We start from the raw sequence: 57,022 nt of genomic DNA, 5'->3' as shown, positions 1-57,022 counted from the left end.
CGCGGGGCCTGCGAGCCGGTAAGGTCCTGTTCCCAAGACACCTCCCTACCGGATTCTCCCATGAAACCTGGCCGCGATATCTCCGTTCTTATCGACATCATGGCGGCGCTGCGCACGCCAATCACCGGTTGCCCCTGGGATCTGGAGCAGGACTTCGGCACGATTGCGCCTTACACGGTGGAAGAAGCCTATGAGGTGGCAGAAGCCATCAGCCGCAACGATCTGGATGATCTGCGCGAGGAACTGGGCGATCTCCTGCTGCAGGTGGTCTATCACGCCCGTATGGCCGAGGAAGAGGGCGCCTTCAGCTTCCCCGATGTGGTCGAAGCGATCACGAGGAAGATGATCCGGCGCCACCCGCATGTGTTCGGCGGCGAGGAAGCCCGCTCCTCCGGTATGGCAAAGGGCATGTGGGACAAGATCAAGGCGGAGGAAAAGGCCGAGCGCAAGGCCCGCCGGGCGGCCATGGGCCTGCCGGACACCGAGCCTGGCTATCTCGACGCCGTGCCGTCCGCCTTCCCTGCCCTGATGGAAGCGGAAAAGATCCAGCGGCGGGCCGCGAAGGTCGGGTTTGACTGGGAGACGCTCGCTCCGGTCTTTGCCAAGATCCGCGAGGAACTGGATGAACTGGAAGCGGAACTCACGGACCACACGCCGCCGGCGGTCACCGGTTCCGTTCCCGATGCGGTGAAGGACGAGTTGGGCGACGTGCTCTTCGCCGTTGCCAATCTTGCCCGTCATCTCGAAGTGGAGCCGGAGGCAGCCCTGAAGCGGACCAACGCCAAGTTCCGCCGCCGCTTCGCCGCCATCGAAGCGGAAGCCGCCCGGCGCGGCACCAAACTGGAAGCGCTCACTCTGGATGAAATGGAAGAAATCTGGCAGGCGGCGAAGGGAAAATAAGCCGGCTAATAAAATAGATCTGCGGTAGCCGGGATCTTCCTGCACCGCTCCCGGCCGGTCTACCGGCCAGCCCTCCTAACAGGTCCCGGCACAAGGCCGGGACGGCGCAATGCCGGGGTTGCAGAGGTACCCCCCTGACGTTGTGATGTCGTGTTGGAAATCTGCCGGAATAGCCTTCTCCGCGCTGCCCCGGCCTTGTGCCGGGGCCTGTCATGGAGCCGCTGCCTGCGAGCGTTCACGGCCAGAGATCCTGTGTAAAGGCTGCCGTCAGCCTCAATCCGCCCCGGAGATATAGGCGCCGTAACGGCTGCGGAAGGGGCCCTTTTGCTTGTCGGAGATGCGCACCGTCAGCTCGATGACCTCTTCGCCGTCCACCCGCTCCAGCACCTCCCCCATCTGGTAGAGGCCCGCCAGCAGTTCGCCCTCCGTTACCGGGAGCGCCAGCTCGAAGCGGTCGTCGCCCACGGCCATGAAGGCCTCGATACGGGACAGCAGCGCCGGGATGCCATCACCCGTCAAGGCCGAGAGTGCTATGGCGCCTTCCGGACCGTTGGCTTCCAGCAGCTTGGCGCGGCGCTCGGGATCGAGGTTGTCGATCTTGTTCCACACTTCCACCACCGGTGCACCGGTCTGCGGATTGACGCCAAGGCCGGCCAGCGTGCGGCCCACATCCACCGACTGGGCGTCGCTGTCCTCGTGCGAGATGTCGCGCACATGCAGGATGAGATCGGCCTCCAGCACCTCTTCCAGCGTGGCACGGAAGGCGGCGACCAGATGGGTCGGCAGTTCGGAGATGAAGCCCACCGTGTCGGACAGGATCACCTCACGCCCATGCGGCAGGCGGATGCGGCGCAGCGTCGGGTCCAGCGTGGCGAACAGCAGGTCCTTGGCGAACACATCCGATTGCGTCAGCCGGTTGAACAGCGTCGACTTTCCGGCGTTGGTGTAGCCGACCAGCGCGATGACCGGCTGCGGGATTTTCTTGCGCTTCTTGCGGTGCAGGTCACGGGTGCGGCGCACCTGCTCCAGCTCCCGCTCCAGCCGCATGATCTTGTCCTGGATCTGGCGCCTGTCCGCCTCGATCTGGGTTTCGCCTGGGCCACCCATGAAGCCGGCACCGCCGCGCTGGCGCTCAAGGTGGGTCCAGGAGCGGACAAGGCGGCTCTTCTGCCAGGTCAGATGGGCAAGGTCCACCTGCAGGCGGCCTTCCTTGGTGCGGGCGCGGGCGCCGAAGATCTCCAGGATCAGACCGGTGCGGTCGATCACCTTGGTCTTCATCGCCTTTTCGAGATTTCGCTGCTGGATCGGCGTCAGTGCATGGTCGATCACGACCACGTCCACATCGCCCTCTTCCGCCGCACGCGCGATCTCCTCCACCTTGCCTGGACCCAGCAGGGTTGCCGGGCGTGGCGTGTGAATGCGCGCGATGGAGGCGGAAACGATCTCAAGCTCGATGGCGGCACACAGGCCGACGGCCTCTTCCAGCCGCGCCTCGGGCGTACGCGTGGGCGGCGGCGTGCCTTCAAAGCCCTTGGGAAGCCGCTCCGGCAGAACCGGCTCGATCACCAGCGCCCGGGAAGACGGTCCCTTGAAGACAAGTTCACCGCCGTGGGCGGCGGGCTCACCATAGCCACCGTCCCTGCCCCGGCTGTCTTCCCCGTCCAGCCAGTCCTGATCTTCAAATTCGTTGCCGGAGCTGCCCTCTCCGGCCTGTCTGTTCTTGCGAGCCAATCAGGCGCCTGCTTTTTCGGCGCCTTCTTCACCGCCTTCGAACAGCTGCACGGGGGCGTTCGGCATGATGGTCGAAATGGCATGCTTGTAGACAAGCTGGGAATGACCATCCCGGCGCAGCAGAACACAGAAATTATCAAACCACGTCACCACGCCCTGCAGCTTCACGCCGTTGATGAGGAAAATCGTCAGCGGAACTTTCTGCTTGCGAAGGTAATTGAGGAAGGTGTCCTGCAGATTCTGTGCACGCTCAGCCATGAGTCTTCTTATCCTGTTGCTGTCGTCCGCGGCCGGGGCATCTGACATGTTCTTGTTGTGCGACCGGCAAGCGAGGCAAAAAACACAAACGTAAGTGCCTCTCCCGGATGAACCGGACGCCGGTTATCTAGTTTACAACAAATCCCGTCCGTTACCCCAGCACTATTTCATATCATCAATATATTTCATCAAGATGGGTTGCTGTATGGAACTGCTTGCGCAGCTCCGTTGCAACAGTCCCCGGATGGCCGTTGCCGATAGAGGCCCCATCGAGACTGACCACCGGCATGCAGATGGTGGAGGCGGCCGTAACGAAAGCCTCGCGCGCGGTCTTGGCCTCTTCCAGCGAGAACGGGCGCTCCTCAAAGCGCAGGCCCTCGCGCTCAACCAGATCCAGAACCACGCTGCGGGTGATGCCGCGCAGAATGCCGCTCTCGGCCGGGCGCGTCACCAGAACGCCGTCCTTAGTCACGATCCAGGCATTGGTCGAACCGCCTTCGGTGACAAAGCCGTCCTGATCCACATACCAGACTTCCTTGGCGCCCTGCTCGCGGGCATATTGCTTGGCCAGCACGTTCGGCAGCAGGCCAACGGTCTTGATGTCCACACGCGGCCAGCGGTTTTCCGGGTGGCTGACGACGGCAATACCGGTTTCGGCCTGCTTGTCGGAGGCTGCCGGGTTCCCCGGTTTGGCCGTGATCACCAGCGTCGGCGCGATGGGCGTCAGCGGGAAGAAGTGATCGCGCCGGGCCACACCGCGCGTCACCTGCATGTAGACGATGCCGTTGCGCACCTTGTTGCGGCGGATGACTTCCTTCAGAACCAGCGTGAGCGGCTTATGTTCCATCGGCATGGGGATGCGCAGCTCGCTGCAGGAGCGTTCCAGACGCGCCAGATGGCGCGGGCCATCGACCAGCTTGCCCTGCCAGACCTCGCAGACCTCATAGACGCCATCGGCAAACTGATAGCCTCGGTCTTCCACATGCACGGCGGCCGAAGAGTGCGGCAGGTATTGTCCATTCACATAGGCAATGCGGCTCATGAGAACTCCTTACGGCAAAGGCCGGAGCGTTGGGCGGGCACGGCGGGAGGCGGGTACGGGAGGGTACCCTTCCGGCACATCCTGACCGCCGGTTCAGAAGAATTCAAGGCTGACGCGGAACATCTGCTCCACCTGGCGGACCCGGTTGGCCATGGCGAAGATGACGATCCGGTCACGCGCCTGGATCTGCATATCGCCATTCGGCGTCAGCACCTTGCCGTTCCGGAACACCGCACCAATGCGGATACCGTCCTGCAGGTCAACTTCCCGCAAGGGGCGGCCCACCAGCGGCGAGGTTTCCAGCGCTTCGGCCTCGATGATCTCCGCTGCGCCATTGTGCAGCGACTGGACGCCGCGGATGCGGCCCCGGCGCACATGCTGGAGAATGCGGGAAATCGTCACGGCACGCGGATTGATGAAGGCATCGATCCCCAGCGCATTGGCAAAGGCCGGATAGCTCGGATTGTTGAGCAGCGACAGGTTGCGCTTGCAGCCGAGCTTCTTGGCCATGACGCAAGAAAGGATGTTCACCTCGTCATCATTGGTCAGCGTGATCATGGTATCTGCGGTTTCCACATCCGCTTCTTCCAGGATCCCCTGATCCAGCGCGCTGCCGTGAAGAATCACGGTGCGTTTCAGCTCATTGGCGATGCCGACAGCGCGCTCGCGGGACGATTCGATAATCTTCACACGGGTGGATGTCTGGCGCTGCTCAAGGGCGCGGGCCACGTAAAGGCCAATGTTGCCGCCGCCGGCAATGACGACACGGGTGGCCTCCGGTTCCTCGTGACCGAAGATACCGAGGGTTCGGCGCACCTGATCGCGGCGGGCCACCACATAGGCAAGGTCGCCCACCAGCATGCTGTCGGAGCTTTTGGGTGCAAACAGTTTGCCGCCCCGGTTGATGCCAACGACCACGGAGCCAAGATCGGGGAACAGATCGGTCAGCTGGCGCAGTGGCGTGTCGACAACCGGGCAGTCTTCCTCGCAGTTGACGCCGATGACCACGACCTGATCATCGGCAAAGCGCATGGTCTCCACCGCGCCGGGGAGCGACAGGCGGCGCAGCACCATGTCCCCCACCTCGATCTCGGGCGAGATGATCACGTCGATAGGCAGGTTTTCGCGGGCGAAGAGATTGCGCCAGCGGCCCTGGAGATAACTCTGGGCGCGCACGCGCGCGACCTTGGTCGGCACATTGAAGAGGGAATGGGCCACCTGGCAGGCGACCATGTTCACCTCGTCATAGAGCGTGACGGCGATGATCATGTCCGCTTCGTCGGCACCGGCCTGCGCCAGCACATCCGGATGGGCGCCGTTGCCGACGAAACCGCGTACGTCGAGCTGATCACCGATGGCAGCAATCAGCTTCGGCGACGAATCGATCACCGACACATCGTTCTGTTCCGCAGCCAGACGTTCGGCGATGCCGTAACCGACCTGCCCTGCCCCGCAAATGACGACCTTCATCGGTCACATGTCCCCGTTTGAAGCGCTTTCAAGGCGCTTGTCTCACGATAGACCTAACGACTTCAGCTTGCGATGCAAGGCCGAACGTTCCATGCCCACGAATTCTGCGGTACGCGAGATGTTGCCGCCAAAGCGCTTGATCTGTGCCTGAAGATATTCACGCTCGAACACTTCGCGTGCATCGCGCAGCGGCATGGACATCAGATGCTCGCCGCCGCCATTGGCCGGAAGACTGGGCACCATGGAGCCGACTTCCGAAGGCAGGAGATCTGCCGTGATCACCGCCTCGGGGTCTGCCCGGGTGAGGATCATCAGCCGCTCCACATTGTTGCGCAGCTGGCGGATGTTGCCCGGCCAGTCGTGGGTCTGCAGCACGGCCATGGCATCATCGCCGATGCGGCGCATGGGCAGGCCTGCGGAGGCGGAGATCTGCTCCATGAAGTGCCGCACCAGGATTGGCACATCCTCGCGCCGCTCGGCCAGCCCCGGCACGCGCAGCGGCACAACACCAAGGCGGTGGTAGAGGTCTTCGCGGAAGGCGCCTTTGGCGATTTCCTCTTCGAGATTGCGGGCGGTCGAGGAAAGAATGCGCACGTCCACCTGCACGCGGGTGGAGCCGCCAAGGCGGGTGAAGGTCTGGTCCACCAGCACCCGCAGGATCTTGCCCTGCGTTTCGCGCGGCATGTCGGCCACTTCATCGAGATAGAGCGTGCCGCCATGCGCCTCTTCCAGCGCGCCAACCTTGCGCAGGTTGCCGCCTTCGTCCTCGATGCCGAAGAGTTCCTCTTCCATGCGGTCGGGGGTGATGGTTGCGGCGTTGATGGCGACGAACGGCCCCTTGGCGCGCGGCGACAGCTCATGCACCTGCCGCGCCGCCAGTTCCTTGCCTGCGCCCGATGGGCCGGAAATCAGAATTCGGCTGTTGGTGCCGGCGATCCGCTCGATGGTCTGGCGCAGCTGGTTGATGGCCGGCGATTCGCCGATTAAGCGGGACGCATCGCCGCTGCGCTGTTTCAGGTCGCGGATCTCGCGCTTCAGCATGGAGGCTTCCAGCGCGCGCTCCGTGATCAGCAGCAGCCGGTCGGCCTTGAACGGCTTCTCGATATAGTCATAGGCGCCGCGCTTGATGGCGGAAACGGCGGTTTCCACATTGCCGTGGCCGGAAATGATGACGACCGGAAGATCCTTGTCCTGGGCCTTGATTTCGTCCAGCAGCGCCAGCCCGTCGAGGCGGCTGCCCTGAAGCCAGATGTCCAGCACCACGAGGGACGGCCGCCGCTCCTTGATGGCGGCAAGCGCCGTGTCACTGTCGCTGGCCGTGCGCGTGCCATAACCCTCGTCATCAAGGATGCCGGCGATCATCTCACGGATATCGGTCTCGTCATCGACGATCAGGATGTCATAGGCCATGGCTCGTCACTTGTTCTCTGGTCTCTGATTGGGATCCGGACTGCGCTCTTCCGGCCTGCGCCGTGCTGTCTTCGGTGGCGGGCTGTCCGATGATGAGGCGCACCATGGCGCCGGTTTCGTCCGGGCCAAGGTCCGGCGCGTCCAGCAGCTCGATGCTGCCATTGTGGTCTTCCATAATCTTGCGCACGATGGCGAGGCCAAGGCCGGTACCTTTCTCGCGCGTCGTCATGTAGGGCTCAAGCAGCTTCTGCCGTTCCTGCTTCGGCAGGCCGACGCCATTATCGATAACGTCAATCAAAGCCTTGCCGTTTTCATGGCTCAGCCGGATGAGGATGCGGCCCTTGGGCAAATTGTCTCCGCTGCGGCCGGAAATCGCCTCGGCGGCATTTTTGATCACGTTGGTGAGTGCCTGACCGATCAGGCGGCTGTCGAAACAGGCTTCGATACTCTCTTCCGGCAGTTCGGTCTTTACCTCGATTTCCGGATTGCCGACGCTCTGCATGAAAGCGGCTTCCCGCACCGTGTTGCGCAGGTCCGCCATGGACTTGGCGGGCTTGCGCATGCGGGCAAAGGAGGAGAACTCGTCCACCATCTGGCCGATATCGCCGACCTGCCGGATGATCGTGTCGATGCACTGGTCGAAAACCGAACGGTCGTCTTCCACCTTCTTGCCATAACGGCGGCGGATGCGCTCGGCTGACAGCTGGATCGGTGTCAGCGGGTTCTTGATCTCATGGGCGATACGCCTTGCCACATCCGCCCAGGCCGAATTGCGCTGCGCGGATACAAGGTCGGTGATGTCATCCAGCGTCACCACATAACCATGCTCACGCCGGGTGGAGAGTTCGGTGGTGATCCGCGCATTCACCGTCCGCTCGCGCCCGCCGATCCGCAGGGAAATCTGCGTTTGCTTGATCCGGTCGCTTTCCTTCGCCAGGGCCTCGCGGACGAAGGCCTCCAGTTCCGGAATGACATCGGCAAGCGGACGGTCGAGGATTTCGCTCTCCTCCACTCTCAGCAGATCCCGCGCCGAACGGTTGACGAGCGTGATAGCCCCGTCATCATCGATGCCGATCACACCGGTGGTGACGCCGGAGAGAACTGCCTCGGTGAAGCGTCGGCGGCGGTCGATCTGCTCGTTGGCCGCCAGCAGTGCATCGCGCTGGCCGCGCAGCTGGCCGGTCATGTTGTTGAAGGTTGTGCCGAGATTGGCGAGATCGCCTTCCGATTTCTCGGTCATGACTTCCACATAGAGATTGCCTTTGGAAACCTGATCCGCCGCCGAAATCAGCCGCCGGATGGGCGAGACCAGCCGGTTGGCGAAGCCGAAACCGATCCAGATGGCGGACAGCAGCAGCACCAGCGCCACGCCCAGATAGACGAGCGCGAAGGCGATCTGCACGCCAAAGCGGCTGCGCTCCAGCTGGCTGTATTCACTCGCCCCCTCTTCGGCGAGGCGCTGATAATCCAGCACACGCTGATCCACCGTCCGGGCGACATAAAGATACATGCCGTCATAGGCATCCAGTTTGACGATGCCGCCGACCAGATTGGACCGGCCCGGCGCGATCAGCACCGCCTCGCCCTGATCGGCCTTGGCATAGACGTCGTTCGGCGGCAGCAGAATGTTGACATCGGGCACCAGAATGACGCGGGTGACGACTGTGCCGTCTGCCTTCAGCAGGAACGCCGCCACGATGCCGCGCAGTTGCGCCTGACCGGCGAAGAAGGCATCAAAGCGCGTGGGCTCGAACTCATAGACGGCCTTGGCCTGATCGACATCCTGCGACATGGCGATCAGATCGCCGCGCAGCACGCGGGCATGTTCCTGCAGGTAGGCCTGCGCCACAGTCAGGGCATTGTCGATGATCTGGCGGGTGCGCTGCTCGAACCAGCGGTCAAGGCCCTGATCCAGCGTAATTGCCGCAACGATCGCCATCAGGATGGCGGGAACGGCGGCAATCAGAGAGAACATGGCGACAATGCGCACATGAAGCCGCGCGGCCGCCCTGCCCCTTCGCCGCGCCTGCATCAGCTTGAAGATTTCCCGGCCGATCATGCCGACCAGAGCGGCGCCAAGCCCGCCATTGACCATCATCGCGACCCAGACGACTTCCGGCGTCGGCGCAATCGGGGTCAGACCCGTCAGGACGGCAAAGGTCACGGAAATCGCCAGGAGGGCAGCCAGCATCACGGCCAGCCCGGCCCGGCGGCCAGCGCGTCCGCGCGACCCCTGGTCCAAATCCGCGGGCGGGTCACGTTCCAGTATCATCAGTCCTCAAGGCAATGCAGAGGGAAGAATCAGAAATGCAACGCCGGCACAAATGCGCGGCTTTGTTACCACACACTGTTGCCCAAATGCGACAAGAATGCGGCCAGCTCTCTCCGGAGTCCGCGTCACTACGGACTTCTTCGCCGTTGCATATGCATTGGGGGCGTGCCCATAAATCAGCTGGACGGACGTGAAGCTGCAATAATTCGCTGAACGGTGATCTGCTTTCATCGGGGCTGAAGCAAAGATGACGAAGAAAATCCTTTTGATCGTTGCAACGGTTGTTGCCGTCATTGCAGGGGCGGTCTTTGCCTGGTTTGCAACGCGGCCCACACTTCCGCCGGAAATCGCTACGGCGAATGGCCGCATCGAAGCCGAAACCGTTCAGATCGCCGCCAAGACCGGCGGGCGGGTGCTGGAAGTGACTGTCCGGGAAGGTGATCTGGTGCAAGCTGGCACGGTTCTCGCCCGGATTGACACGGATGAGCTGGATGCCCGCAAGGCTGGCGCCGTGGCCCAGGTCAGCGCCGCCGAGGATGCGGCCAATACGGCAGAGGCGCTGATTGCACAGCGTGAAAGCGAACTGAAGCTGGCGGATCAGTCCCTTCAGCGCGCGATAACCCTGCGGGAAAACGGCCATGTCTCGCAGCAGGAGCTGGATCAGCGCCAGACCGCCCGCGAAACCGCCGAAGCCGCACTCAGAGCAGCCCGGGCACAGCTCGCCAATGCCCGTAATACAGTGACGGCAGCGCAGGCCGAGGTGGCCCGGATCGAATCCCTGATCCGAGACAGTGTGCTGACCGCGCCGATCACCGGCCGCGTGCAGTACCGGCTGGCCGAGCCCGGCGAAGTGGTGGCAGCCGGCGGCCGTGTGCTGACGCTGCTCAATCTCACCGACGTCTATATGACCGTCTATCTGCCGACCACCAGTGTCGGCCGCGTCTTCATCAATGCCGAGGCGCGGATCGTGCTGGATGCGGCTCCCGATCTTGTGATTCCGGCCAGTGTCTCCTTTGTCGCCGCCGATGCCCAGTTCACCCCGCGCGAGGTGGAGACCCGCTCCGAACGGGACAAGCTGATGTTCCGTGTCAAGCTGCGCATCGATCCGGCGCTGCTCACCGAATATCTGGAGATGGTTCGCACCGGCTTGCCCGGAGAGGCCTATGTGATGATGGCGCCGCCCGTGGCATGGCCGGATTCCCTGGCGGTGCGTCTGCCGGCCCCCCGGTGAGGCGCTCATGACACAGCCCCCCTTGCAGGCTCCGCCCGTTTCCACCGTGGCACGTCTGACCGGCGTATCGCATCTCTACGGCAAGACACGGGCACTTGACGGAGTAACGCTCGCCCTGCCCGCAGGCGGCATGATCGGCATCATCGGGCCGGACGGCGTTGGCAAGTCCACCCTCTTGGCCCTGCTGTCCGGCGCCCGCAAGATCCAGACGGGCACGGTGGAGGCGCTCGGCGGCGACATGGCGAATGCCCGCCACCGCCGCGCCGTGCTGCCGCGCATCGCCTACATGCCGCAGGGACTTGGCAAGAACCTCTATATGGACCTGACGGTTGCGGAGAACCTGGAGTTCTTCGGCCGCCTCTTTGGTCAGGACGGGCGGGAACGCCAGCGCCGCATTGCGGAGCTGACCGTTGCGACCGGCCTTGATCCCTTCCTTGACCGCCCGGCGGGGAAACTCTCCGGCGGCATGAAGCAGAAACTCGGGCTGTGCTGCTCGCTCATTCACGATCCGGACCTGCTCATTCTGGATGAGCCGACCACGGGCGTTGATCCCCTGTCCCGCCGCCAGTTCTGGACGCTGATCGACACCATCCGCACATCGCGCCCCGGCATGACCGTGGTGGTGGCCACCGCCTATATGGACGAGGCGGAACGTTTCGGCCATCTGGTGGCCATGCATGGCGGCAAAATACTGGCGGAAGGCAGCGCAGCGGACCTGAAGGAAAAAGGACAGGCCGCAACGCTGGAGGCCGCTTTCGTCAACCTGCTGCCGGAATACAGGAGCCAGCCGCACCAGAGCCTCACCGTGCCGCCTTATGAAGGCAATGGCGAGGGTCCGGCCATCGTCGCGCAGGATCTGGTGCAGCGCTTCGGCAGTTTTACCGCCGTTGATCACGTCAGTTTCGAGATCCGGCGCGGCGAAATCTTCGGCTTTCTCGGGTCCAACGGCTGCGGCAAGTCCACCACCATGAAGATGCTGACCGGTCTGCTGCCGCCCAGCGAAGGCAAGGCCTGGCTCTTCGGCGAGGAGATTGATGCGCGCAACCTGAACAGCCGCAAGCGCGTTGGCTACATGTCGCAGGCCTTCTCGCTTTATGGCGAGCTGACGGTGCGCCAGAACCTGACGCTGCATGCTCAGCTCTTCCATATGCCGGCAGCGGAAATCCCTGGCCGCGTCGATGAACTGCTGCAGACCTTCCGCCTGACGGATCATGCCGATGCCCTGCCCGGCGCCCTGCCCCTTGGCGTGCGCCAGCGCCTGTCTCTTGCCGTTGCCATCGTCCACCGGCCCGATGTGCTCATTCTCGATGAGCCGACTTCCGGCGTTGATCCGGTTGCCCGGGACGAGTTCTGGAGCCTCTTGATCGATCTGGCCCGCAAAGACCGGGTGACGATCTTCCTCAGCACCCATTTCATGAATGAAGGCGAGCGCTGCGACCGCATTTCCCTGATGCATGCGGGCAAGGTGCTGGCCTGCGGCGCGCCGGACGAGCTGGTGCGCAGCTACGGCGCTGCAACACTGGAAGAGGCCTTCATAAGCGCGCTTGAGGGCGCATCCGCTGCCGCGCAGCCGGCAACAGAGGCGCAGGCTCCGCTGGCTGCGGCAATCGAGCCGCCCGGCAAGCCACAGAAGCGGCGGCAGGGCTGCCTGTCGAAGCGCCGCCTCATGGCCTATTCCCTGCGCGAGGCCAAGGAGCTGCGGCGCGATCCGGTGCGTCTTGCCGTGGCGCTGGCGGGCACCATGCTGCTGATGCTGGTCTTCGGTTACGGCATCACCACTGACGTGGACGATCTCACCTATGCGGTGCTGGACCATGACCGGACCCTTGAAAGCAGGCAATATGCCGAAAGCATGTCCGGGTCGCGCTACTTCAAGGAACAGGCACCGCTCACCAGCGAAGCGGATATCCTGATGCGGATGCGCAGCGGCGATATTTCACTCGCCGTCGAAATTCCGCCAGGCTTCGGCAAGGCGCTGCTGCGCGGCGAGACACCGCAGATTGCCGCCACCATCGACGGCTCCATGCCGTTCCGGGCCAATACGATTGCAGGCTATGTCACGGGGCTGCATCAGTCCTACATCGCCGGGCAATACCGCCAGCGCTTTGGCGAGACCCCGGTCTTTGCCGCTGCCAGCATTGAACCGCGCTTCCGTTACAATCAGGACTTCAAGAGCATCAATGCCATCGCCCCTTCGGTGATGGCGCTGCTGCTGGTATTCATCCCGGCGATCCTGACCGCCGTTTCGGTGGTGCGGGAAAAGGAGCTGGGCTCGATCACCAATCTCTATGTGACGCCGGTGACGCCGCTTGAGTTCCTGATGGGCAAGCAGCTTCCCTATGTGGCCATTGCCATGGTCAATTTCACGCTGATGATGCTGATGGCGACAGTTGTCTTCGGTGTGCCGGTGAAAGGCAGCCTGCTGACGCTCACGGCAGGCGCCCTGCTCTATGTCTGTGCCACCACCGCCATCGGCCTGCTGTTCTCCACCTTCACCTCGACGCAGGTGGCCGCGATCTTCGGCACGGCCATCGGCACGGTTCTGCCCGCTGTGCAATTCTCCGGCATGCTGCAGCCGGTCTCCTCGCTGACAGGCGCTGGTGCGGTGATCGGCTCGCTCTATCCGACCACCCATTTCATGACCATTAGCGTCGGCACCTTCACCAAGGGGCTGGGCTTTGCGGATCTCTCGGCGAATTTTTGGAGCTTGGCCCCGGTTGCGCCGCTGGTGCTTGCCGCCTGCGCCCTGCTTCTCCCCCGGCAGGAGCGCTGAGATGGACAGGCTGGCCAGCATCTTCCGGCTCGGGTTGAAGGAACTGCAGAGCCTGCGGCGCGATCCAGTGCTGCTGCTCCTCATTCTCTGGGCCTTCAGCGCCGGGGTCTATATGGCGGCCGACGGCATGCGCTCAGACCTCAACAACGTGGCCGTTGCCGTGGTCGATGAGGACCGCTCGCCCCTGTCCCGGCGGCTCATCGATACCCTGCGGCTGCCCGAATTCCGCAAGCCGGATCTGATCAGCTTCGCCGGGATCGACCGTGGCCTCGACACGCAGGCCTATTCCTTCGTGCTGGTCATTCCGGAGCGGTTCGAGGCGGATGTGGTGCGCGGCAACACTCCGAAGATCCTGCTCAACATCGATGCCACAGCCATGATGCAGGCCGGAACGGGCGCCAATCACATCGCCCAGGCCTTCGCCCAGGAAATCGCCCGCTATCAGCACGGCCGGGGCATTGCGGCGGCGGCAATGCCGGTTGATCTCATCATCCGCTATGCCTTCAATCCGAACCTCACCAGCTCCTGGTTCTCGGCCATCATGGAGATCATCAACAACATCACCATGCTGACCGTGGTTTTGACCGGGGCCGCGGTGATGCGCGAGCGCGAGCATGGAACGCTGGAGCATCTGCTCTCCATGCCGCTGACGCCCTTCGAGATCATGATGGCCAAGGTGTGGGCCAATGGCCTCGTCATTCTCGTGGTGGCCGGACTGTCTCTGAAGATCGTCATCGAGCAGCTTCTGGGCGTACCGGTCGCCGGTTCCGTCGCCCTGTTCCTGAGCGGCACCGCCCTTTATCTTTTCTTTGCCTCGGCTCTGGGGATCCTGCTCGGCACCATCGCCCGGTCGATGCCGCAGTTCGGGCTGCTGTTCATCCTCACCATCCTGCCGATGAACCTCTTGTCCGGCGGCGAAACCCCGATCGAGAGCCAGCCGCTGATGCTGCGCACGCTGATGAGCGCGGTGCCCTCCACCCAGTTCGTCAGCATGACGCAGGCGGTGCTCTACCGGGGCGCGGATTTCTGGATCGTCTGGCCGAAATTTGTGGCCATGACCCTCGTCGGCCTCCTCCTCTTCACCCTCGCCGCCATCCGCTTCCGCAAATCGATTGCGGCCGCGCATTGAGGGACTGCAGGAACGCAGCCCTCGCTGTGCACGCCCTCTCCATCGTCATCCCGGACGAAAGCGAAGCGGAGATCCGGGACCGGTGAGCCGAGGCCCATCGGCTGTGGTTCAGGGGACAACCAGCTTTCATCCCGGCTCACCGGTCCCGGATCGCGCGGGGCGCGTCCGGGATGACGATGGAGAGGCAGGAAGACGCTTTTCACTAAGATTGAAGAACCGGATGCCTGACGCATCCGGGCCTTCTTTCATGTCCCCTTGTCCAGCCCCTCAGCGGCTGGAGCGCATCACCTGCACGTCGAGATCGCGGATCTTCTTGCGCAGGGTGTTGCGGTTGACGCCGAGCAGTTCGGCCGCCTTGATCTGGTTGCCCCGCGTCGCGGCAAGGGCAGCGCTGATCAGCGGATATTCCACCTCCCGAAGGATGCGGTGATAGAGGCCCGGAGGCGGCAGAGCATCGCCGAAATTGGCGAAATAGGTGTTGAGATAGCGCTCGACCGCCTGACCGAGATTGATTTCGCCGGTGGGCTCCTCGATGGCGCTGGTGACGGCGGGCGTGCTCAGCTCCTGCTCGATCAGCCCCTCGCCGATGACATCCTGCGGATAGAGCGCGGCGAGACGCCGGACGAGGTTCTCCAGCTCACGCACGTTGCCCGGCCAGCGGTAGCGGCGCAGCAGGTTCATCGCCGCCTGGTCGATTTGCTTGGCCGGAAGGCCTTCCTTCTCGGCCAGCGCAAAGAAGTGGCGCACGAGATCGGGAATATCCTCCACGCGCTCGCGCAGCGGCGGGAGGCGGATGGGCACCACGTTGAGGCGGAAGAACAGATCCTCGCGGAACAGGCCCTGATTGATCAGCTGGCGCAGATCCTTGTTGGTGGCCGCGACGATGCGCACATCCGTCTTGATGGGGGTGCGCCCGCCGACAGTGGTGTATTCACCCTGCTGCAGCACGCGCAGAAGCCGGGTCTGGGCTTCCATCGGCATGTCGCCGATTTCGTCCAGGAACAGCGTTCCCCCGTCGGCCTGTTCGAACCGCCCGGACGAGCGGGCCTGCGCGCCGGTGAAGGCACCCTTCTCGTGGCCGAAGAGTTCCGCCTCGATCAGGTCACGCGGGATGGCGGCCATGTTGATGGCCACGAAGGGCCCATTGCGGCGCTTGCCGTAGTCATGCAGCGCGCGGGCCACCAGTTCCTTGCCGGTGCCGCTTTCGCCGTTGATCATGACCGTCAAGTCGGTCTGCATCAGGCGCGCCAGCACCCGGTAGATTTCCTGCATGGCAGGCGAGCGGCCGACCAGAGGAATTGCTTCTCCCATGTCGTCCATTTCCGCAGGGCGGCGGGATTTGGGCTCCTCAAGGGCGCGGGCGATGATGCCGGTCAGTTCCTTGAGATCGAAGGGCTTGGGCAGATATTCGTAAGCGCCCTTTTCCGAGGCGCGGATCGCCGTCATGAAGGTGTTCTGCGCACTCATGACGATGACCGGAAGGTCAGGCCGCAGCTTCTTGATGCGCGGCAGAACGTCGAAGATGTTCTCGTCCGGCATCACCACATCGGTGACCACAAGGTCACCGTCACCGGAACTGACCCAGCGCCACAAGGTGGCCGCGTTGGACGTCAGGCGGACGGTGTAGCCGGCCCGGGACAGGGCCTGATTGAGCACGGTGCGGATGGCGGCATCGTCGTCTGCAACAAGAATGGTGCCGGTCGGCATGGTCAGGCGGTCCTGTCGCTGGAGGAGGTTTCAGGTTCGGTGAAGGCAGGCATCAGGATGCGGAAAACGGTGCGCCGGGGGGCGCTGTCGCATTCGATGAAGCCGCCGTGATCACTGATCATCTTGGCGACCAGCGCCAGGCCAAGGCCCGAGCCGTTGGTCTTGGTGGTGATGAAAGGCTCGAAAATATGCGGCATCAGGTCTTCCGGCACGCCGGGGCCGTTGTCCTTGACGCAGAATTCCAGCGGCAGGCTGACCTTTTCCGAGGTGCCGGGCACCGAAAGGCGCACACCGGGACGGAAGGCGGTGGTGATGCGGATCTCGCCATCGGGATCATCGCCGATGGCTTCGCAGGCATTCTTCACCAGATTGAGGAACACCTGAACCAGCTGGTCGCGGTTGGCATAGACCGGCGGCAGCGACGGGTCATATTCCTCGATGATGCGCTTTCCGCGCCCGAAGCCCGTGTCCGCCAGCCGCTTCACGTGGTCCAGCACCACGTGGATATTGACCGGCTCGCGCTCGATCGGCCGTTCATCCGAGAAGACTTCCATCCGGTCGACGAGTTTCACGATCCGGTCGGTCTCGTCCATGATCAGACGCGTCAGCGCCCGGTCATCCTCGCTGGCGGATTGTTCCAGCAGCTGGGCAGCGCCCCGGATGCCGGAGAGCGGGTTCTTGATCTCATGCGCCAGCATGGCGGCAAGGCCGGTGACGGTGCGGGCCGCCCCGCGCGAGGTCAGCTGGCGGTCGATCTTTTCCGCCATGCCCCTTTCCTGGAACATCAGCACCACCGCGCCGGGCCGCTCCACCACCGGGGCTGCGTGAATGTCCACCACCCGTTCGGCGCCGATGCGCGGCGAACCGATGTCCACCTTGTATTCGTTGAACGGAGCCCCGCGCTCGCGCACCTGCTCGATCAGGGTCAGAAGCGGGCTGCCGAAGGGCACGAAATAGTCAATCGTATGCCGCCGCAGGAAGGAGACGGATGAGCGCAGGAAGATTTCGGCTGCCATGTTGGCGGCCTCGATCACTCCATCGGGAGCGACCAGAAGTACGGGGTGTGGCAAGGAGTCCAGAATGGTCGGGCCATCGGTGGCGAGGGCCTCGGTGCGTCCTTCCACGGATTTCGCAGACGGTCCTGTCATGCGGCGCTCCGTTGGGGTTGATCGGAAAACCAGGTGCGGACAAGCCGCGTGACGGTGGCGGGGCTGTCGCTGGTCAGGATTTCCTGACGCAGGGCGGCTGGCACATCGGCGGTCTGGTCCAGATACCAGCCCAGATGCTTGCGCGCGATGCGCCGGCCCAGCTCCAGCCCGTAAAGGGCGATGAGGGCGTCGTAATGCTCCAGCGCCAGATCGCCGAGGGCGTCTCCCTCGGGCGCGGGCTGGGGCTCCTTGCCGTTGAGATGAGCGCCGATCTGCCCCGGCAGCCAGGGGCGGCCATAGGCACCGCGGCCAACCATCACCCCATCGGCGCCGGACTGCTCCAGCATGGTCTCCGCCGCCTCGATGGACACACAGTCGCCATTGGCGATGACGGGAATGCTGACAGCGTCGGACACGGCGCGGATCGCCTGCCAGTCGGCCTCGCCCTTGTAGAACTGGTTGCGCGTACGGCCATGCACGGTGACGAGCTGCACGCCCGCATCCTGTGCCCGGCGCGCCAGCTCCGGTGCATTCATGCAGTCCCGGTCCCAGCCGAGGCGCATCTTCAGCGTCACCGGCACGGATACGGCCCCCACCGTCGCCTCGACCAGCGTCAGCGCATGGTCAAGATCGCGCATCAGAGCCGAGCCGGAATAGCCGGTGGTCACGCGCTTGGCCGGGCAGCCCATGTTGATGTCGATGATCGCAGCACCCGCAGCTTCCGCAATGCGGGCTGCTTCCGCCATCCAGTGCGGCTCGCGTCCGGCCAGCTGCACCACATGCAGGTCCAGCCCCTCGCCTTCCGCCCGGGTGCGGGTTTCGGCATCGCCTTCCACCAGCTGTTCGCAGGCCACCATCTCGGACACGACAAGTCCCGCACCGAAGCGCGCCGCCAGTTTGCGGAAGGGCAGATCCGACACACCGGACATGGGCGCAAGAAAGGCCCGGTTCGCCAGAACATGCGGACCGATCTTCAGGAGACCCTCAAAACGTGCATCTGCAGGTGTGCTCATATCGTGTGCATATCTCGATTTGCCTACACATTAGACATTTTTTGCATTGCGGCAAGGGACAAGTTGTAACAGCTTCTGAAAATGAGTTGAGAACAACCCCGGAAAACCCTTAAGAGACAGGCACGAGACGCGGCCTGCCTCAAAACTGTCCATATGCGGCGGCTGGCGGTCCTGATTGCCCCGGCGCATGAGGCGGCGCCACCAGCGGAAACCCTCGATGACGCGCAAGACATCTGCCCTGATCGTCGCTGCCGGACGCGGAACGCGTCTCGCCGATCCACAGGACAGGTGCCCCAAGCAATATCTGGCCCTCGACGACCGGCCCATGCTGGCCTGGACGCTGGAGGCCGTCCTGCAAAGCCCGCATGTGGCTGATGCGCTTGTCGTGATCCATGCCGATGATGCCGGCCTCTATGAAGCATCACTGGCGGCAGTGCAACCGGCCATGCGCGAAAGAATTCTGCCGCCGGCCATCGGCGGCGCCACCCGTCAGGCGTCCGTGCATGCCGGGCTTGAGGCGCTCGCCTGCCGGCCGGAAAAGCAGCTTCCTGCACATGTGCTGGTGCATGATGCCGCCCGTCCCTTCCTGATGGCCGTCACACTTGAACGCATGACGGCCGCCCTTCAGGCCGGAGAACAGGCCGTGCTGGCCGCTCTGCCCGTGCATGACACGCTGAAGCGCGCCGGGCCGGACGGCTATGCCACCGGAACCGTGGACCGCAGCGCATTGTGGGCCGCCCAGACACCGCAGGGCTTTGCCTTTGAAGCTCTGCTCGGAGCGCACCGTAAGGCCGCCGTTCTGGGGCAGGACCATTTCACCGACGACACATCCCTGGCCGAATGGGCCGGTCTGCGCGTGCAGCTGGTGGAAGGGGCCGCCGAAACCTTCAAGGTGACAACCCGCGCGGACCTTGACCGGGCGCGCGCCATGGCCGTGCTTCTGCGCCGGCCGCAAAGCGAATAGGAGCCAGCATGAAGCCCTGGTCTGAACTGCCGGATATCCGGACCGGCAACGGCTATGACGTGCATGCCTTCGAAGATGGCGATGCGGTCATTCTCGGCGGCATTGCCATTCCCTTCCACAAGCGCCTCAAGGGCCACTCCGATGCGGACGTAGCGCTGCATGCGCTCACCGATGCCATTCTGGGTGCCATTGCCAGCAAGGACATCGGCGGCCATTTCCCGCCCTCCGACCCGCAGTGGAAGGGCGCGTCCTCGGACCGGTTCCTGCAGCATGCCCTGTCGCTCGTGGCCGCCCGCGGCGGGCGGGTGGCGCATCTGGATGTGACCATCGTCTGCGAAGCGCCGAAGATCGGCCCGGTGCGCGACGATATGCGCCGCAGTATCGCCGCCATCTGCTCCCTGCCGGTCGAACGGGTTTCGGTGAAAGCCACGACCTCGGAAGAACTCGGCTTCACTGGCCGCGGCGAAGGCATCGCCGCTCTTGCCACGGCAACGGTCCGTCTGCCAGATTTGGGGGACTGAACCCTCCGGAGGCTTCGTTGACCGATCTGACGCAATTGCGGCCGCAGGCCGAGGCGCTTGTCCTGAAGCTGAAGAGCAAGGGCCTGATGATGACGGCGGCCGAATCCTGCACCGGCGGGCTGGTCTGCGCGTTGATCACCGAGATTCCCGGTTCATCTGCCGTGCTCGACCGGGGGTTCGTTACCTACTCCAATGAAGCCAAGATGGACCTGCTGGGCGTGCCGGTTGAGGTTCTCGCCCGCGTGGGTGCCGTCAGCGAGGAAACGGCCCGGGCCATGGCGGAAGGGGCTCTGTCTCACTCACGGGCAGATGTGTCCGTTGCCATAACGGGAATCGCGGGCCCCGGCGGGGGATCGCCGGAAAAGCCGGTCGGCCTGGTCCATTTTGCTGCCGCAGGAAAAGGCAGGCCGGCACGCCATCTGGCCTGCCGGTTCGGCGATCAGGGGCGCGATACGGTTCGTACCTTGTCAGCCGCGACAGCCCTGGAAATTCTGTCAAATTTGATCGACTGACAGAAGGGAATATCAAGACGGCTATACTATATCGTGGCACTTGTGCTGGGCCCGCGAATCTGTAGGCCCGGCGCTGACAACGGGGCAGGTTGTTATGCGCGTCTTGACTTTTCTAACGGGAATTCTCGCAACCGTTCTTCCGGCCCCGGCCGAGGAAGTGGTGAAAGCGGGAGATTTCTATCTCATCTCGCGGCAAGCCGACGGCACGTTTCACGGCAGCCATCAGGTGCTTGAAGAGCAGGCGGCTGGCTATGTCGCCGTCGCTTACTGCGGCCGCAAGGTCTGGGTCCGGCCCAAGTCCGTGGCCTGGAGCCTGATCGAAGTTGAGAACAAGCGCGTCGTCGGTCTTGAATACAGCAATGGACGCGGCTGGGTGGAGGTCTGCGCCAAGGCCGAGAAACATGTCTCCATGGCGGATATTGGCAGTGACGAGGACCCGCTGGTGGTCAGCAACGACACACCGGCCGCGACGACACCGCCGGGCAGCAAATTGTCTCGGATCAGCGAAGCTTTTGCCAACAAGTCCAGCGGCAAGCCCAAGGGCACCTACCATCAGCAGTAACACTTATTCCGCGGAAAACAACGTCTCTTAGCACACCGGTCCGCAAGGTTGACGCAGGATTGACTTGATATTGCCTCCTTTGCAGGCAAAACTTCTGGCCGTAAAAAGTGACAGGCAGGTCGGCGCAACCTGCAGGCGACCATAGGCCTGGCTCAACACAGGGAATTGTGCCGTGGCAACCCTCGCTGGTTTTCTTCTGGTGGTTTTTATTGCAGTCAGCGTCCTGCCGGTGGCGGCGGTGGCCCAGACTGCAGCACAAACGGCCGGACAGCCTCAGGCCGAAGAATTTCATATCATCTCCAGAGACAATGGCCGCTTCCGCGGCAGCCACGTGGTGCTTCGCCGGGAACAGCAGGGTTTCATGGCCGTGGAATATTGCGGCTCGCAATTCTGGGTCCGTCCCACCACAGTGGCCTGGACGCAGAAAGAGGCAGACGACGGTTTCGAACTCAATCTGGAGAGCAACACCAGCGGCCGGTGGCAGGCTGTCTGCCGCACCCCCCACAAGCAGGTGACGGTTCAGGATCTCAATCTGCCCACCCATGTGGAGCGGAGCCTGACCGGCGACGCCCCTCCTCCACGTGAGTTCAGGTTCCAGGAAATACGCCGCGCCTTTACCGGGCGGTGACCGGAACAGCCGCCTTGCGGCCATAGACTTCGTCGGCCCGCGCCTCGAAGGCTGCAGCAAACTTGCGGAAGGCCATGTCGAACATGGCGCCCATCAGGGCCGCAAAGGTCCTGCTCTTGAAATCATAGGAAATGAAGAAACCGACGCTGCAGCCACCAGTCTCGCGCGGCTGGAAGGTCCAGCGGTTCTCCAGATGCTTGAACGGGCCGTCCAGATATTCCACGAGGATCTGGTTCTTCGGCCTGTCCAGCACCACGCGGCTGGTGAAGGTTTCCTTGAACAGCTTGTAGGCGACCGTCATGTCGGCCACCAGAACCTCGCGCGTTTCATCCAGCGGCTTGCGGCCACGGATCACAAGGCTTTGGCAAAGGGGCACAAACTGGGGATACTTTTCCACATCGGCAACAAGGTCGAACATGTCGCTGGCGCTGTGGGCCACGTCCCGGCTCGATTCAAATGACGGCATGTAGTTCTCTTCTGGCCCGGCAGACTGCCATGCAGCCCGCCGGCACGGTTTTTTGTGTCAATGGCCGAGCTTTGCAGCGCGTGCGGCCCTCAAGTCAGCAAAATCCTCGCCCGCATGATGGGAGGAGCGGGTCAGGGGGCTGGCCGACACCTTCAGGAAGCCCTTGGCATAGGCGATCTTTTCATAGGCCTTGAACTCTTCCGGCGTCACGAAGGACAGAACCGGATGATGCTTCTTCGAGGGCTGCAGATACTGGCCGATGGTGAGGAAATCCACGTCCGCCGTCCGCAGGTCATCCATCAGCTGAAGCACTTCATTGCGCTCCTCGCCGAGGCCGACCATGATGCCGGATTTGGTGAACATGGTGGGGTCCAGTTCCTTCACCCTCTGCAGAAGGCGGATGGAGTGGAAGTAGCGGGCGCCGGGGCGCACCTTCAGATACTTCGACGGCACCGTTTCCAGATTGTGGTTGAACACATCCGGCTTGGCCTTCACGACGATTTCCAGCGCGCCTTCCTTGCGCAGGAAGTCCGGCGTCAGCACCTCGATGGTGGTCTTCGGCGCCCTGGCGCGGATCGCGGCAATCACATCGGCGAAATGGTTCGCGCCGCCGTCATCCAGATCATCCCGGTCCACCGAGGTGATGACGACATGCTCAAGCCCCATGGTGGCAACCGCCGTGGCGATGCCCTCCGGCTCGTTCTTGTCCACCGCTCCCGGCATGCCAGTGCGCACGTTGCAGAAGGCGCAGGCGCGGGTGCAGGTATCGCCGAGGATCATGAAGCTGGCGTGCTTCTTCGACCAGCATTCGCCGATGTTCGGGCAGCCGGCTTCCTCGCACACGGTGACGAGCTTGTTCTCGCGCACCACCTGATGGGTCTCGCGGTAAACCGGCGACGTCGGCGCCTTGACGCGAATCCACGCGGGTTTGCGGGCGACCGGATTGTCGGGCCTGTGGGCCTTTTCCGGATGCCGGGGCTTCGCATCGTCTGCGCTCTGCGCGGGAGCCGGACGGTTCAGGGTGTCGAGGATCGTTACCATGGCATCCAAATGTCGTGAGCAGCGCCGAAGGTCAAGTGCCTCTTTGCCGCGGTGTCATGCGTTTTCGGAAGATCCGCTCAGCGCAGCAAAGCGGGCGGCGGTTTGCTGCGAAAGCGGACGGGATTTGCGGGTGGCTTCATCCATCTGCACCACCACGGACATGGCCCGCGCCACACATACACCATTCTGAAACAGGGCCTGCTCCAGCGTGATGGAGCTGCGGCCCACCGCCTTGACCCGCGTGCCGGTCACCACCGTGCCCGGCCATGTGACTTCGGCCAGAAAATCCAGTTCCAGCCGGGCAATGACGAAGGCTGCGCCCTCCTCCTCGAGGCCATGCTGCGATGCGCCGGCGCCATAAAGCGCCTCAACGCGGCCGGTTTCAAGGAATGTGGAGAAGACGGCATTGTTGACATGGCCCTGACGGTCCGTGTCGCCATAGCGCAGCTTGTCCTCGCTGTGCAGCGGAAAGTCTTCCAGACTTGGCAGATCACCCAGCATGATGCCCCCTTCCCTTCGCCTTCATGCTGTGGCGCTCCTCTCCCGCCGCGCCTGTCAGCGCCCTCTGATCTTGCGCCAGACGAACAGGAACAGAATGGCTCCGGCCGTCGCCACAACCAGCTGATCAATGAAACCGCCGGTCAGATTGAGCCGCAGCATTTCGGCCAGCTTGCCACCGACGAGTGCGCCGATCAGACCGACGACGAGGGAGCCGAAAAAGCCGCCCCGGCTGTCGAGAACCCGGTGGGCGATGGCGCCAGCCAGAAGCCCGATGATGATCCAGAAAATCATGCGCTCTGCCTCCCCGGCTTCCGGCGCTGCAGCCGGAAGCAATCAATTCTGCGGTCCGTCCGGCGTTTACGCCAGTATGCGAGCGGCGAAGACAACCACGACCGCTCCGATGGCCGCTACGGCAATCTCGTTGGCGATGGCATTGCCGAGGTTCAGAGAAAACCCGAAGTAATGCATCAGAAAGCCGCCAACGACGGCACCGGCAAGACCGGTCAGGATGTAGCGGATCAACCCGCCGCCACCTGTGATGAAGCTGGCAATCCACCCCGCAACAAGGCCGATCAGGGCCCAGATGATCACGGTCTCAAGCGTCATGATGCAGTCTCCTTTTCGACGTACTGCCCTAACAACACTGAAGACACCATCGCGGTTCCGCAAGAGGCCTGTCCGGCTGAAATGCCAAGAGGGCCGCACCTCTTGCGAGGGGCGGCCCTGAGGGACGTGCGTCAGGCGTTCAGCGCCCGCCCGTAGGCGTCCAGAACGCTTTCCTTCATCATTTCCGAAAGGGTCGGATGCGGGAAGATCGTGTGCATCAGATCTTCCTCGGTGGTTTCGAGGTTCATCGCCACCACGAAGCCCTGGATCAGTTCGGTCACTTCCGTGCCGACCATATGGGCACCCAGCAGCTCGCCGGTCTTCTTGTCGAAGATGGTCTTGATGAGGCCGTTGTCCTCACCCAGAGCAATCGCCTTGCCGTTCGCTGCAAAGGAGAATCGGCCGACGCGGATGTCGCGGCCCAGTTCCCTGGCCTTGGCTTCGGTCAGGCCGACAGAGGCGACCTGCGGATTGCAGTAGGTGCAGCCGGGGATCTTGCCCTTGTCCATGGCGTGAACGCCCGGCAGGCCTGCGATCTTCTCGATGCAGATGACGCCTTCATGCTCGGCCTTGTGGGCGAGCATCGGAGGGCCAGCCACGTCACCGATGGCATAGAGCCCCGGAACGTTGGTCTTGCCGAAGCCGTCGATGACGACGCAGCCGCGGTCGGTCTTCACGCCAAGCGCCTCAAGCCCGAGGTTCTCGATGTTGCCCTGCACGCCGACAGCGGAAATCAGGCGGTCAGCGGTGATCTGGGTCACCTTGCCGTCCTTGGTCTCCACATGGGCGGTGATGGAATTGGCGCCCTTCTCGACCTTGGCAACCTTCGCCTCGGTCATGATTTTCATGCCGCGCTTTTCCAGCGCCTTGCGGGCGATGGCGGAGATTTCGGAATCTTCCACCGGCATGATCTGCGGCATGACCTCGACAACGGTCACATCCACGCCCATGGAGCGGTAGAAGGACGCGAATTCGATGCCGATGGCGCCCGAGCCCATGACGACCAGCGATTTCGGCATGAAGTCCGGCTTCATTGCCTCGAAATAGGTCCAGATCAGCTTGCCATCCGGCTCGATACCCGGCAGCGCACGCGGGCGGGCACCGGTGGCGATGATGATGTGCTTGGCCGTGTAGGTGCCTTCGCCCTTCACGCCCTTGGGTGCGGGGTGCTGCGGCTCGACGGCGGGCTTGGAAGACTTGCCGACGACGATCTCACCCGGCTTGGTGAGCTTGGCTTCACCCCAGATGACGTCGATCTTGTTCTTCTTCATCAGGAAGCCGACGCCGCCGTTGAGGCGGGCCGAAACGCCGCGCGAACGGGCAACCACGTCCTTGATATCAGCGGTCATCTTGCCTTCCAGCTTCAGCCCGTAGGACTTGGCATGGTTGGCGTGATCGAGAATTTCAGCGGAGCGCAGCAGCGCCTTGGTCGGAATGCAGCCCCAGTTGAGGCAGATGCCGCCCAGATGCTCGCGCTCGACAATGGCAGTCTTGAAGCCGAGCTGGGCCGCACGGATCGCAGTTACATAACCGCCGGGGCCCGACCCGATGATGAGGACGTCATAGCTATCGGCCATGGATGTTCCCTCGCCTTTGTTTCGCAAGAATGTCGCGTTCTGTTTTCAAGACAGAAAGGCCCCGGACCTGCCGGGGCCCCGCTGAGGGTCACTCAGACCAGCATGCTCATCGGGTTCTCGATGTAGCCCTTGAAGGCGCCGAGAAGTTCCGCGCCCAGAGCGCCGTCCACGCAGCGGTGGTCGGTGGAGAGCGTTACCGTCATGACGGTGGCCACAGCCAGCGCGCCATTCTTGACGACCGGACGCTGCTCGCCCGCGCCGACCGCCAGAATGGTGGCATGCGGCGGGTTGACCACGGCCGAGAAGCTTTTCACGCCCATCATGCCCATGTTGGACACGGCGGTGGTGCCGCCCTGGTACTCTTCCGGCTTCAGCTTGCGGTCCTTGGCGCGCTGGCCCAGGTCCTTCATCTCGTTGGAGATGGTGGACAGGGCCTTCTGCTCGGCGCTGCGGATGATCGGGGTGATCAGGCCGCCCGGGATCGACACAGCGACGCCGACATCGGCGTGCTTGTGCTTGACCATGGCATCGTCCGTCCAGGAGACGTTCGCATCCGGCACATCGCGCAGGGCCAGGGCCATGGCCTTGATGACCATGTCATTGACCGAGAGCTTGTAGGCAGGCTTGCCGTCCTTGGACTTCGGAGCCGCGTCGTTGAGCTGGGTGCGCAGGGCCAGGAGCGCGTCGAGTTCGCAGTCCACCGACACATAGAAGTGCGGGATCGTCTGCTTGGACTCGGTGAGACGCTTGGCGATGGTCTTACGCATGCCGTCGTGCGGCACCAGTTCGTAGGAACCTTCGGCGAAAAGCTTGAGCACCTGGTCCTTCGAGGGACCGGCGGGCGCAGCAGCAGCGGCCTTAGGAGCCTCGGCAGGAGCTGCGGCGGCAGCAGCCGGAGCTGCCTTGCCGGTGCCGGACTTCAGCGCAGCTTCAATGTCGCGCTGGACAATACGGCCATGCGGGCCGGAGCCTGCGATCGCCTTGAGGTCCAGACCGTTCTGCGACGCCAGACGGCGGGCGAGCGGCGAGGCGAAAATGCGGGCGCCAGATGCACTGACCGGAGCCGGACCGGCGGATGCCGGTGCAGCAGCGGCCGGAGCCGGAGCAGCTTCAGCCTTGGCCGGAGCGGCTTCCGCCTTGGCGGGCGCAGCAGCAGGCGCTGCCGAGACAGCCGAAGCATCCTCATCTTCACCGGCGAGCACGGCGATCAGGCTGTTGACCTTGACGCCCTGCGTTCCGGCGGCGACCACGATCTTGGCGACCGTGCCCTCGTCCACGGCTTCCACTTCCATGGTCGCCTTGTCGGTTTCGATCTCGGCGATCACGTCGCCTGGAGAAACCTTGTCACCTTCCTTCACCAGCCACTTGGCCAGGTTGCCCTCTTCCATGGTGGGAGAGAGGGCCGGCATTGTGATGTTGATCGGCATTGCGGCCTCCCTCGCCTCAGTCCCTGTAGGTGACAGCCTTCACGGCGTCGATGACTTCCTTGACAGACGGCAGGGCCAGCTTTTCAAGGTTTGCGGCATAGGGCATCGGAACGTCCTTGCCGGTCACGCGCAGGATCGGGGCATCGAGGAAGTCGAAGGCCTTTTCCTGAACCTGATAGCCGATTTCCGAGGAAACCGAGCAGACCGGGAAGGCTTCTTCCACCGTGACGCAGCGGCCCGTCTTGCGGACGGAGGCGAGCACCGTGTCGATGTCGAGCGGACGGATGGTACGCAGGTTCACGACTTCCGCCGAGATGCCCATGGCTGCCAGTTCGTCGACAGCCTTCATGACATAGGTCATGCCGATGCCCCAGGAGACGATGGTCACGTCCGTGCCCGCGCGCTCGATCTTCGCCTTGCCGATCGGCAGGACGAAATCATCAACCTTCGGAACCTCGAAGGACTGGCCGTAGAGGATCTCGTTTTCGAGGAAGATGACCGGGTTCGGGTCGCGGATGGCCGCCTTCAGCAGGCCCTTGGCATCTGCAGCCGACCAGGGCTGGATGACCTTGAGGCCCGGAATGTGGGCGTACCAGGAGGCATAGTCCTGGCTGTGCTGTGCACCCACGCGGGCCGCAGCGCCATTCGGTCCGCGGAAAACGATCGGAGCGCCAAGCTGGCCGCCGGACATGTAGAGCGTCTTGGCAGCGGAGTTGATGATGTGGTCAATCGCCTGCATGGCGAAGTTGAACGTCATGAACTCGACGATGGGCTTCAGGCCCGTCATGGCAGCGCCCGTGGCAAGACCGGCAAAGCCGTGCTCGGTAATCGGCGTGTCGATAACGCGCTTGGCACCGAACTCGTCCAGAAGACCCTGAGTGATCTTGTAGGCGCCCTGGTACTCGGCAACTTCCTCACCCATGATGAAGATGTCGCCGTCGCGGCGCATTTCCTCGGCCATGGCATCACGCAGTGCTTCGCGCACGGTCATGGTCACCATTTCGGTGCCGGCCGGAGCGTCGCTGTCAGCAGTGCCGGACGTGACGGGCTGGGCAGGAGCCGGAGCAGCGGCAGCCGGAGCGGCAGCAACAGGCGCAGCAGCTGCGGCCGGAGCCGGTGCCGCAGCCGGAGCCGAAGCGCTGGCATCAATCGCAGAGGCATCTTCGCCTTCCGCGAGGAGAACGGCGATCTTCGTGTTGACCTTGACGTTCTCGGTGCCCTCGGCGACCAGGATCTTGCCCATGGTGCCTTCGTCCACGGCTTCCACTTCCATGGTTGCCTTGTCGGTCTCGATTTCGGCGATCACGTCGCCAGACTTCACGCTGTCGCCCTCGGCCTTGAGCCACTTGGACAGCTTGCCCTCTTCCATGGTCGGCGAGAGAGCCGGCATCAGAATATCGATCGGCATGTATTCCCCCGGCCTTAAAGCAGAATGTCGGTGTAGAGCTCGGACGCATCCGGCTCCGGATCGTTCTGCGCAAACTCTGCTGCTTCGGCAACAATGGCGCGCACGTCCTTGTCGATGCCCTTGAGATCGTCCTCGGTGGCCCAGCCGCTCTCGAGCAGACGCGAACGGACCTGCTCGATCGGGTCATGCTCGCCGCGCATGCGGTCGACTTCTTCCTTGGAGCGGTACTTCGCCGGGTCGGACATGGAGTGACCACGGTAGCGGTAGGTCAACATTTCCAGAATGAACGGGCCATTGCCTTCGCGGCACCAGGCGAGCGCCCGGTCGGAGGCTGCCTTTACGGCACGCACATCCATGCCGTCCACCTGTTCGCCCGGGATGCCGAAGGAGGCGCCGCGCTGGGAGAGGTCGGTGTTGGCCGAAGCGCGATTCACGCTCGTGCCCATGCCGTATTTGTTGTTCTCGATCACATACACGACCGGCAGCTTCCACAGCTGGGCCATGTTGAAGCTCTCGTAGACCTGGCCCTGGTTGGACGCACCGTCCCCAAAGAAGGCCATCGCAACATTGCCATTGCCACGGTACTTGTTTGCAAAGCCAAGGCCGGTGCCGAGCGCGACCTGCGCGCCGACGATGCCGTGACCGCCGTAGAAGTGCTTCTCCTTGGAGAACATGTGCATGGAGCCGCCCTTGCCCTTCGACAGGCCGCCACGGCGGCCTGTCAGCTCAGCCATGACACCCTTGGGATCAAGGTCCATGGCCAGCATGTGGCCGTGGTCGCGGTAACCGGTGATCATCTGGTCACCGTCCACCTTGGCCATCTGCATGCCGACGACGACAGCTTCCTGACCGATGTAAAGATGGCAGAAACCGCCGATGAGGCCCATGCCATAAAGCTGGCCAGCCTTTTCCTCGAAACGGCGGATCAGGAGCATTTCACGGTAAGCGTGAAGCTCTTCTTCCTTCGTGAATTTTGCGATGGCGGCAGCAGCGTTGCCCGCACCACCCTGACCGGAGGCGCCCTTCGCGCGTGCACCGGCGGAAGATTGTTTTGTAGCGGCCATGTCCCTCGTCTCTGCGTGGCGTTTCCCCTAGACAGCAAGCGGAAGGTAACCGCTTGCCGTTGTCAATCCAAGAGGTTGAATGCAGCGCGGTAACACTGCCCAACCAACTGAAATGATTTGACTTTTATAACTTAACTTGATTTTGGTTATTTCGGCAATATAAACCGTTTTCCGGTTATTTCGCCGCAACGGAACGGCCGCGCATGATAATCAGCTCATCTGCCTGCACGACGTTAAGGATGACGCGGGCGCGCTCATCCACCATATCCGGATCAAGGCTTTCCGGGCGCAGCAGCGCCACGCGGGTTGCCAGATGCTCGCGCACCGACTTGATTTCCGCCAGTTCTGCCTCAAGCTGGGCCACCTGACGGTCCAGACGCGCGCGCCCAGCCATGCCGAATTCGCCATTCACCGCATGAAAGGCAAAATAACCAAGCACAGCAGCCGATGCGACCGGGATAACGAGACTGCCGAGAAAGGATTTTTTGCGCTGACGGGTGGTTGCGGGCACTTGCCGACCTACTGGACACGTGGGGTCTGAAACTTCTCGCAGTGTGCCGGGACTCGCTTAACAGAGTCTTGCGCAATTGTGGCGGCTGTCCGGAAATTTGTTGCTGCGGCGGGGTTTGCACAACAGCCTGGAAGGAGCGCAGAGGGCAGGATGGGAGAAGGCGTGCGCCCTGCCCCCGCTCTGCGCTGCTCAATTCTGTTCGGCCCCCCCCGATCCTCCCGCCTCAAGCCGCCGCCTTGCCGCCTCCGGCCAGCTTTGCCAGCTTGGACATGATGACAGCCGTGCCCTTCAGCCGGTCTTCCGCCCGCTCCCAGTCGCGTGACAGCACCACCTTCTGATCCGGGCGGATCTTGGCCAGAACGCCCTGCTCCGCGATGTAGCCGACAAGCCCTGCCGGATTGGCAAACTCGCTGTTGCGGAAGGAAATGACGATCCCCTTCGGCCCCGAATCCACCTTCTCCACATTGGCCTTGCGGCACAGGCCCTTGATGAAGACGATCTTCAGCAGGTGCTGCACTTCTTCCGGCAGCGGGCCGAAGCGGTCGATCATCTCCGCGCCAAAGGCATCGATTTCCTGCGCTTCCGTCAGATCGGCGAGACGCCGGTAGAGCGACAGGCGCAGGTTGAGATCTGGCACATAGTCTTCCGGGATGAGCACCGGCGTGCCCACATTGATCTGCGGCGACCACTGGTCTTCACCAAGCTCGTTCCCGCCATCCTTCAGCTGCGCCACCGCTTCTTCCAGCATCTGCTGGTAGAGCTCATAGCCCACTTCCTTGATGTGGCCGGATTGCTCTTCGCCCAGAAGATTGCCCGCACCGCGAATGTCGAGGTCGTGGCTCGCCAGCTGGAAGCCGGCACCGAGGTTTTCCAGCGATTGCAGCACCTTGAGGCGGCGCTCCGCCGTCGCCGTCAGCTTGCCGGCGGCAGGCACGGTGAAGAGCGCATAGGCGCGGGTCTTGGAGCGGCCGACGCGGCCCCGGATCTGGTAAAGCTGGGCAAGGCCGAACATGTCGGCCCGGTGCACGATCAGCGTGTTGGCGGTGGGGATGTCCAGGCCCGATTCCACGATGGTGGTGGACAGAAGCACGTCATACTTGCCCTCGTAGAAGGCATTCATCACGTCTTCCAGCTGCCCCGCCGCCATCTGGCCATGGGCGATGGCCACCTTCACCTCCGGCACGCTTTCGGCGAGGAACTCCGCCCGTTCCGCAAGGTCGGACACGCGCGGGCAGACATAGAAGCTCTGGCCGCCGCGGTAATGCTCGCGCAGCAGCGCCTCGCGCACGACCAGCGGATCCAGCGGCGAGATGAAGGTGCGCACGGCAAGGCGATCGACCGGCGGCGTTGCGATCAGCGACAGTTCGCGCAGGCCCGTCAGCGCCTGCTGCAGCGTGCGCGGAATGGGCGTGGCCGAAAGCGTCAGCACATGCACGTCCGATTTCAGTTCCTTCAGCCGCTCCTTGTGCTTAACGCCAAAATGCTGCTCCTCGTCGATGATGAGAAGACCGAGATCGCGGAACTTCACGCCGGTGCCGAGCAGCGCATGGGTGCCGACGACGATATCGACCGATCCATCCTCCAGGCCCTTTTTCACCGCCGAAAGCTCCTTCGGGCTAACGAGGCGCGAGGCATGGGCGACATTGACCGGCAACCCATGGAAGCGCGTCGAGAAGGTGCGGAAATGCTGGCGGGCAAGCAGCGTGGTTGGCACCACGACCGCTACCTGACGGCCGGACATGGCCGCAACAAAGGCCGCACGCAGGGCCACTTCCGTCTTGCCGAAACCCACGTCGCCGCAGACCAGCCGGTCCATCGGGCGGCCCGAGGACAGATCCTCGAACACCGCGTCGATGGCGGTCAGCTGGTCTTCCGTCTCGTCATAGGGGAAACGGGTGGCGAACTCGTCATAGACGCCTTCCGGCGTCTCAATCACAGGCGCGGTCTTGAGGGCGCGGGCAGCGGCGGTCTTGATCAGCCCGTCGGCAATCTCAAGGATGCGCTTCTTCATGCGCGCCTTGCGCGCCTGCCAGGCGCCGCCGCCCAGCTTGTCGAGCTGCACATCGGTCTCTTCCGAGCCGTAGCGCGTCAGAAGCTCGATGTTTTCGACCGGCAGATAGAGCTTGTCGCCGCCGTGATATTGCAGTTCAAGGCAGTCATGCGGCGCGCCAAGCGCCTCGATGGTCTTGAGGCCGATGAAGCGGCCGATACCGTGGTCCACGTGGACGACGAGATCGCCTTCCGACAGGCTGGTGGCCTCGGTGAGGACATTGGCGCCCTTGGCCTTGCGCCGCCCCTTGCGCACCAGCCGGTCGCCGAGAATGTCCTGCTCGGAGATGAAGACCAGCCGGTCCACCTCGAAGCCGGTTTCAAGGCCGAGAAGGCTCAGCGCCACCGTGCGCGGCGGCAGGGCCTGCATATTGGCAAAGGTATCGGCGGGCGCTGCCAGCTCCAGCCCGTGGTCGAACAGGATCTGCCCCAGCCGGTCGCGCGAGCCTTCGCTCCAGCAGCACAGGACGACCTTGCGCTCTTCGGCCACCAGCGCCCGCACATGGCGCACCAGCGCATCGAAGATGTTCACGTCGCCAGCGGCACGCTCTGCGGCGAAGTTGCGGCCCTGACGCCCGGCGAAATCCACCACCTGACGGCCAGAGCCAGGCGGTGGCGTGAACACATCCATCTGGCAGCTGGCGGCATCGGCGAGGCGCGAGGTCCATTCCTCAGGTTCCAGATAGAGCCCGCCGGTTTCCACCGGCATATAAGGCACGGCCCCGGCCAGATGGCCGTTGTCGAGCGCCTCCTTGCGGGCGGCGTAATGCTCGGCCACCTGATTCAGCCGCTCGCGCAGCGCATCCGGCGCGCGGGAATCGAGAACGAGCGGCACGCCCTCCACATAGTCGAACAGCGTTTCCAGCGTTTCGTGGAACAGCGGCAGCCAATGCTCCATGCCAGCGTAGCGGCGGCCCTCGCTGACCGACTGGTAGAGAATATCCTCGCGCCGCGCCGCGCCGAAGCGGCCAATGTAGTTGCGGCGGAAACGGGAGATCGCCTCTTCCGTCAGCACCACCTCGCTCATCGGCACCAGATCGAGCTTCTTCACCGGCGCGGTGGTGCGCTGGCTCTCCGGATCAAAGGCACGCACGGTCTCCAGCGTATCGCCGAAGAAGTCGAGGCGGACAGGGGCCTCCGCGCCGGGCGCGAAGAGATCGAGAATGCCGCCGCGCACCGCGTATTCGCCGGTCTCGCGCACGGTCGGCGTGCGGGAAAAGCCGTTCAGCTCCAGCCAGGCGGCGATGGAGGTGAGATCTGCGCGCGTGCCTGCGCTCAAGGAGAAGGTCTGGCCCGCCACCCAGCTGCGCTCCGGCAGCCGCTGCACGGCGGCATTGACAGTGGTGACCAGCACCTTGCGGCCGGAGCCTTGCAAGCCCCGCGCCAGTTCGCCCAGCACCAGCAAGCGACGCGCGCTGATGGCCGGGTTCGGGGACACACGGTCATAGGGCAGACAGTCCCAGGCAGGCAGCGACAGGGCTTCCACATCGGGGGCAAAGAAGCTCAGCGCCTCGATGAGCCCTTGTGCCCGCGTGGCATCACGGGCGACGAAGACGGCGCAAAGCCCCTGCTTCGGCCCCTCGTCCAGAATGCGTGCAAGCGCCAGCGCCTCGGCCCCATCCGGCACGCTGGCCAGCGTGATGTTGCCCTTGTCGCGGAGAAGGCTCTCGAACACGGTTCTTATCCCTGAAATGCTGTGCGGCGCGCAAAGGCGCTTTTGCGGACTGGCGATCCGTCCGGATCAGGCGGTGCGGCTGGACTTGATGTTGTGGAAGGCGAGAATGCGTCGGTAGAGCGGGCGGTCCCATTCTGCCGGAACAGGCTTGCTGCCGGTGATCCAGGCGAAGAGGTCCTGATCATTGACGTTGATCAGTTCTTCCATCTCGTCCAGTTCGGCTGCCGTCAGCTTGTCGAGTTCGGACTGGGCAAAGCCGCCGAACAGAAGGTCCATTTCCTTCATGCCCCGGTGCCAGGTGCGGAACAGGATGCGCTTCTTGCGGTAGGTCAGGGCATCATCCTGTGCTGCAGCCATATCTGCACTTGTGCCGCTCATCATGTCTCTCCGCGTTGCCGGGCTCATGCCGTCCTGACGCCTGCAGCCGGAGCGCGGAGTTTCCGCGTCCGGCGCAAACGGGACAGCTCATCGTCCGAGCTATATAGCGCCGCAAACCGGCTCTGTCAGGTCAAGGTTTTGGGCTGCATGTCCTGAAGGTTCAAGAGGTTTCATTGCCCTTGCCGCCAGACCATGCCAAAACGCGGCATCGGTCTTGCGGATTCCTGTGCCATGCGTCCCTCTCTTCTCGATCCCCTGTTTGCTCCGGTTTCGGTGCTGCCCGGCATCGGGCCGAAGATCGCCAAGCTGCTGGATGGGCTGACAGGCAGCACGCCGGGGCGTGAGGCCAGCGTTCTCGATCTGCTGTTCCACCTGCCGCACGGCGTGATCGACCGCCGACGACGGCCGGGAATCGCACATACGGAGAATGGCGGGATCGCAACGCTGGACGTGGTGGTGGAGCGGCACCTACCCTCGCCGCGCCACGGCAAGGCGCCCTATCGCATCATCGCCAGAGATCCGACCGGCGAGATTGCGCTTGTCTTTTTCCACGCCCACAGGGACTGGCTGGAAAAGGCCCTGCCCGTGGGCGGGCGGCGGATCATCTCCGGCAAGGTAGAATGGTTCAACGAACGCCCGCAGATGGTGCATCCGGATTATGTGCTGACGCCCGAAGAGGCCGGCACCATGCCGGATGTGGAGCCGGTCTATCCGATGACCGCAGGCCTTGCCTCGCGCACCTTGCTGAAGGCCATTGCCGCCGGGCTTGGCCGCCTGCCGGTGATGCCGGACTGGCTCGACCCGGAATTTGCCGCGCGCAAGGGCTGGCCGGATTTCGACGAGGCGCTGGCCCGGCTGCACCGGCCGGAAAAGGCGGGCGATCTTGGCCCCGAATCCCCATTCCGCACCCGCCTTGCCTATGACGAATATCTCGCCAACCAGCTGGCACTGGCTCTGGTGCGCGCCACCATGCGCAAGCTGGATGGTGCCCCGCGCATCGCAAATGGCGCGCTGAAGGCGAAGATCCTCGCCGCCCTGCCCTTCACGCTCACCGAAGGCCAGACTCAGGCCGTTGCCGAGATCGAGGCGGATCTGGCGAGCCCCCACCGCATGCTGCGGCTGGTGCAGGGTGACGTGGGCGCGGGCAAGACCATCGTTGCCCTGCTGGCCATGGCAGCCGTGATTGAATCCGGCGCCCAAGCGGCGATGATGGCGCCGACCGAAATCCTCGCCCGCCAGCATTTCGCTTCCATGGCCCCGCTGTGCGAAGCCGCAGGCATCCGCATTGCCTTGCTGACCGGCCGTGACAGCGCCCGAACGCGGCGCGAGACGCAGGCCGGATTGCTGGACGGCAGCATTGATCTTGTCGTCGGCACTCATGCGCTGTTTCAGGGCTCGGTCGAGTTCCAGAACCTTGGCATTGCCGTGGTGGACGAACAGCACCGCTTCGGCGTGCATCAGCGGCTGGCGCTCTCCTCCAAGGGCAAGGGCGTCGATGTGCTGGTGATGACGGCAACGCCCATCCCGCGCACGCTGGTGCTGACCTATTTCGGCGACATGGACGTCTCCCGCCTCATCGGCAAGCCGGCCGGGCGCAAGCCCATCACCACCGTCTCCGTATCGCTGGAGCGCATGGGCGAGATGGTGGCGCGCATCAAGGCGGCGGTGGCCGAGGGGCAGAAGGTCTATTGGGTCTGCCCGCTGGTGGAGGAATCCGAAAAGGTTGACCTTGCCGCCGTCGAGGACCGGCACCGGCACCTGTCGCAGGAACTGAAGATGCCCGTCGCGCTCGTCCATGGCCGCATGAGTGCGGAAGAGAAGGACGCGGCCATGACCGCCTTCAAGGAAGGCCAGGCCCGCGTTCTCGTTGCCACAACCGTGATCGAGGTGGGCGTCGATGTGCCCGATGCGACGATCATGGTGATCGAACATGCCGAGCGCTTCGGCCTTGCCCAGCTGCATCAGCTGCGCGGCCGTGTCGGGCGCGGCGACAGGCCGTCCTCCTGCGTATTGCTCTACAAGGGGCCGCTGGGCGAAACCTCCGCCGCCCGCCTTGCCGTCATGCGCGAGACGAATGACGGCTTCCTCATCGCCGAGGAAGACCTGCGCCTGCGCGGTGAAGGCGAAATCCTCGGCACCCGGCAGTCCGGCGCTCCCGGCTTCCGCCTTGCGGGCGAAGAGGCGCGGCCGGACCTCATGGAAACCGCTCGCGACGACGCCCGCCTGATCCTCGAAACCGATCCGGAGCTGAAAGGCCCGCGCGGTCAGGCCCTGCGCACGCTGCTCTATCTCTTCTCCCGCGACGAGGCGATCCGCCTTCTGCGGGCCGGGTGAGCTTCACGGGCGGAAACCCTGCCAAGGCAGGCCAGTCTCTCAGCCCTTCGCCTGCGGGGTGCCGCCCGGCAAAGCCTCTGCGATTTTCGGATGCTCCGGTGAAATCAGGCCCGCAGAGATGATCAGCTTTGCAGCTTCCTCGACCGTCATGGACAGTTCGATCACATCCTTGCGCGGCAAATAGAGCAGATAGCCGGAGGTCGGGTTGGGCGTCGTCGGCAGGAACACGGCCATATGCCCGCCGCCGTCCTCTGTCTCCGGCAGCTTCTGCGCCACCTCGCCCTTGGCGGAGGTCGCGACAAAAACTATGGCATAGGTGCCCTTCCGGGGGTACTCGATCAGGGCGGCCTTCTTGAAACTGCCCCCTTTTTCATCAAGTACAGTCTCAAAAATCTGCTTCAAGCCCTTGTAAAGACTACGAACAAGTGGCATCGTCGCGACGATGCGCTCGCCAAAATTAATGAGTGTCCGGCCAAGGAAGTTGGCCGCCAGAAAGCCCGTGAGAGACAAGGCCGAAAAGGCCACGATCAGACCGAAGCCCGGCACGGCAAAGGGCAGATAGTTATCCGGATTATAGGCCGGCGGAAGCGCGGGCTTCACCAGGGCATCGACCCACTGGATGAAAGACCATGTCAGCCAGAGGGTGATGCCCACCGGCCCTGCAATGACGAGTCCTGCCAGAAACGAGTTGCGCAGTCTTGCGCCAAAGCCTGTTCGCGTCCGGTGCGGCACATCATGCGCCGCTGTTTCCTGGCTGGATGGCTCTTCCATCGATATCCTCTCGCTTCACTTGCCGGGAAATCAGCCTTCCCTATTTGGCTAGAGGGGCGTAAACCGGATTGCAGAGTTCCGGATTTCAGCTCCAGGCCCGCCCATCATGCGGTGCATCATAAGGCAAAAACGGACACCGGAGAGATGATTTGCGGCGTGCAGCATACCGGATAGCAGGAATTTTATGTGTGATCCTCGGAGTGATCGGCGCCATCCTGCCGGTCATGCCGGGCACCATCTTCTTCATTCTCGCTGCCGCCATGTTCGCCAAGTCCTCTCCGGAGCTTGAGGCGCGCATTCTGGCCCATCCGTCCATCGGTCCGCAGGTTATCGCCTGGCGCAAGCACGGCGTCATCCCGCCGCGCGCCAAACTCTATGCCACGGGCGGCATGGCTTTCGGATATGGCATGTTCTGGCTCGGCGCCCATCCCGGCTGGCCGCTGGCCCTCGGCGTTCTGGCCTTCATGGGCGCCTGCGCCGCCTATGTTCTGTCGCGGCCCTCCTATCCGCGCAGCTGAAGTTATCTAAATTTACGCTTTAATTTTTCTCCGCAAACAATTGATTTATAAATCAATCATCCTTGATTAGCCGCTTGCCCAGCTCCACCACATCGTCGGGGACATAGCCTAGCTGCCGGTAGAGGCCGGTTACCTCTTCATTGCCGGAGCGCACCAGAAGATTGATCTTCGGGCAGCCGCGGGCGAGCAGCAGCGCTTCACCATGTTCCATCAGCAGCCTGGCATAGCCCTTGCCGCGATGGGCCGGATGAACACTGAGATAATTCACCGAGCCCCGGTGCCCGTCATAGCCGAACATGGCGCTGCCGATGATGGCATTGCCCAGACGCAGCACGATGAAGCCCCAGGGACTGTCCGCGACCTTGCGGTCGATGTCCTTATCCGGATCGTTCCAGGGCCGTGTCAGGCCGCACTCTCCCCAGAGGGTGACCACGCGGTGGCGGTCATCCTCGGTGAAGGTATCGATAACGGGCTTGGGGCTCGTGATCATTCCACCGTCACCGACTTGGCAAGGTTGCGCGGCTGGTCCACATCCGTGCCCATGAACACCGCCACATGATAGGCGATCATCTGCGTCGGAATGGCGTAGATGATCGGCGCAACGATGCCGGACAGTTCGGGCATCACCACCTGGTCATTGGCCGCAAGGCCGGAGGCTGCAGCGCCCTTTTCGTCGGTGATGAGCAGGATCTTGCCGCCGCGCGCCGCCACTTCCTGCATGTTGGAAACGGTCTTCTCATAGAGGGCGTCATGCGGGGCGATGACGATCACCGGCATGTTTTCGTCAATGAGCGCGATCGGGCCATGCTTCAGCTCGCCGGCGGCATAGCCTTCGGCATGAATGTAGGACAGTTCCTTGAGCTTCAGCGCCCCTTCCAGTGCCAGCGGGAAGCTGGTGCTGCGGCCGAGATAGAGCACGTCCGATGCCCGGGACAGGGCCGGAGCCAGCTTCTCGATGCGCGGCTCAAGGCCGAGTGCCTGCACGGCGAGCCCCGGCGCTTCGGCAAGCGCGCCGACCAGTTCGGCCTCTTCTGCTTCGGTTATGAAGCCGCGCTGACGGCCTGCGGTGACCGCGAGCGCCGCCAGAACCGCCAGCTGGCAGGTAAAGGCCTTGGTGGAAGCAACACCGATCTCCGGGCCTGCGACGGTCGGGAACACCACATCGGCCTCACGGGCGATGGTGGATTCCGGCACGTTGACAATGGCGCCGATGGTCAGGCCTTCCTGCTTGCAATAGCGCAGCGAGGCAAGCGTATCCGCCGTTTCGCCGGACTGGGAGATGAACAGCGCCATCTCGCCCTTCGACACGGGCAGCTCGCGGTAGCGGAATTCGGACGCAACGTCGATTTCCACCGGCAGGCGGGCGTATTTCTCGAACCAGTACTTGCCGATGAGGCCGGCATAATAGGCCGTGCCGCAGGCGGACATGACGATGCGGGTCAGCTTGCTGAAGTCCACCGATGTGCCCTCCGGCAGGCGCACCTTGCGGGCGCTCAGGTCCAGATAGCGCGACAGGGTGTGGCCGATGACTTCCGGCTGCTCGTGGATTTCCTTGGCCATGAAGTGGCGGTAATTGCCCTTGTCGATCATGGCAGCGCCGACGGCCGACTTGCTTTCCGGGCGCGTGACGGGCATATTCTGGCGGTCAAAAATGGCCAGGCTGTCACGGCTGAGCACGACCCAGTCGCCTTCTTCCAGATAGGTGATCCGGTCCGTGAAAGGCGCCAGCGCGATGGCGTCGGACCCCAGAAACATCTCGCCTTCCCCGTGGCCAACGGCCAGCGGCGAGCCGCGTCTTGCACCGATCAGAAGGTTCTCTTCGCCCTCGAACAGGAAGGCGAGCGCGAAGGCACCGCGCAGGCGCGGCAGCACGGCGGCCACGGCCTCCTTCGGGGCAAGCCCTTCATCCATCGCGGCATTGACCAGCAGCGCCACCACTTCCGTGTCCGTATCGGTCACCGGGTGATAGTCCTTGGCCACCGCCTCGGCCCGCAGTTCCTGATAGTTCTCGATGATGCCGTTATGCACGACGGCAACCCCACCGCTCTGATGCGGGTGGGCGTTGGAAACGGTCGGCGCGCCATGGGTGGCCCAACGGGTGTGGCCGATGCCGATGACGCCCGGCAGCGGTGTCTTTTCCAGTACAGCTTCCAGATTGCGCAGCTTGCCTTCCGCGCGGCGGCGGGTGACGATGCCGTTCTCCAGCGTGGCAATGCCGGCCGAGTCGTAGCCCCGGTACTCAAGACGCTTCAGCGCATCCACGAGGCGCGGTGCAACGCCGCTCAGGCTGACGATACCGATGATGCCGCACATGAAAATGAATCCCTTTGAAACGATCTGACCCGCCTCTGTTAGACGAGACGGGCCAGTTTGTTGAAATCAAACCCTGTTTCAGACAATGACAGGCAGCAATCCGTCAGCTCTTCTTTGCGGCCTTGGCGGCTGCAAAGCGGGCACGCAACTCTTTCGCACGGCCTTCCTTCACGGTCTGGCGGGTCCGTCCGATGACAAGGGCCTCATCCGGAACCTCTTCCGTCACCGTGCTGCCGGCCGCCACATAGGCGCCCGAGCCGATCTTTACCGGCGCGACGAGCGTCGAATTGGAGCCGATGAAGCTGCCCGCTCCAATCTCCGTCCGGTGCTTGCCGAAACCGTCATAGTTGCAGGTGATGGTACCTGCGCCGATGTTGGTCTTTGCCCCCACCACGGCATCGCCGATGTAGGTGAGGTGATTGACCTTGGCACCTTCGCCGATCTTGCCGTTCTTCACCTCGACGAAGTTGCCGATATGGGTATCGCGGGCCAGTTCCGCACCGGGGCGCAGACGGGCATAGGGGCCAACCGTGGCATCCGCTCCGACCGTTGCCCCTTCCAGATGACTGAAGGCCCGGATCCGGGTTCCGGAGCCAACATGCACGCCAGGCCCGAAAACCACATTGGGCTCCACCAGAACATCCGGCTCCAGCACAGTGTCATGGGAGAAGAACACAGTGGCGGGAGCCTGCAGCGTGACGCCGCGCTCCAGTGCGGCACGGCGCATTCTGTTCTGGAAAATCTCTTCACATTCAGCAAGTTGGACGCGGTTGTTGATACCGCGTGCATCATCTTCGCTGGTGGTGGCCGCAACCACTTTCAGCCCGCGCGCATTGGCGATTTCCACAGCGTCAGTCAGATAATACTCGCCCTTGGCATTATCGTTGCCGATCGCAGACAGCAGGTCGGCCGCAACAGCCCCCTGAAAGCCCATGATGCCAGAATTTGAGAAAGTTATCTTTCTTTCCTCTGGACTTGCATCTTTTTCCTCACGTATCGCGAGAAGCTGATCTCCTTGCATCAACAGGCGGCCATAACCAAAGGGATTGGCCGCTTCGAAGCCCAGAACCGCCACATCCGCTCCCTCCGCCAGAGCGGCCCGCACGCGGGCAATGGTATCCCTGGTTACCAGTGGCGTATCGCCAAAGAGCACCAGCACGTCATCGGCCGCAGGCGTCAAGGCGCTTCGGGCAGCGAGCGCCGCATGGGCCGTTCCGAGCCGTTCGGTCTGCTCGTGGCAGCTCGCGCCGGGCGACAGCTTTGCAACAAGGGCTTCCAGCGCCGGCATGTCCGGCCCGACAACAACGGCGACGCGATTGCCTTCGCCGCTCACGGCTTTCAGCACATGGCCGATCAACGGCAGATTGCCGATCTCGTGCATCACCTTCGGCAAGCTGGACTGCATGCGTGTTCCAAGGCCTGCGGCCAGGATGATTGAAAGGAGGCTGCGGTTGGACATGGGATCTTTCTGCCGGTCTTGCTGATGGGCACAGGCCACCCGCGCACCGCCGCAGGCCTTCTGTATCCCTGTTGAGCCTTTTCCTGCCCTTTTGCCAAAGATGCAAGCCGCCGATCCACAATTCCCTGCAGAAGACTCCCCTGGGACTGCTGTAATTCCCTGTTCGTTAACCATGTTTGGAGACAAGATATCCCATGGACAGCAACAGATTCGCCGTAGCGGGATAGCCCAGTTGGAGAGCCGCAAGAAGGATGCCGGTGTCAAGGCGTCCGGGTCAGATATGGCCCGGGCACGGCTCGATATTGCCGCCTGGGCTCTCTTTGCGCTTCTGTTTGGCACCGTCGGCTTTTCGGCTTACTGGTTTGCTCCGGCACGCCCCTCCGGCGGGCAAGCCTACGCAGGCATCATGCTGCCGCCTCCCGGCGAGATTTCCGGGCCAACCGGCAGCATTGGCCGCACGGAAGCCGTCGTGATGGATGGGGAAACCGTCTCTATCGGCATTCTCCCCTCTCCTCTTGGCACAGGCGGTGCGGAAACCATGCGGCTACTCGAGGCGCGGCTGGAAACGCTGCAGCGGGAAGTGGTCTCCCTGCGCCACCGTGTCCTGCAGATGACGGAGCTCAGCGACAGCTATTCGAACAGGCTTGCCTCGCTCGAAACCGGCACCGGCGGCGGCCTCATCACCGGTTCTGTAGGGAACAACATCCCCGCGCCTGCACAGCCAAGGCTTGCCGACATTGCCGCCGGCACGTCGCAGCGGAGCGAGCCGCTGCACGATGCGGGGGATCTGCCGAAGCTTGATCCCAAGGATGCGGAGCGCCCACAGGCTGCCGTCAGCCTGCCCAGACCCGATCCGCGCAAAACCGCACAGGCCACTGTCGAGACACGGCCAGCTCCGGAAACCCTTGCGGAAACAAGCTCCTCTGCGTCCAAGCCTCTTGCCGCTTCGGACATCAGCGCCGTCATGTCACCGGCCGGAGCCGTGCCCGAGTCGCCTGGCAGTTCCTACGAGGGGCGGACCGCGGCGCTTTCTTCAAAGCCCGAACCTGTGCGGCCGGTACGGATCGTCGGCTTGCCGGTATCCGGCACGCCCGCCCCTGAAACGACCGCCGCCATTCCCCCCGGCCCCGCGCCGGAAGATACACAGACCCAGCTTGAGGACCTCGACGCAGCCCTGATGATCCGCCCGGTTGACCCGGCCGGACGCACCATTGGCAGTGCGGACCGTATTGGCCGCAGCGACTTTGCCATTGAAATCGGCCGTTATGCCTCGCGCTCCGCGGCGAGCGACGGCTGGGAGAATTTCGCATCGGCCCATATGGACAAGATGAGCGGGTTGCGCGCCCTGACACAGCCGGCTGGAGAGGGGTCTGAGTCCGTGCGGCTTCTGGCTGGGCCTTTTGCCAATGCGGCCGCGGCCTCCGTCGCCTGCCTGCGTCTTGAAGTGGACCCAAAAGCCTGTTCGCCCACGCTCTTCTCGGGCGAGCCGCTTATGGAGAGTTTCAGGTAGGCAGAGAACGGGTTCCTCCGGTCACCGGTGGATCAGCCGATCACCTGAAGCTGCGGGAATGTCTCGAGCAGCCAATAAGAGAAGACAGCCATCTGGCCGGTCAGGAACATGATCCCGGTGAGAACCAGAACCACGCCCATCCCCTTCTCAACCTTGCCCATGTGGCGGCGGGCCTTCTGCATGAAGCGCAGGAACGGACCGGCAAAGAGCGCAGCGATCAGGAACGGAATGCCGAGGCCCATGGCATAGGCGCTGAGGAGAATGGCGCCGCGCGCCACAGTTTCCTCTGAACCCGCGACGAACAGAATGGCCGCCAGAACCGGCCCCACGCAAGGGGTCCAGCCAAAGCCGAAGGCGAGGCCAATCACATAGGCTCCGGTGAGGCCCGCGGGTTTGCGGTCCAGATGCACCCGCGCTTCCCTGTAGAGCAGCGGAATGCGGAAGAACCCGAGGAAATGCAGCCCCATGACAATGGTCAGCACACCGGCGACATAGCCGAGGATCTGAATATGCTGCGTCACCATCTGCCCCAGGAAAGAAGCACTGGCGCCAAGCAGCACGAAAACGGTCGAGAACCCGGCCACGAAGGCAAGCGCGGCAAAGAACACGCGCCGTACCGCTTCGTCTGTCCGGTCATCGGCGGACAGCTCTTCCAGGCTGGTTCCGGCAATAAAACCAAGATAGGGCGGCACAAGCGGCAGCACGCAAGGGGAAACGAAGGACAGAACTCCGGCGAAAACAGCACCTGCCAGTGTTACTTCCTGAATCATACCCGCCACCTTTGTCAGCGAATCTGCCGTGCCCGCACGGGGCCCGCGCAATGCCTGGACAGGTCTTACCGCATTGCAGGGGATGAAATGAAGATGGCAGAACCGCGCATCCCGTGAGGAATGGGACTTGCGCCGATCACCTTACCGCGAGGCGCGCCGCCTCCACAGAGACGGGGCGCGGCTGCTTCGGCCCATCGGGCTGGATGAGGAAAGAGCAACGCACCTCAGCTGTCCTGGCGTCCGCCGTCGACGACCTCGAAGCTGGGCCGGATCACGACACCAAAATCACCGCCATCGCGCAGTCCCTGGCGCCATTGGTCCAGCACCAGCCGCAAAGCCAGCGTCTGACGGTTATGCGGCAGCTGGGAAATCACGCCAGCAAGAAACTCATCAAGCAGGTCGCGGTTGATTGCGCCTTGATGGATCAATCCGTTCACGAGGGTGAGAGTTGCTGCGATGTTCGCTTTGACGAAGTCGAACTCAGGTGAGGTCATCGAGTGCGAAGCAGAGTTTTCCGGCATCAAGCGAACCAATCTGCCAGAAATTGTTCTGGCGTTAGGATAGAAAACACCATGGGGCGAACGGAAACCCAAACGGGTTGCCTCAGCCCCTGCGACCGCACCGCACCTACTATGGTCAGATTTTATGAGTAAGCGAGTACACATTCCAGTCAATTTTTAAGCGACCGGTTCATTTTTGTGATCTTTCGCCGAAACAATCCAATTTATCTGCACTACTGACGATGTGTAATTTATCAGTTTCACAGTCTTCCGGCTGAACTGCGTCCGGCAGAGGCATGGGAAGCATGATCTGCTTCATGCAAAGACAGCGTTTCCGAATGCCGTGCGCGACAATCCCCGACAAGGCAACATGGAATGAATGAATAAAAGTCAGGAAAAAGTGACGTTGCCCCCTCCGGCTAATCCAGATTGAGGTAGACTCTGGCCCAACTGAAAGGACCAGAGATGAAGCGCAGCAGGTTCACCGAAGATCAGATCATCGGCATTCTGAAAGAGCATGAGGCGGGTGTTTCCGTCGCCGATCTGTGCCGCAAGCACGGCGTCAGCGATGCGACCGTTTACAAGTGGAAGGCCAAGTATGGCGGCATGGACGTCAGCGATGCGAAGCGGTTGAAGGGGTTGGAAGACGAAAATGCCCGGCTGAAGCGGTTACTGGCGGATGCGATGCTCGACAATGCCGCGCTGAAGGATCTCCTGGGAAAAAAGTGGTGACGCCCGCCGCGCAGCGGCAAGCGGTCGCGCATCTGGTGGCAAAACACAAGATGAGCGAGCGGCGGGCGTGCCGGGTGATCGGCTGTTGCCGGATGACCATGCGTTATGAAGTAGTCCGGCAGGATGACCCTGTGCTGCGGGAGCGGCTGAAAGAACTGGCCAAGGTCCGGCGCCGGTTCGGCTATCGGCGGCTGCATGTGTTCTTGCGGCGTGAGGGCCATGAGGTCAATCACAAGCGACTGTTCAGGATCTACCGGGAAGAACAGTTGCATGTCCGCCGCCGGGGCGGGCGCAAGCGGGCCATGGGCACACGGGCCCCGATGGTGCTGCCATTGATGCCGAACCAACGTTGGTCGCTGGATTTTGTCTCGGACCAGCTGACGGATGGCCGTCGGTTCAGGATCATGACTGTGGTTGATGATTGCACGCGGGAATGCCTGGCCCTGATCGCCGACACCTCACTGTCGGGGGCACGGGTGGCGCGGGAACTGGCGACGTTGTTCGACGCCCGCGGCAAGCCCCAGACGGTGGTCAGCGACAATGGCACCGAGTTCACCTCGAATGCGATTCTGAAGTTCGTGGATGATCGCAAGTTTGACTGGCACTACATCGCGCCCGGAAAGCCGACCCAGAATGCCTTCATCGAGAGCTTCAACGGCCGCCTGCGAGATGAGCTGTTGAACGAAACCTTGTTCCCGTCCTTGAACCACGCACGCGTCACGCTGGCCACTTGGCGCAAAGACTATAATACGGAACGCCCCCATTCCCGACTTGGATGGCAAACGCCAACCGCCTTCGCACAGACCTTCACCCCGCAACGGGGCCTAACGCTGCGCAATCCGCAAAGCTCCGCGCCGGCCCCCGTTGCCCAACCCGCCCAATTGGGCAAAACTCAAACCCGGAGTCTCGCTCACGCTGGATAAAGGTTGGGGGCAACGTCAAAAGGAGAAGTGGTGAGCGAGCAGGGACTCGAACCCTGGACCAACTGATTAAAAGTCAGTTGCTCTACCAACTGAGCTACTCGCTCCCGCAAGGGAAACAGATGCGCCGGAGCGCCCGTCTGCTGGCGGTGTGTTTATGCCGGAAGGCGGCTTGGCGCAACCCGGAAAAAACACTTTCTGAGACTATCCACGAAGCTGTCAACATCCGGTGAAGACAATCCGGCCGGCCTGACACATCCCGCGTCAGGCAGGCTCGATCACCAGCGTCACACCGCAGAGGCTTCCAGCAGGAATGACCGACCGTGTGGCGACACTTGCCCCCGTCACCCGAAGGGCCGCAATGCAGGGCAGTCCGCCCGGCAGCGTATTGGCCGCCGCATCGCCGAAGAGATGGCGGTAGGCGACAGGCGACAGGATCGAGATCTTGCCGCGGGCCGTCTGACACTCGATGCCAAGGCTGGTGGCCCTGAGTTCCCGCACACCGGTGAAGCCTTCGAGGAAGATGTGGTGATCTGCCGGATCCCGGGCCACCAGAATCACTTCGGCCAAGGCAGTTGCGCCATTGGCATGGCGCTGGAACTCCGGCTTCCAGAAGTTTTCCGGATGAAGGTTGTGGCAGGTGAAGAATCCGGTCTCCGGCGCATCTGCATCGCGGGTGAAGGTCAGGTCAAACCCGACCTTGCGCACCGTGCCATCAGGTGCAGTGGCTTCCCGGCCAAAGGAGAAGGGATCGAACACGGGAAGTCCGGCTGCAGCAAAAGCCGCACGGTCATCCGCCGCACTGGTGCTGTCCAGCACCAGCATGGAGGCCCCTTCCCGCTTTTCCAGGAAATCCTGATTGAAACGGCCAAACGAGAAGGCCGTTCCCGTGGCCGGGACAATGGCGGCACTGGACGGAACCGTCAGAAGTTCAAGGAAAGCACCGTCCAGCTGCACCAGACGGTTTTCCGTGCCCCAGGGGTGGCGGGCGCGGGGCGTCAGCGTGAAGCCGAGCGCCTCGAAGGCCTCCGCTGCACGGTCGAGATCCCGGACCGCGATCACCACGTGATCCAGTCCGCGCGCCTTTGCCGCCATGCCCCTCACTCCCTGCCCTGCCCGGCTCTACTGTATGCGTATGGCCGTCAGACCAGACGGCTGCGCTTGATGGCCGCCTCGACAAAGGAGGCGAACAGCGGATGCGGCTCGAACGGCCGGGACTTGAGTTCCGGATGGTACTGCACGCCGATGAACCACGGGTGGCCGGAGATTTCCACCGTCTCCGGCAGCACGCCGTCCGGCGAGGTGCCGGCGAAGACGAGGCCGCAGCTTTCCAGTTGCTCACGGTAGCCGATGTTCACCTCATAGCGGTGGCGGTGGCGCTCGGAAATGAGGGTGCTGCCATAGATTTCGGCAATGCGCGAACCCGGCTTCAGCGCCGCCTGATAGGCGCCTAGGCGCATGGTGCCGCCAAGGTCATCCCCCGCGTTGCGCAGTTCCTTTTCGTTGCCGCGCGTCCATTCGGTCATCAGGCCGACCACGGGCTCTTCGGCGGGGCCGAATTCGGTGGAGCTGGCCTTGGTGATGCCTGCAAGATTGCGGGCCGCTTCCAGCACCGCCATCTGCATGCCGAAGCAAATGCCGAAGTAAGGCACGTTGCGGGTGCGGGCGAACTGGGCAGCGGCAATCTTGCCTTCTGCCCCGCGCTCGCCGAAGCCGCCAGGCACAAGGATACCGGCCACGCCCTCAAGATAAGGCGCCGGATCTTCCTTTTCGAAGATCTCGGATTCGATCCACTGCAGCTTCACCTTGACGTTGTTGGCGATGCCGCCATGGACAAGCGCCTCGATCAGCGACTTGTAGGCGTCCTTCAGCACGGTGTACTTGCCGACAATGGCGATGGTCACCTCGCCTTCCGGATTGGCGATGCGGCGGGAAATCTCTTCCCAGCGGTCGAGCTTGGGTGCCGGTGCGCCGGTGATGCCGAAAGCCTTGAGGACTTCCTCGTCGAGGCCTTCCTTGTGATAGGCGATCGGCACGTCATAGATCGAGGCCACGTCATAGGCCGGAATGACGGCGCTTGCCCGCACATTGCAGAACTGGGACAGCTTGCGCCGTTCGTTTTCGGGAATGTGGCGGTCACAGCGGATCATCAGGATATCCGGCTGGATGCCGATGGAGCGCAGCTCCTTGACCGAATGCTGGGTCGGCTTGGTCTTCATCTCGCCGGCACTGGCGATATAGGGCATCAGCGTCAGGTGGATGTAGATTGCCTGTCCGCGCGGCAGGTCATTGCCGAGCTGGCGAATCGCCTCGAAGAACGGCAGGCCCTCAATGTCGCCCACCGTGCCGCCGATCTCGACCAGCACGAAATCCACATCGTCATTGCCGTCCAGCACGAAGGCCTTGATGGCATCCGTGACATGCGGAATCACCTGCACGGTGCCGCCCAGGTAGTCGCCGCGGCGTTCCTTGGCGATGATGTCCTGATAAATGCGGCCGGTGGTGATGTTGTCCTGCTTGGTCGCCGGGCACCCGGTGAAGCGCTCGTAATGGCCAAGATCAAGATCGGCCTCGGCGCCGTCGTCGGTGACGAAGACTTCGCCATGCTGATACGGGCTCATGGTGCCCGGATCGACGTTGAGATAGGGGTCGAGCTTGCGAAGCCTGACCTTGTAACCGCGGGACTGAAGCAGGGCGCCAAGCGCAGCCGATGCCAGACCCTTCCCGAGCGAGGAAACCACGCCGCCAGTGATGAAAACGTATCGCGCCATGGAGCAACACCATACTGTGGTCCCTGCCGGATCGGCCAGCGGGGTCCAGTGGTTAAACACAACAAAAATGCCCTGCAGCAAGTGTGCGCAGGGCACTTGAGAGATTTTTCCGGTCTATCCGCCGGATATGGCCCTGCCGCGGTGCTGGCTGCCCCGCCGCAACCTGCAAGCCTGCGGCGCTTACTGCGCTGCCGGAACCTGGGGGCCGGAAGGCTGAGCCGGAGCCGTTGCGGGCGCCTGGGGCTGGGACTGCTGCCTCAACACATCCAGAACACCGGTCCCCGTCGAGGGCGCGGAGCCGTCAGCCGGCTGTGCGGCACCCGGAACAACCGTACTGCCGTCCAGAATGGAGCCGGGACCACTGTCCATGCGGGCGATGATGCTGAGGCCCAGTGACGTGGCAAAGAACATGACGGCGAGAATTGCCGTGGCGCGGGTCAGCACATTGGCTGTGCCGCGGCTCGACATGAAGCCGCCGCCTCCGCCGCCGATGCCAAGAGCGCCGCCTTCGGAGCGCTGCAGGAGGACGACAAGCACCAGGGCCAGCACGACCATCAGGTGAATGACGATAACTACCGTTTCCATTTTGGACCGATCATCCGTTTCAGTTTGGCGGCCTTCTACACCAGCCTTGCCGGAGTTTCCACCCTTGAAGGCCGGAAGATTGGCATCCTTTGTGACAAAAGGCGTCTCACACTCCGCAATCCACCGGAACCTGCGCTGTGAAGGTGCCCCTTCTGCGGCGCAGCACTCTGCAACAGTTATATAAGCATCAGGGGCCGGACGGCCAGTGCCCGGCCCGGCCCCGCATCAGGCATAGGCCGAAATGATGCCGAGGAATTCGGCGGCCTTGAGGCTGGCGCCGCCCACGAGGGCGCCGTTGACATGCGGCACGGCCATCAGTTCTGCTGCGTTCGAGGGCTTCACCGAACCGCCGTAAAGCAGGCGCATCGCAGCGCCTTCCGCGCCGAAGCGGGCTTCCAATGCGCTGCGGATGGCGGCATGCACTTCGGCGACGTCGGCGGCGGTCGGCGTCAGGCCGGTGCCGATGGCCCAGACAGGCTCATAGGCAATCACCGTATTGGCCGCCGTTGCCCCCTCAGGAACCGACCCGGCAAGCTGCGTGCCGACCACCTCCAGCGTCTTGCCGCCCTTGCGCTCGGCTTCGGTTTCGCCAACGCAGATGATGGCCGTGAGGCCTGCGCGCCAGGCCGCTTCCGCCTTGGCCTTCACCACGGCATCGCTCTCGCCGTGATCGGTGCGGCGTTCGGAATGCCCCGCGAGAACGGCGCTTGCACCTGCATCCTTGAGCATTTCGGCCGAAATGTCGCCCGTGTGGGGACCCGAAGCCTTGGCATGGCAGTCCTGCCCGCCAAGCGCCACCTTCGATGCAGCGGCAGACCTGGCGAGAACCGCAATCAGTGTTGCGGGCGGGCAGATCATCACATCCAGCTTGGACGCCAGCGCTGCCTCTAGCCCCTGTCCCAGCGCCTCGAACTCGGCAGAAGCTGCGGCAAGGCCGTTCATCTTCCAGTTTCCGGCGACAAGCGGGCGGATTGCGGTGGCGTAGCTCATGGCGGTCTCCTCAAGGACTGTCCGGCGCACGGGCTGGCGGGACAGCTGCATGGTTCCTGTTGGCCACTTCGCTACCCAGCGGCGGCCCAAAGTGCAAGTGTCATCGCATCTTTCCCGCCCTTCCTGCGCATTTCTGCCTGTCTGCGCACATCTGCCAGTTTCCGGCTATTGTCCGCCGCCCCTTGAGCCGCTATTCAGAACCACCACTCCGGGACCTTTCGCTCCGGACATGAGCCTATGGAATTACGGGAGACATCATGCTCGACGCGCTGCGCAAGGGCGCCGGCACCTGGGTTGCCAAGATCTTCATCGCCCTGCTCATCCTGAGCTTTGCCGTCTGGGGTATCGCCGACATTTTCCGCAACTTCGGCAGCAATGTCGTGGCCAAGGTGGGTGATACGGAAATTTCCGTGGCCGACTTCGATCTCGCCTACCGGCGTGAACTGAATGCCGTGAGCCGCCAGGTCGGCCGTCCGCTGTCCACCACGGAAGGCGCCATGTTCGGCATTCCGCAGCAGGTGCTTGCCCGGATGATTGCCGAAGCTGCCATGAATGACATGGCCGCAGACATGAAACTCGGCATTTCCGATGACGGCCTGCGCCGGATGATCCAGGAAAACCCGGCGTTCCAGCGTCCGGGCGGCGGCTATGACCGCAACAGCCTGGTGCAGCTGCTGCGCGCCAACGGCATTTCCGAAGATGACTTCGTGCGCGAGCAGCGCCTCCTGTCCGGCCGCCAGCAGATCGCAGGCGCCCTGACGGACAATCTGAAGACGCCGGAAGCGATGCTGAGAGCCTTCAACATTTTCGAAAATGAAACCCGCACCGTGCGCTATATCGCCGTGCCGCCCTCGGCTGCCGGTGAAATCGCCGCCCCGCCGGACGCGGATCTTGAGAGCTTCTACGAGACGCGCAAGGAAGATTTCCGCGCTCCGGAGTACCGCAGCCTGTCCGTTCTGCAGCTGCTGCCGCAGACGCTGGCCAAGCCGGATGAGGTGACGGACGCAGAAGCAAAACAGGCTTATGACCGCTCCGGCAACCGCTACCGGACGGATGAGCTGCGCCGCGTGCGCCAGATGCCCTTCCCCGATTCGGCTGCAGCCGAAGCAGCTGCCGCCGAGCTTGCCTCCGGGGCCAAGACCTTTGCCCAGCTGATGGAAGAGCGCGGCCTCAAGGACAGCGACGTCGACCTTGGCCTGATGGCGAAGGACAAGTTCCTGGATCCGGCCATTGCGGAAGCCGCCTTCGCTCTGCCTGAGGGCGGTGTCAGCGGTGCCGTGCAGGGCCGGTTCACCACCGTCATTCTGGAAGTCGCCGGGATCCAGCCGGAAGCCGTGCGCCCCTTCGACGAGGTCAAGGCGGAGCTGAAGCAGGAAATCGCCCTGCAGAAGGCCGAACAGGACGTGCAGGACCTGCATGACGAAATCGAGGACGCCCGCGCAGGCGGTGCCACCCTTGCCGAAGTCGCAGGACGCTTCTCGCTGACCACCACCGAAATCCCGGCCGTGGACAGCAATGGCCGCGACGAGGCCGGTCAGCCGGTCACGCTGCCTGAGGCTGACGGCCTGCTGCGCGAGGCCTTCGAGAGCGACGTTGGTATCGAAAACAACCCGCTGCCGCTGGGCCAGCGCGGTTTTGTCTGGTTCGAGGTGACCAAGGTCACGCCCCCACGCGACCGCGAGCTGTCCGAAGTGCGTGATGCCGTTGTCCAGGCCTGGACGGCGAAGGAGCGTGATCAGAAGCTGCTGGATCTTTCGGCAAGCATGGCGGCCCGGGTGCGCGGCGGCGAAACGCTGGAAGCTGTGGCGGAAACCGCTGGCCTTGCGGTGCAGACCTCCGGCAGCTTCAAGCGCAACGGCCAGCCGGCCGGCCTGCCGCAGGAAGCCGTCGAGGAAGCCTTCAGCGGCCCCTCCGGCACCGTTCTGGACACCATGGGCGCGGACAGCGGCCGTCTGGTGATGGTGGTCGACAGCGTCTCTGCCCCCGCCTTCTTCCGCGAGGAAGAGAGCATCAAGCAGATCGACACCCAGATCAACGAACAGCTCTCCGCCTCGCTCCTCAATCTTGTGATCAACAAGGTCGAGGCGGACAAGGGCGTCCAGATCAACCAGCAGGCGCTGCAGATGGTGATCGGCACCTCTGCGCAGAACTGACGGCATGAAAGAACACTGCCCCGGCCGGGTCTGCCGGGGCAGTCACAAGCCGGACTGCGGCAAACCTTAACGCAGGCCGCGTGGAAAACGGGAAGAGGGACAGGCATGAGCGGGCTCAAACCCTTTATCGCCAAGGTGGCTGAAGGCGCATCTCTGGATTTCGAGGAAGCGCGCGCGGCTTTTGACGTGATCCTGTCCGGCGCGGCAACGCCTTCCCAGCTCGGCGGCTTCCTGATGGCGCTGCGCATGCGCGGCGAGAGCGTCGATGAAGTGACCGGCGCCGTCGCCTCCATGCGTGCGCGCATGCTGCCGGTCGAAGTTCAGGGCGATGCCATCGATATCGTCGGCACCGGCGGTGACGCCAGCGGCTCCTACAACATTTCCACCTGCGCCGCGCTGGTTGTCGCCGGCTGCGGCGTGCCCGTTGCCAAGCATGGCAACCGCTCGCTGTCGTCCAAGTCCGGCTCTTCCGAAGCCCTGGCGCAGCTCGGCGTCAACATCGACATCGGCCCGGACAAGATTGCCGCCTGCGTCGATAAAGCCGGCATCGGCTTCATGTTCGCGCCGCTCCATCATGCGGCGATGAAGCATGTCGGCCCGACCCGTATGGAACTGGGCACCCGCACCATCTTCAACCTGCTCGGCCCCCTGTCGAGCCCGGCCCGCGTCAAGCGCCAGATGACCGGCGTCTTCGATGGCCGCTGGGTGGAGCCGATTGCACAGGTGCTGAAGAACCTTGGCTCGGAAGCCGTCTGGATCGTCCATGGCAGCGATGGCATGGACGAGATCACCACGACCGGCCCGACCAAGGTGGCCGAACTGAAGAACGGCATCATCCGCAGCTTCGAGATCACCCCGGAAGACGCAGGCCTGCCCCGCGCCCGCTTCGAGGATCTGAAAGGCGGCACGCCGGAAGAAAACGCCGCCGCCCTGCGCGCCGTGCTCTCCGGCGCGAAGAACGCCTACCGGGACGTGGTGCTGTTCAACGCCGCCGCCTCGCTGATCGTTGCGGGCAAGGCGGCAGACCTCAAGGACGGGGTGGCGCAGGCCGCCCGCTCCATCGACACGGGCGATGCCCTCGACCGGCTGGAACGGCTGGTGGCAGTTTCGAACGGATAAGCCATGACAGACATTCTCACCCGCATCGAGGCCTACAAGCGCGAGGAAATCGCTGCTGCAAAGGCTGAACGCACGCTTGCCAGCCTGCTGGAAGCGGCAAAATCCGTTGAGGCACCGCGCGGTTTCGAACGGGCCATCCGCGCCAAGCACGCCGCCGGGGACTATGCGCTGATTGCCGAGATCAAGAAGGCGAGCCCGTCCAAGGGGCTGATCCGCGCCGATTTCGACCCGCCAGCCCTCGCCCGCGCCTATGAGGCAGGCGGTGCGGCCTGCCTGTCCGTGCTCACCGATACACCTTCGTTTCAGGGCAATCCGGAGTTTCTGACCGCCGCGCGTGGCGCCGTCAGCCTGCCTGCCCTGCGCAAGGATTTTCTCTACGATACCTATCAGGTGGCGGAGGCCCGCGCCTGGGGTGCGGATTGCATCCTGATCATCCTCGCCGCCGTTGATGATGCACTGGCGAAGGATCTGGAGGACGCCGCCTTCGGCCTTGGCATGGATGTGCTGCTGGAGGTGCATGACGAGGCGGAGCTGGAGCGGGCACTGAAACTCGCCTCGCCGCTGCTCGGCATCAACAACCGCAATCTCAAGACCTTTGACGTGTCCCTGACGACGAGCGAGCGGCTGGCGCCGATGGTCCCGGCGGAGCGTATCATCGTCGGCGAGTCGGGCCTTTTCACACCGGCGGATCTGGCCCGCATGGAGGCCTGCAACATCTCCACCTTCCTCATCGGTGAAAGCCTGATGCGGCAGGCCGATGTGGAAAGCGCCACCCGCGCCCTGCTCTCCCGCAACGGAGCCTGAGCCATGACTGGCGGCGGCCCCGATCGGGATCAGGACCACCTGACGCATCTCGATGCCTCCGGCAACGCCTCGATGGTGGATGTGGGGGACAAGGCCGTCACCCGCCGCAGCGCCACCGTCACCGGCGAGGTGAAGATGCATGCGGACACGCTGGCGCTGATCCTTTCGGGCAACGCGAAGAAGGGCGATGTCATCGCCACCGCCCGCATTGCCGGCATCATGGCCGCCAAGCGCACCCATGAGCTGATCCCGCTCTGCCATCCGCTGCTTCTGTCGAAGATCAGCGTCGATATCGAGCCCGATCACGCCCTGCCCGGCCTGAAAGTCAGCGCCACCGCCACCGTTACCGGCCAGACCGGGGTGGAGATGGAAGCGATGACCGCCTGTTCGGTCGCCTGCCTCACCATTTATGACATGGCCAAAGCCGTGGACCGGGGCATGGAAATCGGCCGCATCCACCTTGCCGAAAAGCTCGGCGGCCGCTCCGGCCATTATGTTGCCGGACCGGAAAACGCACCAAAGGAGCCCTGACATGGCCTTGATGCCGGTTGACGATGCGCTGCGGCAGCTTCTCACCGGCGTTGCGCCGCTGGGCCTTGAGAGCGTGCCGCTGGCCCGGGCCAATGGCCGCATTCTGGCGGCTGACCTTGCCGCCACCCGCACCCAGCCGCCTTTCCCCGCCTCCTCCATGGATGGCTATGCCCTGCGCGCCGCCGATTGCGCCGCAGCCGGTGCCGTGCTCACCGTCATCGGCGAGGCTCCTGCGGGCCATGCCTTTTCCGGGCGTGTCGGCGCGGGCGAGGCCGTGCGCATCTTCACGGGCGCACCGGTGCCGGAAGGCGCGGATGCCATCCTCATTCAGGAAAACGCCACCCGCGAGGGGGACCGCCTCACCGCGCTGGAGCCGGTTCGTCCCGGTCAGTTCATCCGCCCTGCCGGGCTCGACTTTGCGCAAGGCGATGTGCTTTTGAAGGCAGGGCTGAAGCTCGACTACCGCAGCCTTGCGCTGGCTGCCGCCATGAACCACGCCGCCCTGCCGGTCTGGCGCCAGCCGAAGGTTGCCATCATCGCCACGGGCGACGAACTGGTGCTGCCGGGCGGCACGCCGGGGCCGGACCAGATCATCGCGTCAAACCATTGCGGCATTGCAGCGCTGGTTGAAGACTGCGGCGGCCTCCCGCTGGACCTCGGCCTTGCCAGTGATGATCCCGCCGATATCGCCGCCCGCGTGCGCGAGGGGCTGGCGGCAGAGGCCGACATTCTCGTCACTCTCGGCGGGGCCTCCGTCGGCGATCATGACCTTGTGCAGGCGGTGCTGGGCGGGGAAGGCATGAAGCTGGATTTCTGGCGCATCGCCATGCGCCCCGGCAAGCCGCTGATGGCCGGCAACCTTGGCCGCACCAAGGTTCTGGGCCTGCCCGGCAACCCGGTCTCCAGCCTCGTCTGCGCCCTCCTGTTCCTGCGCCCGCTCATGGCCGTGATGACCGGCACAAGCCTTGAGGCCGCCATGAAGGGCAAGCGCACCACCGCCACCCTGACAGGCCCGGTTCCGGCCAACGACCAGCGCCAGGACTACCTGCGCGCCAGCCTCACCACCCACCCGGACGGCACCCGCAGCGTCACCCCCTTCACCCGGCAGGACAGTTCCATGCTCTCGCTGCTCGCCGCCTCCGGCGCCCTCATCCTCCGCCCCCCGCATGCACAGGCGCTGGATGCCGGGGCGGAGGTGGATGTGCTGGTGGTGTGAGGGAGGCTAAGAACTAAAGTTATCAATGACGTTGCTAGCGAGATGAGGAATGATTTCTTCTTTATCCCAAAATCCAAACATTGAAAGACTACGGCTGTATCTTTCCCAATGAGCAGCCCCCCTTGGATCTAAAAGTGCCATCCAAAAGTCTTTTCCAAGTTCCCTATCTTGATCTTCACGCTCTGAAACGCCAAGAAAATCGCAAATTTCCGAGTAGGAAATGTCGTTATTTTTTGCTTTGTAAAATAATTCAGAATTCAATATTTTCATCATGACAAGGCATCCTAGCGCAGGCCCATGCTTAAAAAATCTAGAGTCAACGAAGAAAATAGAAATTTTCAAAGCCGCAAAAGCGCGCTCTATTGTTCGAAGACCTTTACCCCTCCTCTTTGCTACGTGAACAATTACACGCGCCGCCGACTCAGCTAATCCCCCTCTCTCCCGATCAGTCGTGGAGGATACTTCTCTAACCAACAAATCTGCGTACACATCAACGCACATTCTTTGATCAGGCAGATTAGTTGGATTTAGCAATCTGAGACCGATGAACTTCTGAAGATAGTCAGTAGCATCAACATCGGCACCATAAGCATGGCGGATGGAGCTTTCCAACTGCGCCAGTTTAATCCCAAGAACGAAATGAACATTCGGCACCTGAAAGAAATGTTTCATTCTTTCGATCATGTGCAAAGCATAACTCGGCTTGCACCGGTCAAGTTCTGATCGGCCCCCACGGACGGGTCCAATTTGATTGTTAGTGCAATGATGGTCGTGGCGCCAGCGCGGGCGGCATTGCTGGTTGGGGTTGCAGGGCCGCCCGCGCGAATGCCGGGATGAAGACCTCCGGCGCCGGCGGCTTGTAGCCGAGCGATCCATGCGGACGCACGGTGTTGTAATGCCGACGCCAGCTTTCCACGATGATCCTGGCCTCTTTGAGCGTGTAGAAGATCTCGCCGTCGAGGAGTTCGTCGCGCAGGCGCGCGTTGAAGCTCTCGATGTAGCCGTTCTCCCATGGACTGCCGGGAGCGATGTAGGCGGTCTTCGCCCCGACT

At 63.2% G+C, this 57,022-nt stretch carries 51 protein-coding genes and 1 tRNA gene; 18 read left to right on the top strand and 34 right to left on the bottom strand.

Going from position 1 to position 57,022, the window contains the following annotated elements; all coding sequences use genetic code 11:
• The first annotated feature begins 60 nt into the window (after window positions 1-60).
• The gene (gene mazG, locus ASC48_RS15880; RefSeq protein WP_055456702.1) at window positions 61-900 is read left to right on the top strand and encodes a nucleoside triphosphate pyrophosphohydrolase; all 840 of its coding nucleotides are present in this window, start codon (window positions 61-63) and stop codon (window positions 898-900) included.
• 273 nt (window positions 901-1,173) lie between these two features.
• Here the strand turns inward: mazG and hflX are convergent, their stop codons facing one another.
• The 6 genes from hflX to ASC48_RS15850 all read right to left on the bottom strand — a co-directional run bounded on the left by hflX (window position 1,174) and on the right by ASC48_RS15850 (window position 9,083).
• On the bottom strand, window positions 1,174-2,463 hold the full coding sequence (gene hflX, locus ASC48_RS15875; RefSeq protein WP_244270083.1) for a GTPase HflX: 1,290 nt from the start codon (window positions 2,461-2,463) through the stop codon (window positions 1,174-1,176).
• Between the two features lie 168 nt (window positions 2,464-2,631).
• Entirely contained in the window at window positions 2,632-2,937 is a 306-nt protein-coding gene (hfq, locus tag ASC48_RS15870; RefSeq protein ID WP_208975765.1) for an RNA chaperone Hfq, read from the bottom strand.
• Between the two features lie 127 nt (window positions 2,938-3,064).
• Window positions 3,065-3,931, bottom strand: coding sequence for a D-amino-acid transaminase (locus tag ASC48_RS15865; RefSeq protein WP_055456700.1), 867 nt, complete (start codon window positions 3,929-3,931; stop codon window positions 3,065-3,067).
• Window positions 3,932-4,024: 93 nt separating this feature from the next.
• Window positions 4,025-5,401, bottom strand: a complete 1,377-nt coding sequence (trkA, locus tag ASC48_RS15860; RefSeq protein ID WP_055456699.1) for a Trk system potassium transporter TrkA — start codon at window positions 5,399-5,401, stop codon at window positions 4,025-4,027.
• 42 nt (window positions 5,402-5,443) lie between these two features.
• Window positions 5,444-6,811 (bottom strand): nitrogen assimilation response regulator NtrX, encoded by a 1,368-nt coding sequence (gene ntrX, locus ASC48_RS15855; RefSeq protein ID WP_055456698.1) that lies wholly within the window; start codon window positions 6,809-6,811, stop codon window positions 5,444-5,446.
• A complete protein-coding gene (locus ASC48_RS15850; RefSeq protein ID WP_055456697.1) occupies window positions 6,801-9,083 on the bottom strand; it encodes a sensor histidine kinase NtrY-like in 2,283 nt (760 codons plus the stop codon). The genes ntrX and ASC48_RS15850 overlap by 11 nt, the downstream gene beginning before the upstream one ends.
• A gap of 247 nt (window positions 9,084-9,330) precedes the next feature.
• On the opposite strand from ASC48_RS15850, the gene ASC48_RS15845 reads away from it, so the two are divergent.
• The 3 genes from ASC48_RS15845 to ASC48_RS15835 are packed head-to-tail and all read left to right on the top strand — an operon-like array spanning window position 9,331 to window position 14,216.
• Window positions 9,331-10,314 (top strand): HlyD family secretion protein, encoded by a 984-nt coding sequence (locus ASC48_RS15845; protein WP_055456696.1) that lies wholly within the window; start codon window positions 9,331-9,333, stop codon window positions 10,312-10,314.
• A 7-nt stretch (window positions 10,315-10,321) separates the two neighbouring features.
• Window positions 10,322-13,087 (top strand): ribosome-associated ATPase/putative transporter RbbA, encoded by a 2,766-nt coding sequence (rbbA, locus tag ASC48_RS15840; RefSeq protein ID WP_055456695.1) that lies wholly within the window; start codon window positions 10,322-10,324, stop codon window positions 13,085-13,087.
• 1 nt (window position 13,088) lies between these two features.
• Window positions 13,089-14,216, top strand: a complete 1,128-nt coding sequence (locus tag ASC48_RS15835; protein ID WP_055456694.1) for an ABC transporter permease — start codon at window positions 13,089-13,091, stop codon at window positions 14,214-14,216.
• A 267-nt stretch (window positions 14,217-14,483) separates the two neighbouring features.
• Here the strand turns inward: ASC48_RS15835 and ntrC are convergent, their stop codons facing one another.
• From ntrC to dusB, 3 genes are read right to left on the bottom strand one after another with little or no spacing between them, the layout of a single operon-like run.
• Complete coding sequence (gene ntrC / locus ASC48_RS15830) at window positions 14,484-15,923, bottom strand: nitrogen regulation protein NR(I) (protein WP_019966316.1); 1,440 nt, start codon at window positions 15,921-15,923, stop codon at window positions 14,484-14,486.
• Between the two features lie 2 nt (window positions 15,924-15,925).
• The gene (locus ASC48_RS15825; protein ID WP_208975764.1) at window positions 15,926-17,071 is read right to left on the bottom strand and encodes a two-component system sensor histidine kinase NtrB; all 1,146 of its coding nucleotides are present in this window, start codon (window positions 17,069-17,071) and stop codon (window positions 15,926-15,928) included.
• A complete protein-coding gene (gene dusB / locus ASC48_RS15820) occupies window positions 17,068-18,084 on the bottom strand; it encodes a tRNA dihydrouridine synthase DusB (protein ID WP_055456692.1) in 1,017 nt (338 codons plus the stop codon). The genes ASC48_RS15825 and dusB overlap by 4 nt, the downstream gene beginning before the upstream one ends.
• Before the next feature lie 217 nt (window positions 18,085-18,301).
• Between dusB and ispD the strand changes: the two genes are divergently transcribed.
• From ispD to ASC48_RS15800, 5 genes are all read left to right on the top strand, one after another.
• A complete protein-coding gene (gene ispD / locus ASC48_RS20195; protein ID WP_341860388.1) occupies window positions 18,302-19,048 on the top strand; it encodes a 2-C-methyl-D-erythritol 4-phosphate cytidylyltransferase in 747 nt (248 codons plus the stop codon).
• Between the two features lie 8 nt (window positions 19,049-19,056).
• Complete coding sequence (ispF, locus tag ASC48_RS20190; RefSeq protein ID WP_341860387.1) at window positions 19,057-19,569, top strand: 2-C-methyl-D-erythritol 2,4-cyclodiphosphate synthase; 513 nt, start codon at window positions 19,057-19,059, stop codon at window positions 19,567-19,569.
• A gap of 17 nt (window positions 19,570-19,586) precedes the next feature.
• Window positions 19,587-20,081: a CinA family protein gene (locus tag ASC48_RS15810; protein ID WP_055456691.1), complete on the top strand. Its 495-nt coding sequence runs from the start codon at window positions 19,587-19,589 to the stop codon at window positions 20,079-20,081.
• Between the two features lie 94 nt (window positions 20,082-20,175).
• Window positions 20,176-20,643: a hypothetical protein gene (locus ASC48_RS15805; protein ID WP_055456690.1), complete on the top strand. Its 468-nt coding sequence runs from the start codon at window positions 20,176-20,178 to the stop codon at window positions 20,641-20,643.
• A 172-nt stretch (window positions 20,644-20,815) separates the two neighbouring features.
• Window positions 20,816-21,271 carry a hypothetical protein gene (locus ASC48_RS15800; RefSeq protein WP_055456689.1) on the top strand — a complete coding sequence of 152 codons (456 nt, stop codon included), beginning with the start codon at window positions 20,816-20,818 and terminating at the stop codon, window positions 21,269-21,271.
• On the opposite strand, the gene ASC48_RS15795 is transcribed toward ASC48_RS15800, so the two are convergent.
• The 12 genes from ASC48_RS15795 to ASC48_RS15740 form a co-directional block, all read right to left on the bottom strand.
• Window positions 21,258-21,737, bottom strand: coding sequence for a type II toxin-antitoxin system RatA family toxin (locus tag ASC48_RS15795; protein ID WP_055456688.1), 480 nt, complete (start codon window positions 21,735-21,737; stop codon window positions 21,258-21,260). The two genes, ASC48_RS15800 and ASC48_RS15795, sit on opposite strands and share 14 nt — an antisense overlap.
• A 57-nt stretch (window positions 21,738-21,794) precedes the next feature.
• Entirely contained in the window at window positions 21,795-22,778 is a 984-nt protein-coding gene (gene lipA, locus ASC48_RS15790; RefSeq protein ID WP_055456730.1) for a lipoyl synthase, read from the bottom strand.
• A 54-nt stretch (window positions 22,779-22,832) separates the two neighbouring features.
• Window positions 22,833-23,279 (bottom strand): acyl-CoA thioesterase, encoded by a 447-nt coding sequence (locus ASC48_RS15785; RefSeq protein WP_055456687.1) that lies wholly within the window; start codon window positions 23,277-23,279, stop codon window positions 22,833-22,835.
• A gap of 54 nt (window positions 23,280-23,333) precedes the next feature.
• A complete protein-coding gene (locus ASC48_RS15780) occupies window positions 23,334-23,570 on the bottom strand; it encodes a GlsB/YeaQ/YmgE family stress response membrane protein (protein ID WP_055456729.1) in 237 nt (78 codons plus the stop codon).
• Between the two features lie 66 nt (window positions 23,571-23,636).
• Entirely contained in the window at window positions 23,637-23,885 is a 249-nt protein-coding gene (locus ASC48_RS15775; RefSeq protein WP_055456686.1) for a GlsB/YeaQ/YmgE family stress response membrane protein, read from the bottom strand.
• Window positions 23,886-24,016: 131 nt separating this feature from the next.
• The gene (gene lpdA, locus ASC48_RS15770; protein WP_055456685.1) at window positions 24,017-25,462 is read right to left on the bottom strand and encodes a dihydrolipoyl dehydrogenase; all 1,446 of its coding nucleotides are present in this window, start codon (window positions 25,460-25,462) and stop codon (window positions 24,017-24,019) included.
• Between the two features lie 92 nt (window positions 25,463-25,554).
• The gene (locus ASC48_RS15765; RefSeq protein ID WP_055456684.1) at window positions 25,555-26,889 is read right to left on the bottom strand and encodes a pyruvate dehydrogenase complex dihydrolipoamide acetyltransferase; all 1,335 of its coding nucleotides are present in this window, start codon (window positions 26,887-26,889) and stop codon (window positions 25,555-25,557) included.
• A gap of 16 nt (window positions 26,890-26,905) precedes the next feature.
• Window positions 26,906-28,297, bottom strand: a complete 1,392-nt coding sequence (locus tag ASC48_RS15760; RefSeq protein WP_055456683.1) for a pyruvate dehydrogenase complex E1 component subunit beta — start codon at window positions 28,295-28,297, stop codon at window positions 26,906-26,908.
• Window positions 28,298-28,311: 14 nt separating this feature from the next.
• Window positions 28,312-29,361, bottom strand: a complete 1,050-nt coding sequence (pdhA, locus tag ASC48_RS15755; protein WP_055456682.1) for a pyruvate dehydrogenase (acetyl-transferring) E1 component subunit alpha — start codon at window positions 29,359-29,361, stop codon at window positions 28,312-28,314.
• A 175-nt stretch (window positions 29,362-29,536) separates the two neighbouring features.
• Window positions 29,537-29,872, bottom strand: a complete 336-nt coding sequence (locus ASC48_RS15750; protein ID WP_072242667.1) for an FtsB family cell division protein — start codon at window positions 29,870-29,872, stop codon at window positions 29,537-29,539.
• A gap of 223 nt (window positions 29,873-30,095) precedes the next feature.
• Window positions 30,096-33,596 (bottom strand): transcription-repair coupling factor, encoded by a 3,501-nt coding sequence (gene mfd, locus ASC48_RS15745; protein WP_055456681.1) that lies wholly within the window; start codon window positions 33,594-33,596, stop codon window positions 30,096-30,098.
• A 66-nt stretch (window positions 33,597-33,662) separates the two neighbouring features.
• Complete coding sequence (locus ASC48_RS15740; RefSeq protein WP_055456727.1) at window positions 33,663-33,974, bottom strand: FAD assembly factor SdhE; 312 nt, start codon at window positions 33,972-33,974, stop codon at window positions 33,663-33,665.
• 231 nt (window positions 33,975-34,205) lie between these two features.
• Here ASC48_RS15740 and recG point away from each other — a divergent pair, with 231 nt between their 5' ends.
• On the top strand, window positions 34,206-36,308 hold the full coding sequence (recG, locus tag ASC48_RS15735) for an ATP-dependent DNA helicase RecG (RefSeq protein ID WP_055456726.1): 2,103 nt from the start codon (window positions 34,206-34,208) through the stop codon (window positions 36,306-36,308).
• A 39-nt stretch (window positions 36,309-36,347) separates the two neighbouring features.
• Here recG and ASC48_RS15730 read toward each other — a convergent pair whose 3' ends face one another.
• Window positions 36,348-37,079, bottom strand: a complete 732-nt coding sequence (locus tag ASC48_RS15730; protein WP_055456680.1) for a DUF502 domain-containing protein — start codon at window positions 37,077-37,079, stop codon at window positions 36,348-36,350.
• A gap of 149 nt (window positions 37,080-37,228) precedes the next feature.
• On the opposite strand from ASC48_RS15730, the gene ASC48_RS15725 reads away from it, so the two are divergent.
• Window positions 37,229-37,597 carry a YbaN family protein gene (locus tag ASC48_RS15725; protein WP_072242665.1) on the top strand — a complete coding sequence of 123 codons (369 nt, stop codon included), beginning with the start codon at window positions 37,229-37,231 and terminating at the stop codon, window positions 37,595-37,597.
• 52 nt (window positions 37,598-37,649) lie between these two features.
• Here the strand turns inward: ASC48_RS15725 and ASC48_RS15720 are convergent, their stop codons facing one another.
• The 3 genes from ASC48_RS15720 to glmU all read right to left on the bottom strand — a co-directional run bounded on the left by ASC48_RS15720 (window position 37,650) and on the right by glmU (window position 41,369).
• Entirely contained in the window at window positions 37,650-38,087 is a 438-nt protein-coding gene (locus ASC48_RS15720; RefSeq protein ID WP_055456678.1) for a GNAT family acetyltransferase, read from the bottom strand.
• Window positions 38,084-39,910 (bottom strand): glutamine--fructose-6-phosphate transaminase (isomerizing), encoded by a 1,827-nt coding sequence (gene glmS, locus ASC48_RS15715; protein ID WP_055456677.1) that lies wholly within the window; start codon window positions 39,908-39,910, stop codon window positions 38,084-38,086. Before glmS ends, ASC48_RS15720 begins: the two co-directional genes overlap by 4 nt.
• A 103-nt stretch (window positions 39,911-40,013) precedes the next feature.
• Window positions 40,014-41,369, bottom strand: coding sequence for a bifunctional UDP-N-acetylglucosamine diphosphorylase/glucosamine-1-phosphate N-acetyltransferase GlmU (glmU, locus tag ASC48_RS15710; protein WP_055456676.1), 1,356 nt, complete (start codon window positions 41,367-41,369; stop codon window positions 40,014-40,016).
• A 232-nt stretch (window positions 41,370-41,601) separates the two neighbouring features.
• On the opposite strand from glmU, the gene ASC48_RS15705 reads away from it, so the two are divergent.
• Complete coding sequence (locus ASC48_RS15705; protein WP_141658991.1) at window positions 41,602-42,879, top strand: hypothetical protein; 1,278 nt, start codon at window positions 41,602-41,604, stop codon at window positions 42,877-42,879.
• Window positions 42,880-42,911: 32 nt separating this feature from the next.
• On the opposite strand, the gene ASC48_RS15700 is transcribed toward ASC48_RS15705, so the two are convergent.
• Window positions 42,912-43,649, bottom strand: a complete 738-nt coding sequence (locus ASC48_RS15700) for a cytochrome c biogenesis CcdA family protein (protein ID WP_055456674.1) — start codon at window positions 43,647-43,649, stop codon at window positions 42,912-42,914.
• Window positions 43,650-43,873: 224 nt separating this feature from the next.
• Window positions 43,874-44,170, bottom strand: coding sequence for a hypothetical protein (locus tag ASC48_RS15695; protein WP_055456673.1), 297 nt, complete (start codon window positions 44,168-44,170; stop codon window positions 43,874-43,876).
• A 444-nt stretch (window positions 44,171-44,614) separates the two neighbouring features.
• Here ASC48_RS15695 and ASC48_RS15685 point away from each other — a divergent pair.
• Window positions 44,615-45,804, top strand: a protein-coding gene (locus tag ASC48_RS15685; protein WP_141658990.1) for an IS3 family transposase whose coding sequence is annotated in 2 segments (ribosomal slippage) — window positions 44,615-44,873 and window positions 44,873-45,804 — 1,191 coding nt in all. Because the reading frame shifts where the segments join, the coding sequence is not laid out codon by codon here.
• Between the two features lie 28 nt (window positions 45,805-45,832).
• Here the strand turns inward: ASC48_RS15685 and ASC48_RS15680 are convergent.
• The 5 genes from ASC48_RS15680 to tpiA form a co-directional block, all read right to left on the bottom strand.
• Window positions 45,833-45,908: transfer RNA gene (locus tag ASC48_RS15680), tRNA-Lys, on the bottom strand.
• 157 nt (window positions 45,909-46,065) lie between these two features.
• The gene (locus ASC48_RS15675; RefSeq protein ID WP_055456670.1) at window positions 46,066-46,896 is read right to left on the bottom strand and encodes a VOC family protein; all 831 of its coding nucleotides are present in this window, start codon (window positions 46,894-46,896) and stop codon (window positions 46,066-46,068) included.
• A gap of 47 nt (window positions 46,897-46,943) precedes the next feature.
• Window positions 46,944-48,572, bottom strand: a complete 1,629-nt coding sequence (locus ASC48_RS15670) for a CTP synthase (protein ID WP_055456669.1) — start codon at window positions 48,570-48,572, stop codon at window positions 46,944-46,946.
• Between the two features lie 180 nt (window positions 48,573-48,752).
• Window positions 48,753-49,157, bottom strand: coding sequence for a preprotein translocase subunit SecG (secG, locus tag ASC48_RS15665; protein WP_055456668.1), 405 nt, complete (start codon window positions 49,155-49,157; stop codon window positions 48,753-48,755).
• Between the two features lie 225 nt (window positions 49,158-49,382).
• On the bottom strand, window positions 49,383-50,147 hold the full coding sequence (gene tpiA / locus ASC48_RS15660; protein WP_055456725.1) for a triose-phosphate isomerase: 765 nt from the start codon (window positions 50,145-50,147) through the stop codon (window positions 49,383-49,385).
• Between the two features lie 257 nt (window positions 50,148-50,404).
• On the opposite strand from tpiA, the gene ASC48_RS15655 reads away from it, so the two are divergent.
• The 5 genes from ASC48_RS15655 (at window position 50,405) to ASC48_RS15635 (ending at window position 55,970) form a co-directional block, all read left to right on the top strand.
• Window positions 50,405-52,300 carry a peptidylprolyl isomerase gene (locus ASC48_RS15655; protein WP_055456667.1) on the top strand — a complete coding sequence of 632 codons (1,896 nt, stop codon included), beginning with the start codon at window positions 50,405-50,407 and terminating at the stop codon, window positions 52,298-52,300.
• Window positions 52,301-52,405: 105 nt separating this feature from the next.
• On the top strand, window positions 52,406-53,419 hold the full coding sequence (gene trpD, locus ASC48_RS15650; protein ID WP_055456666.1) for an anthranilate phosphoribosyltransferase: 1,014 nt from the start codon (window positions 52,406-52,408) through the stop codon (window positions 53,417-53,419).
• Window positions 53,420-53,422: 3 nt separating this feature from the next.
• Window positions 53,423-54,223: an indole-3-glycerol phosphate synthase TrpC gene (gene trpC, locus ASC48_RS15645; RefSeq protein ID WP_055456665.1), complete on the top strand. Its 801-nt coding sequence runs from the start codon at window positions 53,423-53,425 to the stop codon at window positions 54,221-54,223.
• Window positions 54,224-54,226: 3 nt separating this feature from the next.
• The gene (moaC, locus tag ASC48_RS15640; RefSeq protein ID WP_055456664.1) at window positions 54,227-54,754 is read left to right on the top strand and encodes a cyclic pyranopterin monophosphate synthase MoaC; all 528 of its coding nucleotides are present in this window, start codon (window positions 54,227-54,229) and stop codon (window positions 54,752-54,754) included.
• 1 nt (window position 54,755) lies between these two features.
• The gene (locus tag ASC48_RS15635) at window positions 54,756-55,970 is read left to right on the top strand and encodes a molybdopterin molybdotransferase MoeA (protein WP_055456663.1); all 1,215 of its coding nucleotides are present in this window, start codon (window positions 54,756-54,758) and stop codon (window positions 55,968-55,970) included.
• A 6-nt stretch (window positions 55,971-55,976) separates the two neighbouring features.
• Here the strand turns inward: ASC48_RS15635 and ASC48_RS19400 are convergent, their stop codons facing one another.
• Together ASC48_RS19400 and ASC48_RS15630 are read right to left on the bottom strand one after the other, a co-directional pair.
• Complete coding sequence (locus tag ASC48_RS19400) at window positions 55,977-56,717, bottom strand: P-loop NTPase fold protein (protein ID WP_279626057.1); 741 nt, start codon at window positions 56,715-56,717, stop codon at window positions 55,977-55,979.
• 7 nt (window positions 56,718-56,724) lie between these two features.
• On the bottom strand, window positions 56,725-57,022 hold a 298-nt coding region (locus ASC48_RS15630), incomplete at its 5' end, for an integrase core domain-containing protein (protein WP_141658988.1).

It is taken from the genome of Pannonibacter indicus (assembly GCF_001418225.1).
Classification (GTDB): Bacteria; Pseudomonadota; Alphaproteobacteria; order Rhizobiales; family Stappiaceae; genus Pannonibacter; species Pannonibacter indicus.
Note: the sequence above shows the minus strand (reverse complement) of the source record. Positions and strands in the feature narration are given on the sequence as shown.

Coding starts and splice junctions, on each gene's coding strand:
- ASC48_RS15730 (WP_055456680.1), bottom strand. CDS start 37,079: ATGGAAGAGCCATCCAGCCAGGAAACAGCGGCGCATGATGTGCCGCAC.
- ntrX (WP_055456698.1), bottom strand. CDS start 6,811: ATGGCCTATGACATCCTGATCGTCGATGACGAGACCGATATCCGTGAG.
- mazG (WP_055456702.1), top strand. CDS start 61: ATGAAACCTGGCCGCGATATCTCCGTTCTTATCGACATCATGGCGGCG.
- ASC48_RS15775 (WP_055456686.1), bottom strand. CDS start 23,885: ATGACGCTTGAGACCGTGATCATCTGGGCCCTGATCGGCCTTGTTGCG.
- ASC48_RS15740 (WP_055456727.1), bottom strand. CDS start 33,974: ATGAGCGGCACAAGTGCAGATATGGCTGCAGCACAGGATGATGCCCTG.
- tpiA (WP_055456725.1), bottom strand. CDS start 50,147: ATGAGCTACGCCACCGCAATCCGCCCGCTTGTCGCCGGAAACTGGAAG.
- ASC48_RS15670 (WP_055456669.1), bottom strand. CDS start 48,572: ATGGCGCGATACGTTTTCATCACTGGCGGCGTGGTTTCCTCGCTCGGG.
- ispF (WP_341860387.1), top strand. CDS start 19,057: ATGAAGCCCTGGTCTGAACTGCCGGATATCCGGACCGGCAACGGCTAT.
- trpD (WP_055456666.1), top strand. CDS start 52,406: ATGAGCGGGCTCAAACCCTTTATCGCCAAGGTGGCTGAAGGCGCATCT.
- ASC48_RS15675 (WP_055456670.1), bottom strand. CDS start 46,896: ATGGCGGCAAAGGCGCGCGGACTGGATCACGTGGTGATCGCGGTCCGG.
- glmS (WP_055456677.1), bottom strand. CDS start 39,910: ATGTGCGGCATCATCGGTATCGTCAGCCTGAGCGGCGTTGCACCGCGC.
- ASC48_RS15635 (WP_055456663.1), top strand. CDS start 54,756: ATGGCCTTGATGCCGGTTGACGATGCGCTGCGGCAGCTTCTCACCGGC.
- ASC48_RS15865 (WP_055456700.1), bottom strand. CDS start 3,931: ATGAGCCGCATTGCCTATGTGAATGGACAATACCTGCCGCACTCTTCG.
- ASC48_RS15845 (WP_055456696.1), top strand. CDS start 9,331: ATGACGAAGAAAATCCTTTTGATCGTTGCAACGGTTGTTGCCGTCATT.
- hfq (WP_208975765.1), bottom strand. CDS start 2,937: ATGTCAGATGCCCCGGCCGCGGACGACAGCAACAGGATAAGAAGACTC.
- ASC48_RS15835 (WP_055456694.1), top strand. CDS start 13,089: ATGGACAGGCTGGCCAGCATCTTCCGGCTCGGGTTGAAGGAACTGCAG.
- moaC (WP_055456664.1), top strand. CDS start 54,227: ATGACTGGCGGCGGCCCCGATCGGGATCAGGACCACCTGACGCATCTC.
- ASC48_RS15655 (WP_055456667.1), top strand. CDS start 50,405: ATGCTCGACGCGCTGCGCAAGGGCGCCGGCACCTGGGTTGCCAAGATC.
- lipA (WP_055456730.1), bottom strand. CDS start 22,778: ATGGTAACGATCCTCGACACCCTGAACCGTCCGGCTCCCGCGCAGAGC.
- ASC48_RS15765 (WP_055456684.1), bottom strand. CDS start 26,889: ATGCCGATCAACATCACAATGCCGGCCCTCTCTCCCACCATGGAAGAG.
- ispD (WP_341860388.1), top strand. CDS start 18,302: ATGACGCGCAAGACATCTGCCCTGATCGTCGCTGCCGGACGCGGAACG.
- trpC (WP_055456665.1), top strand. CDS start 53,423: ATGACAGACATTCTCACCCGCATCGAGGCCTACAAGCGCGAGGAAATC.
- ASC48_RS15695 (WP_055456673.1), bottom strand. CDS start 44,170: ATGCCGGAAAACTCTGCTTCGCACTCGATGACCTCACCTGAGTTCGAC.
- ASC48_RS15850 (WP_055456697.1), bottom strand. CDS start 9,083: ATGATACTGGAACGTGACCCGCCCGCGGATTTGGACCAGGGGTCGCGC.
- ASC48_RS15785 (WP_055456687.1), bottom strand. CDS start 23,279: ATGCTGGGTGATCTGCCAAGTCTGGAAGACTTTCCGCTGCACAGCGAG.
- pdhA (WP_055456682.1), bottom strand. CDS start 29,361: ATGGCCGCTACAAAACAATCTTCCGCCGGTGCACGCGCGAAGGGCGCC.
- lpdA (WP_055456685.1), bottom strand. CDS start 25,462: ATGGCCGATAGCTATGACGTCCTCATCATCGGGTCGGGCCCCGGCGGT.
- ASC48_RS15780 (WP_055456729.1), bottom strand. CDS start 23,570: ATGATTTTCTGGATCATCATCGGGCTTCTGGCTGGCGCCATCGCCCAC.
- ASC48_RS15720 (WP_055456678.1), bottom strand. CDS start 38,087: ATGATCACGAGCCCCAAGCCCGTTATCGATACCTTCACCGAGGATGAC.
- ASC48_RS15805 (WP_055456690.1), top strand. CDS start 20,176: ATGCGCGTCTTGACTTTTCTAACGGGAATTCTCGCAACCGTTCTTCCG.
- ASC48_RS15825 (WP_208975764.1), bottom strand. CDS start 17,071: ATGACAGGACCGTCTGCGAAATCCGTGGAAGGACGCACCGAGGCCCTC.
- glmU (WP_055456676.1), bottom strand. CDS start 41,369: ATGTCCAACCGCAGCCTCCTTTCAATCATCCTGGCCGCAGGCCTTGGA.
- recG (WP_055456726.1), top strand. CDS start 34,206: ATGCGTCCCTCTCTTCTCGATCCCCTGTTTGCTCCGGTTTCGGTGCTG.
- ASC48_RS15700 (WP_055456674.1), bottom strand. CDS start 43,649: ATGATTCAGGAAGTAACACTGGCAGGTGCTGTTTTCGCCGGAGTTCTG.
- dusB (WP_055456692.1), bottom strand. CDS start 18,084: ATGAGCACACCTGCAGATGCACGTTTTGAGGGTCTCCTGAAGATCGGT.
- rbbA (WP_055456695.1), top strand. CDS start 10,322: ATGACACAGCCCCCCTTGCAGGCTCCGCCCGTTTCCACCGTGGCACGT.
- ntrC (WP_019966316.1), bottom strand. CDS start 15,923: ATGCCGACCGGCACCATTCTTGTTGCAGACGACGATGCCGCCATCCGC.
- secG (WP_055456668.1), bottom strand. CDS start 49,157: ATGGAAACGGTAGTTATCGTCATTCACCTGATGGTCGTGCTGGCCCTG.
- ASC48_RS15795 (WP_055456688.1), bottom strand. CDS start 21,737: ATGCCGTCATTTGAATCGAGCCGGGACGTGGCCCACAGCGCCAGCGAC.
- ASC48_RS15760 (WP_055456683.1), bottom strand. CDS start 28,297: ATGCCGATCGATATTCTGATGCCGGCTCTCTCGCCGACCATGGAAGAG.
- trkA (WP_055456699.1), bottom strand. CDS start 5,401: ATGAAGGTCGTCATTTGCGGGGCAGGGCAGGTCGGTTACGGCATCGCC.